This window comes from Cellvibrio chitinivorans, assembly GCF_035117775.1.
GTDB lineage: Bacteria > Pseudomonadota > Gammaproteobacteria > Pseudomonadales > Cellvibrionaceae > Cellvibrio > Cellvibrio chitinivorans.
Map to the genome: position 1 here is coordinate 1 of NZ_JAYKKN010000011.1, position 40,434 is coordinate 40,434.

At 43.8% G+C, this 40,434-nt stretch carries 31 protein-coding genes and 1 pseudogene; 22 read left to right on the plus strand and 10 right to left on the minus strand.

Annotated elements, in window-relative coordinates:
- Positions 1-234: 234 nt before the first annotated feature.
- The 19 genes from SPL68_RS17765 (at position 235) to SPL68_RS17855 (ending at position 28,508) form a co-directional block, all read left to right on the plus strand.
- Entirely contained in the window at positions 235-1,302 is a 1,068-nt protein-coding gene (locus SPL68_RS17765; protein WP_323816515.1) for a tyrosine-type recombinase/integrase, read from the plus strand.
- Between the two features lie 324 nt (positions 1,303-1,626).
- Entirely contained in the window at positions 1,627-2,187 is a 561-nt protein-coding gene (locus SPL68_RS17770; RefSeq protein WP_323816516.1) for a Pvc16 family protein, read from the plus strand.
- A gap of 267 nt (positions 2,188-2,454) precedes the next feature.
- Positions 2,455-3,012 carry a hypothetical protein gene (locus SPL68_RS17775; protein ID WP_323816517.1) on the plus strand — a complete coding sequence of 186 codons (558 nt, stop codon included), beginning with the start codon at positions 2,455-2,457 and terminating at the stop codon, positions 3,010-3,012.
- Between the two features lie 17 nt (positions 3,013-3,029).
- The gene (locus tag SPL68_RS17780; protein WP_323816518.1) at positions 3,030-4,676 is read left to right on the plus strand and encodes a phage tail sheath family protein; all 1,647 of its coding nucleotides are present in this window, start codon (positions 3,030-3,032) and stop codon (positions 4,674-4,676) included.
- Positions 4,677-4,806: 130 nt separating this feature from the next.
- Positions 4,807-5,265 (plus strand): phage tail protein, encoded by a 459-nt coding sequence (locus SPL68_RS17785; protein WP_323816519.1) that lies wholly within the window; start codon positions 4,807-4,809, stop codon positions 5,263-5,265.
- Between the two features lie 16 nt (positions 5,266-5,281).
- The gene (locus SPL68_RS17790; protein WP_323816520.1) at positions 5,282-5,764 is read left to right on the plus strand and encodes a phage tail protein; all 483 of its coding nucleotides are present in this window, start codon (positions 5,282-5,284) and stop codon (positions 5,762-5,764) included.
- A 41-nt stretch (positions 5,765-5,805) separates the two neighbouring features.
- Positions 5,806-5,973 (plus strand): DUF5908 family protein, encoded by a 168-nt coding sequence (locus SPL68_RS17795; RefSeq protein ID WP_323816521.1) that lies wholly within the window; start codon positions 5,806-5,808, stop codon positions 5,971-5,973.
- 3 nt (positions 5,974-5,976) lie between these two features.
- Entirely contained in the window at positions 5,977-6,654 is a 678-nt protein-coding gene (locus SPL68_RS17800) for a CIS tube protein (protein ID WP_323816522.1), read from the plus strand.
- A 2-nt stretch (positions 6,655-6,656) separates the two neighbouring features.
- Positions 6,657-8,447, plus strand: a complete 1,791-nt coding sequence (vgrG, locus tag SPL68_RS17805; protein ID WP_323816523.1) for a type VI secretion system tip protein VgrG — start codon at positions 6,657-6,659, stop codon at positions 8,445-8,447.
- A gap of 32 nt (positions 8,448-8,479) precedes the next feature.
- Positions 8,480-8,770: a PAAR domain-containing protein gene (locus SPL68_RS17810; RefSeq protein WP_323816524.1), complete on the plus strand. Its 291-nt coding sequence runs from the start codon at positions 8,480-8,482 to the stop codon at positions 8,768-8,770.
- Positions 8,771-8,811: 41 nt separating this feature from the next.
- Positions 8,812-9,219 (plus strand): GPW/gp25 family protein, encoded by a 408-nt coding sequence (locus SPL68_RS17815; protein WP_323816525.1) that lies wholly within the window; start codon positions 8,812-8,814, stop codon positions 9,217-9,219.
- Positions 9,220-9,264: 45 nt separating this feature from the next.
- The gene (locus SPL68_RS17820; RefSeq protein WP_323816526.1) at positions 9,265-13,089 is read left to right on the plus strand and encodes a baseplate J/gp47 family protein; all 3,825 of its coding nucleotides are present in this window, start codon (positions 9,265-9,267) and stop codon (positions 13,087-13,089) included.
- 11 nt (positions 13,090-13,100) lie between these two features.
- A complete protein-coding gene (locus SPL68_RS17825; protein ID WP_323816527.1) occupies positions 13,101-13,883 on the plus strand; it encodes a type 2 periplasmic-binding domain-containing protein in 783 nt (260 codons plus the stop codon).
- Between the two features lie 18 nt (positions 13,884-13,901).
- Entirely contained in the window at positions 13,902-14,264 is a 363-nt protein-coding gene (locus SPL68_RS17830) for a hypothetical protein (protein WP_323816528.1), read from the plus strand.
- Positions 14,264-16,798: a hypothetical protein gene (locus SPL68_RS17835; RefSeq protein WP_323816529.1), complete on the plus strand. Its 2,535-nt coding sequence runs from the start codon at positions 14,264-14,266 to the stop codon at positions 16,796-16,798. Before SPL68_RS17830 ends, SPL68_RS17835 begins: the two co-directional genes overlap by 1 nt.
- Positions 16,799-16,800: 2 nt before the next feature.
- Positions 16,801-22,380 (plus strand): contractile injection system tape measure protein, encoded by a 5,580-nt coding sequence (locus tag SPL68_RS17840; protein ID WP_323816530.1) that lies wholly within the window; start codon positions 16,801-16,803, stop codon positions 22,378-22,380.
- 24 nt (positions 22,381-22,404) lie between these two features.
- A complete protein-coding gene (locus SPL68_RS17845) occupies positions 22,405-23,760 on the plus strand; it encodes an ATP-binding protein (protein WP_323816531.1) in 1,356 nt (451 codons plus the stop codon).
- Positions 23,761-23,772: 12 nt separating this feature from the next.
- The gene (locus tag SPL68_RS17850; protein WP_323816532.1) at positions 23,773-26,781 is read left to right on the plus strand and encodes a hypothetical protein; all 3,009 of its coding nucleotides are present in this window, start codon (positions 23,773-23,775) and stop codon (positions 26,779-26,781) included.
- Between the two features lie 65 nt (positions 26,782-26,846).
- A complete protein-coding gene (locus SPL68_RS17855; protein ID WP_323816533.1) occupies positions 26,847-28,508 on the plus strand; it encodes an eCIS core domain-containing protein in 1,662 nt (553 codons plus the stop codon).
- 36 nt (positions 28,509-28,544) lie between these two features.
- On the opposite strand, the gene SPL68_RS17860 is transcribed toward SPL68_RS17855, so the two are convergent.
- The 5 genes and pseudogenes from SPL68_RS17860 to SPL68_RS17880 form a co-directional block, all read right to left on the minus strand.
- On the minus strand, positions 28,545-29,708 hold the full coding sequence (locus SPL68_RS17860; protein ID WP_323816534.1) for a ligand-gated ion channel: 1,164 nt from the start codon (positions 29,706-29,708) through the stop codon (positions 28,545-28,547).
- Positions 29,701-31,074: a pyridoxal-dependent decarboxylase gene (locus SPL68_RS17865; RefSeq protein ID WP_323816535.1), complete on the minus strand. Its 1,374-nt coding sequence runs from the start codon at positions 31,072-31,074 to the stop codon at positions 29,701-29,703. Before SPL68_RS17865 ends, SPL68_RS17860 begins: the two co-directional genes overlap by 8 nt.
- 443 nt (positions 31,075-31,517) lie before the next feature.
- A pseudogene (locus tag SPL68_RS17870) lies at positions 31,518-31,763 on the minus strand (transposase); the annotation flags it as partial.
- Positions 31,764-31,823: 60 nt separating this feature from the next.
- A complete protein-coding gene (locus tag SPL68_RS17875) occupies positions 31,824-32,255 on the minus strand; it encodes a hypothetical protein (protein WP_323816536.1) in 432 nt (143 codons plus the stop codon).
- Between the two features lie 153 nt (positions 32,256-32,408).
- Positions 32,409-33,092, minus strand: a complete 684-nt coding sequence (locus tag SPL68_RS17880; protein WP_323816537.1) for a YdcF family protein — start codon at positions 33,090-33,092, stop codon at positions 32,409-32,411.
- 778 nt (positions 33,093-33,870) lie between these two features.
- Here SPL68_RS17880 and SPL68_RS17885 point away from each other — a divergent pair.
- The 3 genes from SPL68_RS17885 (at position 33,871) to SPL68_RS17895 (ending at position 36,479) form a co-directional block, all read left to right on the plus strand.
- Positions 33,871-34,107 carry a hypothetical protein gene (locus tag SPL68_RS17885; protein WP_323816538.1) on the plus strand — a complete coding sequence of 79 codons (237 nt, stop codon included), beginning with the start codon at positions 33,871-33,873 and terminating at the stop codon, positions 34,105-34,107.
- Between the two features lie 335 nt (positions 34,108-34,442).
- Positions 34,443-35,060 carry a hypothetical protein gene (locus SPL68_RS17890; RefSeq protein WP_323816539.1) on the plus strand — a complete coding sequence of 206 codons (618 nt, stop codon included), beginning with the start codon at positions 34,443-34,445 and terminating at the stop codon, positions 35,058-35,060.
- Between the two features lie 423 nt (positions 35,061-35,483).
- Complete coding sequence (locus tag SPL68_RS17895; protein ID WP_323816540.1) at positions 35,484-36,479, plus strand: hypothetical protein; 996 nt, start codon at positions 35,484-35,486, stop codon at positions 36,477-36,479.
- A 318-nt stretch (positions 36,480-36,797) separates the two neighbouring features.
- On the opposite strand, the gene SPL68_RS17900 is transcribed toward SPL68_RS17895, so the two are convergent.
- The 5 genes from SPL68_RS17900 to SPL68_RS17920 all read right to left on the minus strand — a co-directional run bounded on the left by SPL68_RS17900 (position 36,798) and on the right by SPL68_RS17920 (position 40,403).
- The gene (locus tag SPL68_RS17900; protein WP_323816541.1) at positions 36,798-36,980 is read right to left on the minus strand and encodes a hypothetical protein; all 183 of its coding nucleotides are present in this window, start codon (positions 36,978-36,980) and stop codon (positions 36,798-36,800) included.
- A 360-nt stretch (positions 36,981-37,340) separates the two neighbouring features.
- The gene (locus tag SPL68_RS17905) at positions 37,341-38,099 is read right to left on the minus strand and encodes an SDR family NAD(P)-dependent oxidoreductase (RefSeq protein ID WP_323816542.1); all 759 of its coding nucleotides are present in this window, start codon (positions 38,097-38,099) and stop codon (positions 37,341-37,343) included.
- Between the two features lie 498 nt (positions 38,100-38,597).
- Positions 38,598-39,020: a nuclear transport factor 2 family protein gene (locus SPL68_RS17910; protein WP_323816543.1), complete on the minus strand. Its 423-nt coding sequence runs from the start codon at positions 39,018-39,020 to the stop codon at positions 38,598-38,600.
- A 27-nt stretch (positions 39,021-39,047) separates the two neighbouring features.
- Positions 39,048-39,602 carry a coiled-coil domain-containing protein gene (locus tag SPL68_RS17915; protein ID WP_323816544.1) on the minus strand — a complete coding sequence of 185 codons (555 nt, stop codon included), beginning with the start codon at positions 39,600-39,602 and terminating at the stop codon, positions 39,048-39,050.
- Between the two features lie 150 nt (positions 39,603-39,752).
- Entirely contained in the window at positions 39,753-40,403 is a 651-nt protein-coding gene (locus SPL68_RS17920) for a GNAT family N-acetyltransferase (protein WP_323816545.1), read from the minus strand.
- Between the last annotated feature and the right edge of the window lie 31 nt (positions 40,404-40,434).

Genomic DNA, 40,434 nt, shown 5'->3' on the forward strand with positions numbered 1-40,434 from the left:
GTTCAAACCCACCGAAAAAGGAGAAAAAGACGACAGCTTATCCACAACCCAAACCCGTAAAATAAACCATTAAGGGTGGGTCAAAATTCAACGCAAAAGGTGGGTCAGTTTTAAACGCAAATCAACAAACTGTCGACTCTGACCTTTCCCCAATCATTCAGTAAATATCCTCCAAATGGATCTAGATAATGAGCGCCAAAAGAATATCGTCCTGTATATTTTCTACTTATTAAAATGTATCTTTTAAAAAGTAGAAATGTTAAAATTGGAGGGCTGTTTGGGATTTATCAAGACTTTGATCAGGAATCTAACTCAAAAATGTCAGGCGACCATAAGCCAATGCTCTTCATTAAAAAAGAAGAAATCTTGTCAGATGAGCATTCTCTCGCGGCGACTGATTTGACGTCTCCGCGAAATATTACTAACCCTGCATTCGCTTATCTGCGTAGCTTAGGCTCTGTGAAAAGTCAGAAAACCATGTATTCGTTTTTGAATATCGTTGCTGGCCTTGTAGATGATTCCTGTAATGTCAGTAATTTCAATTGGGGCGCGTTACGTAGACATCACATTCATAGTGTGATTGGGTTGCTCCGTGAGTCCGGCCGGTCTCCTGCCACCATTAACACTTACCTCTCAGCACTTAAAGGTGTCGCTTTGGAAGCGTGGACTTTAGGGCAGCTGGATACCGACAGTTTTCAGCACATCAAGCTAATAAAAACCGTAAAAGGGTTTAGGCTGCCGAAAGGCCGCTCGCTCTCAAAAGCGGAGATAGATAGTCTCTTCTCCGTATGTGGTGAAGACCCCTTGGGGTATAGGGATGCTGCAATCATGGCGGTGTTGATTGGATGTGGTTTGCGCCGTGCAGAAATTGTTTCATTGGATTTGGAAAGCATCAATAAAATGGATCACTCTTTTAATGTTTCCGGGAAAGGAAATAAAGAGCGATTGGCTTTTATGCCATCAGGAACCTGGACGAGGTTGAACGAATATCTAACACGAATTCGTGGCAACTTACCTGGCCCCCTGTTCTACCGAATTCGTCGTTTTGGTTTGATAACCAATGAAAGGATGACCGATCAAGCGATTTATCACATCTTGGAAACACGTAGAGTCGAAGCTGGTGTAGACCCATTTTCTCCCCACGATTTGCGCCGTTCATTTGCGACCATGATGCTGGAAAATGGCGAGGACATTATCACCGTTAAAGATGCTATGGGACATGCTTCTGTATTAACGACTCAAAAATATGACCGCCGCTCTGATAATCGCTTGAGAAAAGCCGCGAGTGCTATTGATATTTAAGGTGATTATCTTGGTGTAGCGAAAAAAACCATTCCCTTTGCGGACATATCTGTGATGCGTCTATTCTGTCTAGATAGCCTAATTCAAGGCTTGTGAGGTATGAGGAATTGCGTCCATCACTGTTGCGCTAAAAAACCAAGATCAAAAATGCTCTTTTTATTGCTGTAATGCGCCGCCATAAAATTTGGCACCAAATTCAACAAATAATTTTTATAAAATGATTTGCATTTAAAAAAGAACAAGACGTAATTTTTTTTTGTGCTAACATTCTCAAAATCTCAAATAAAGAATATCTAACAGGGGTGTGGATTGATTCAAGCTGCAATGAATCATTTAGCAATGCAGCTAAATGCCTACCTCAAACGCACCAATAATCTCACTGAAGATATTGTTGTGGTTTCAAGCTTGGTAGAGAGCGACGGCAATACTGCACCTCATACCAACAATAAATTAATTTTACTGCTCACCAATATTGAAAAAGATACTGTGCCGCAATCTGGCAGCGCGCGTGCAACCGGATTTGATGGCCGCGCCTTGGTTGGTAGCCGCTCGATTTATTTAAATTTATATGTGATGTTGGCAGCGAACTTTAGCGGCAGCAACTACGCTGAAGCGCTTAAATTTATTTCCAAAGCCATCGCATTTTTTCAGATGCAGCCGGTATTTGATAAACATTCAACACCGGATCTGGACTCTCGCATCGATAAGCTCGTATTGGATATCGAGAACCTGAACATTCAGGATTTAAGTAACCTGTGGGGTTTGTTGGGCGGAAAATATCTTCCCTCCGTGTATTACCGTGTACGCATGGTAACCATCAATCCTGATAATGTCGTAGCACAATTGCCTCTGGTGAACAAACCACAAGGTGATATTCGCGGTTAATGCGAGTCAATATTCATGGCACATTTCAAACCGATATTTTCTTTGACGGTTGAACACCTTTTTTTTGACGATAACCGCTGCACCAATTTGATATTTATGCCAACGCCTGCTACCCGGTACGTATTGCAGCAATATCAATTGTTAGTGCGCACCGAAGATAATGGCATTGTCATTATTGCCGATCAGAATTCTCCGGTCGCATTTGATGAAGAAGCTGTGCTGCGGTTTGAAGTATTCACACAAGACCCCTATTTTGGTTTTTACACATTGGAAACCCAAAATAAAAATTTTCCCGTATATTTCAACAGCAAAAATATTACAGAAGATAACACGAGTCTTGAATTGCAAGATGAGCAAGCTGCAGAATTACAAGATGCTCATCCTGTGCGAAAAAAACCGGGCGATAAAACACCGTTATTTATTGTGGACATAGATTTAAGCGACACAGAATGTATAAATAGTTTGCAGTCGCTCGCCCCAATCGCACGCAAGATAAAATTTCATACGCGCGATATTTATTGGAAATATTATTTTTTTGGCGAACTTGCGCAATTGGACTTGGACATCCATGATTTAAATCCGCAGGCGCCTATAGCATTTGACTTGAGTGATGAATCTGTTGCTAAAAATGGCAAAGCGTTTGTTTCGCAACAACCAATTGCAATGAACAGCGTGCCAAAACAACGGTTTCAACTGAAAGATAAAAACAACTCAGGCAAGATCCTGATCAAGCGTTTACCTAACGCAGGAGTTAACTTGATCAGCAAGAGCAGGGACCTCAGGGGGCAGCAAATCCTTGTTGCAGAAATTTATGTAAATCAATAGCACTTAAAGGAACGAATATGGCTGGCGCGTATAAAACTCCCGGCGTCTATATAGTTGAAAAAGACGCCTTCCCCAACTCCGTTGTTGAAGTAGCTACCGCTGTTCCGGCGTTTGTCGGGTATACGGAATTTGCTGATAACAAAGGCAAAAGTCTGCTCAATAAACCCTGGCGCATTTCATCCATGGCTGAATTTATCAGCTATTTCGGAGGTCCGCCGCCAGCCAGTTTCACCATCGCGCGCAAAGGCAGCGAAGCCCCTACCCCCGCGGTCTATACCGTAGCGGCCGGCGCCTCAGATGATGAAATTAAAATCGCCAATGAAATCAATAATTCACGTGAGGCCGTTGCTGCAATTGCTGGCGCGGATAAAAATGAGGACCTGTTCAGCGGCGCCGATGAAGATTTTTCACTCGGCAAAAGCGATAAATTTTTCCTTTCCCTTGATGGCACCTACTTCCTGCTCTATCGCAGCATGATGCTGTTTTTTCAAAACGGTGGTGGTGCTTGTTATGTTGTGTCTGTAGGCAACTACTCTGATGGCATAAAAGACAGCGAATTATCTGTCGGTATTGAGTTACTGAAAAAAGAACAAGAGCCAACCATGCTGGTTATTCCAGATGCGGTCTCGCTCGATCAAGCTGATTGCTACAAATTGCAACAAACCATGGTGTCGCACTGCGGTTATGAAATGAAAAACCGGTTTGCGATTCTCGATGTGTTTGGCGGCTTTATGGATAATCGCGACAACGCGTGTATCGATACATTCCGCAATAAATTTGCAACCAACTTCCCAGCTTTTAGCGCAGCTTATTATCCCTGGTTGAATAGTTCTGTTGTGCCAGTGAGCGAATTGTCATTCCGCAACATTCACGAAGACAGCCTGGAAAATCTGGCGAATGTATTGATTCAAGAAGTCCGCGAGACAATTCCATCGCTGAAGAAGCAGGAAAGTATCGTTGCCGAGATCAAAAAACTGGCCGACACTCCCAGCAAAAGTGCAGCAGAAAATAATGAATTACACAAAACCCTCAGTGCGGTTTGCCCACTCTACAACAAGGTGTTGGCAGGTATTCAACACAAACTCAACCTGTTACCTCCAAGCGGAGCTATGGCCGGTATTTATACAATGGTGGATAACACACGCGGCGTATGGAAAGCACCAGCAAACGTTAGCTTGAGTGCAGTTTCATCGCCCACCGTGAATATCAATCACGAAGAGCAAGAAGACCTCAACGTAAATACGGCCGGTAAATCCATCAATGCGATTCGCACCTTTATTGGTGAGGGTACATTGGTATGGGGCGCGCGTACGCTTGATGGCAACAGTCTCGATTGGCGCTACGTTAACGTGCGTCGCACTATGATCATGCTGGAGGAGTCAATCAAACTTGCCAGCAAAGCCTATGTATTTGAACCCAACGTGGCCAATACCTGGGTGACGATTAAGAGTATGGTCGGCAATTTCCTCACGGGTGTATGGAAGCGCGGCGGACTCGCAGGTTCAAGCCCGGAAGATGCATTCAGTGTGCACGTTGGCCTGGGTGAAACCATGACCGCGGAAGATATTCTTGAAGGTATTTTGCGTGTGACGGTATTGGTTGCATTAAGCCGTCCGGCAGAATTTATCGAGATTACCTTCCAGCAACAGATGCAAAAATCATAATCATTTAGTGCATCAACGATAAGGTAATAGGAAATAGTTGACGCGAGGTTTTGTTATACACAGCTGTGTGTAATAGCAGCAAGGACTTCGCATATTTTTAATCCATAGATAAATTAAGGTAGAGATTACTATGGCAGAAGACGGCTCAGCACAATCAGCCAATATTTGGCCCCTTCCCAAGTTTCACTTTGAAGTGAAATGGGACTCCAATGTTATGTCCTTTCAGGAAGTGAGCGGACTGGACATTCAATCAGAAGAAATTAAATATCGCTCAGGAGACAGCAAGCAATTTTCCGTGATCAAAATGCCGGGCATGAAAAAATTCGGCAATGTGACCATGAAAAAAGGTGTGTTCAAGGGCGATAACAAATTCTGGGATTGGTTAAATCAAATCAAACTGAACACTATCAAACGTGTTCCCGTCACTATCAGCTTGCTTGACGAAAGTAGCGCCCCCACCATGGTATGGACTTTGACCAATGCATGGCCGACAAAAATTTCCTCCACCGATTTAAAAGCGGAAGGAAATGAAGTTGCCATCGAGAGCATTGAAATTGTTCACGAAGGTTTAACTATTGCAAATGGTTAATGGTGCGCACAGCTAAATGTCTGCAGCAACTCCCGTAAGTAGCACAGAAGGCGGTTTATACCCGCCTTCTGCGTTTTATTTCAAAGTAGTTTTTGGTGGCAACGCGGATGGCGTTGATTCGTCTTTTCAGGATGTCTCCGGTATTTCCAGCGAGATGTCAACCGAAGATGTTCCCGAAGGCGGTGAAAATCGGTTTGTTCACAAATTACCGACCGCAATAAAACAGAGCAATCTGGAATTAAAGCGTGGGATTGCACCGACCTCTTCACCTTTAGTGAGTTGGTGTCAGGAGGTAATGGAGGGGGATTTTATGAACAAGATAATGCCGAAATCCATCAATGTGTATTTGCTCAATGAAAATGCTGAACCTATTCGTGGCTGGTCATTTGCCAATGCGTTTCCAATCAGGTGGGAAGTGGAAGCATTTAATTCAACTAAAAATGAAGTGGCAATAGAAAAAATCGTCTTAAGTTACACCCACTCCAAGCGAATTCTATAACCGGAAACTTTTAATTTAACACTGATTGCGACAATTCCATCATGGTCATAGAAATCAAACAACTGCTGATTAAATCCAACGTGGTGGATGAAGAACATGATGAGCGCGCTGAACAGCGCAACCTACAGCAAGCCAATATCAAACACGAAGTATTGAGTGAATGCCGTCGCCTGATTGTGGAAATGCTCAACGATAGAGGTCAGCGATAGATCATGGCTGTGGCTAATGGTACAAAAGTGAAATTAAAAATTTCACCCTGCGATGTCAATGATGGCATAGCAACGGTCAATGGAGACACACCTTTTGAAGCCTTGATCAATCCAGCGGGTTATACGCATAGCTCATCGATTAGCTACGCTGAAAATCAGGCGCCTGGACCCGGCAGCGAAAAGAAATACAACAAATCAAATCCCGATAGAATTGAATTCAAAGAATTGGTTCTTGATGGCACAGGTGTGGTAGAGGGCACTAGCAGCAGCGTACGCGCGCAAGTTGCGCTGTTACGCAAAGTTGCCTATGACTATGATGGCTCGGAGCATGAACCACCGGTGGTGGAGGTATCTTGGGGGCCACTCTTGTTTAAAGCGCGCATGGAAGCGTTGAAAGTCAATTACACATTGTTCAAACCCAATGGCGAACCGCTGCGCGCCAAAATGGATTTGGTATTTACCGCGTACAAAAGCACTGAAGAAGTGTTTCGCGGTGCGAGCCTTGAGTCACCTGACCTAACTCATTTAGTTGAAGTCAAAGCGGGCGATACCTTGCCTATGCTCTGTTATCAAATTTATAAAGACAGCTCCTATTATCTGGCTGTTGCGCGTCTTAACCAGCTGCATAATTTTCGCCAGTTACAACCTGGCCAGCTGCTGCGTTTTCCTCCGCTGGTGTAGTCATGGCTGAATCTCCTTTAACAAATACCAGCGGCGTAGTCAGCTTCAATATTTTGGTGGATGGCACGGCGCTCTCCACCAGTATTGAAATTATTTCTATCGATATCAGTGCCTGGGTCAATCGCATCAACACCGCCACTCTGGTGTTGAATGATGGGGATATGCCCGAAGCAAAATTTCCCAATAGTGACAGCGCGACCTTTGTGCCGGGCGCAACAATCAAAATCCAGCTAGGTTACGACCAAACAGTTACCGATATTTTCACCGGCGTTATCATCAAACACTCAGTAAAAATTACTAGCCAAAATGATGCACGCCTAGTAGTGGAATGCAAAGATAAAGCGCTGGCCATGACTATCGGGCGCAAGAACGCCAATTACATTGATAAAAAAGACAGCGACATTATCACCAGTTTGATTGGCAATTCCTCCGGCCTCACTGCTGCAGTAACTGCCACAACTTTTCAACACAAAGAGCTGGTGCAATTTTACAGCAGCGATTGGGATTTTATGCTCGCGCGCGCAGAAGCCAACGGCATGCTGGTCACACTCGATGCTGGCACAGTTACTGTTGCGCCGCCGCAGGTGAGCGCTGCTGCTGTGCTCACAGTTACCTATGGCATTGATTTAATCGACTTCAATGCGGAGCTGGATGCGCGCAATCAATACGGCAATGTCACTAGCAATGGCTGGGATCTCGCCAGTCAGGCATTACTGCAACAAACCGCTACACCGGAAGCCCTGAATGAACAGGGCAATATCACCTCGGCAACACTCGCGAGTGTGTTGGCTGTGAACGATTTCCGTTTGCAAAGTACTGTTCCGCAAGACAGCAGTCTGCTTACCAGCTGGGCTAAGGCACAACAATTAAAATCCGGTCTGGCGCGCATTCGCGGGCACGTGAGTTTTCAAGGTAGTGCATTGGCAAAACCCGGAGTGATTATTGAGCTCGCCGGTGTGGGTGATCGCTTTAACGGCAGCGCATTTGTCAGCGGTGTGCACCATCGTGTGGTCGATGGCAATTGGATTACGCGCACTGAATTTGGCATGTCGCCCAATTGGTTTAGCGAAATCAATGAATTGGAAGCGCCGCTGGCCGCTGGCTTAAATGCCGGCGTTAACGGCTTACATGTGGGCACCGTATTGAAATTGGATAATGATCCGGAAGCCCAATACCGTATTCAGGTTTCCATTCCGGAAATGAGTGCAGCAACCGATGGTTTCTGGGCACGTCTTGCGAATTTTTATTCCTCTAATAGTTTTGGTGCGTTTTTTATTCCAGAAATTGGCGATGAAGTGGTGCTGGGTTTTTTTAACGGCGATCCATCACATCCGGTGATCCTCGGCAGTTTGTATTCCAGCGCAAAGAAACCTCCCTATACGCCGGAAGCGGCAAACAATACCAAAGCACTGGTGACACGCACCCAAATGAAAATGGAATTCAATGAGGAGAAAAAAATCATCACTATTATCACACCAGCCAACAATCAAATTGTGATTAGCGATGATGGCAAATCGATTTTATTGCAGGATCAAAACAGCAACAAAGTTACACTGGATTCAGCGGGCATCTCCCTCGACAGCCCCAAAGATATTACGCTCAAAGCCCAGGGGAAAATTGTACTCAATGCCACGGGCAATATTGAGGCAAGCTCGCAAATGGATATCAAGCAAACCGGTTTAAATATTACCGCAACTGCCAATGTGGGTTTTACCGCGAAAGGCAGTGCAACTGCAGAGGTATCAGCAGCAGGGCAAACCACCATCAAAGGTGCGCTGGTGATGATTAATTAAATTTAAAAATTATTTTTTAGCGGAAAAATATTATGCCACCTGCAGCGCGAATTACCGATATGCATGCCTGCCCTATGACCACCGGCCCCGTACCCCATGTGGGCGGGCCGATTAGTGGCCCCTGTGTACCAACGGTGTTGATTGGCAGTTTGCCTGCTGCGGTAGTGGGCGATATGTGCGTCTGCGTCGGCCCACCGGATTCTATTGTGAAAGGCTCTGCCACAGTCATGATCGGCGGAAAACCGGCGGCGCGCATGGGCGATAACACAGCGCATGGCGGCAATATTGTATTAGGTTTGCCCACCGTCATGATTGGTGGATGAATAAATTGGCAGGTAAAAACATTCGTAGGTAAATAAATACGATGAGCAGCAAATCATTTCTCGGTACAGGCTGGAGTTTTCCACCGGAGTTCACCAGCAAAGGCTTGATAACAGTGAGTGCGGAACAGGATATACATGAAAGCCTACTGATTTTGTTATCGACCACACCGGGTGAGCGAATCATGCAACCCATTTATGGCTGCGGATTAAAAGCCCATGTATTTGATTCGCTCAACGAAAGTAATTTTGCAGTGATGCGCGATACCGTAGAGAAAGCCATTTTATTTTTTGAGCCCCGGGTGGTTGTTGAGCGCATTGATGTAAGTGATGACGATTATCGCGAAGGCAAAATACAAATTCATGTTCACTACCGGGTGCGAGCGACCAACAATCGCTACAACCTGGTTTATCCATTTTATTTTAACGAAGGCAGCAATGTCTCAGCGTAATTTTCTATCTGCATGGTTGCTAATGTGCAAGGAGTGGATCTGCCAATGAGCGATACGCGTGCTGCACAAACAGGAGCATCGCTGCAACTGCATGTCCGCGATGGCATGAGTCGGCAGCGCCGCTATTTGCCTGCACTTGAGCAACACTATTTCAATGTGGATGAAATGTCATTTGAACAGCTGCTGACGCAGTTACAGGATTATGCGCGTCTGGTGAAATTACCGGGAGTGGAATTTTCATCGGAAGATATCGAACAGATTTTGTTTGCGCGCGATGAAATTGTGGTGATGGCCCAAATTATTGCGCTTGATGTCGATGAGCTGGAGCAACGATTCAAGGCGCGTTTGCAGCAGGAAATCGGTAGTGAAGAATGGGCCCTGAGTGAAGCGCAGAATCCTGCCTCGGTATTGGGTTTGGCGCTTATGCTCGACCGTTGGTTGAACCTGTTAAAGCATCCCCAGAGTAGTGCTGGGGAAAATCTCTATGGATTAATTGAAAGTGTTGTGCTCGGCTTGGCCAAGGAATTATATCGTGTGCATGGTGTAATGCCGGAGCGGGTAAAACAGTCGGATTATTTTTCAGCGCACTTCATGAGTTTGATTACTGCTGCCGGACAAGTGGATGTGGCTCGTGAAGATAGCAATACCAACCCACATATAGAACTCAATATTCGTTCGCTCTATGCCTCCTTGCTGAAAGCGGCTGATATGGTACAACTCAGTGCGCGTCAATTTTTGCCGGAATCCATGCGCAGTAAAAATCACGATCCGGCGCTGGCTTTACGTATTGCGTTTGTCACTCTTTATCAAAAATTACAACAGCGGTTAAATCGTTTTACTCTCGATTTTATCGATTTCTATTTCACACAAGTATTGCAAGCCAAACCGCGTCCGGTGAAACCCGACAGTGCTTATTTGGTTTTTCAGCCTGGTACCAAAGAGCGTGAGATACATCTACCAAAAGGTACAGAATTTTTTGCCGGTATTGATAGTGCTAGTCAGGATATTGTCTACGCATCAGATGAAGATGTGATTATTAATGATGCGCAGGTCGAGCAGTTGTACAGCTTATTTTTTCCGCGAGTTAATCTCGATCTGCGCCGCACGGGTAGTACTCGTGCGGCGCAGGAAAGAACCAGCGGCTCATCGGCACGCACCAGTGTTTCACTTGCCGATGGCAGCTGGTTGACGGCTATCAATGCGCAACCCAAAGCCGACAAAAAAACGCGCGATAAATTTATTGCCCAGCCGTTTTTTGGCGCAGCGCGCAATCTGACTAATAGCGACGGACGCGCGAGTGATGAAGCAATCAGCGCACGCATCGGATTTGCGGTTGCCAGCAATGTATTGCTCTTGCGGGAAGGCCAACGGCAAATCACTGTAGATCTTGTTTTTGAAAATATCCTGCGTCAGCCTTGGGGTAAGCTCAATAATATCCTGCGCTACCTACCCAATATCAAAGACAATATTGCTGATGACAAGGCTAAATTTTTTGCTTATTTCAGTAAGCTATTCCAACTCAGCCTGACCACCGCGGAAGGTTGGTTGGATATTGCGGAATACAAACCGGCTTATAACGCGACAGATGGCAGAATAAAACCCAATACGATGCGTTTGAGTTTTATGCTGCCAGAAAATAGTCCGTCGATTAGTAGCTACAACACCGAAGTACATGGTGATGCGTTAACCACAGCTCTGCCAGTATTGCGCTTTACCTTGAGAGAAAATTATCTACAGTACCCCTACGATATTCTTAAACAACTGGTGCTAAAAGAAGTATGCATACAGGTGGAGGTTACAGGCTGTCACGATTTATTACTTCACAACAATATCGGCCAGCTCTCGCCGCTTGCTCCCTTTGCGCCGTTTGGGCCAATGCCAGATGTGGGTTCTTATTTTATTGTTGGCCTCGACGAAACGCGCAGCAAACAACTTACGTCATTGACGGTAGATATTGATTGGAGCAGCTTGCCTGCAACTGCAGGTGGATTTAACACCTGGTATCGCGATTATCCAAATGCAAAACAAAACCATCAATTTGTGGCTGGTGTCAGTGTATTAGTCAATGGCCGCTGGCAGCCAGACACAAGTGATAGTAACAGTTATCAAACACTGTTTAATTTTCCGCTAAAAAATGGCACTGCCCATTTAGTTGCACAAAAAACCTTATCGGCCAATAGCGCAATTCCATTTTATAAAGCGCAAGATCCACATCAGGCAAAGCGCCCCTTCAACTATTCACCGCTGACCCGTTCCGGATTATTTAAATTTACTTTGCAGGGACCACTGGGTGCATTTGGCCATCGCGAATACCCCAATTTGCTCGCAGAAGTATTGACCCACAATACGCGCGTAAAAAACTCAACTTCTGCGCGACCTATTCCCAACCCACCTTACACACCGGAAATCAGCGCAATACGTGTAAATTATTCTGCTGTATCTACTCTGACGCTGGCAGATACCGGGCGCGAAACTGAGTCCAGTTACAAAGATCAATTTTTTCATTTGCATCCACTGGGATGGGAAGCCATATCGCCACTGCGTCATCCGCGCTTATATCTGCTCCCGCAATATCCAGACGATGGAACGTTATTTATCGGTATAGTGGCGAGCGATATTCAGCAGCTGAGTTTGTATTTTCATTTGCAAAATAATTCATTGCCGTTGAGCGAAGAACAACTCACACAAGCTCACACTGAAAGCCGGATGGCCGCGCTTACACCTGCAGCGCTAGTGAACTGGTCCTATTTAAGTAATAACCACTGGCTTCCACTGAACCCGCGTTACATATTGAGCGATTCAACCAATGGTTTTATGACCTCAGGCATTATCACTCTGACCATGCCGGAAAAAATAACCACCGCCAATAGCATTATGCCGGGTGGTTTATATTGGTTAAAAATCAGCGCTAATAAAGCGCTCAGTCATTTCAGTGATCTCTTTTCAGTTTATGCGCAGGCAGTAAAAGTCAGCTGGCGTTCGGGTATGCACCCACCAACGGAGCATCCGATGCAACTGCCTCCCGATACGATCAAGCGTCCACGTCAAACTATCGCGGGAATTACCAGCATCAGTCAGATCAGCAGTTCTTTTGGTGGAGTACCAGCCGAAAATATTGCGCATTTGCGCACACGCATTAGCGAGCGCCTACGCCATAAAAATCGTGCACTTACACCGCTCGATTATGAAATGTTGATTCTGGAAAAATTTCCGCAAATTTATAAAGTGAAATGTTTTGCCAATTTGCGTACCAATCCTCATGCCCCCATTTGTCCCGGACATCTATTGATTATTCCGATTCCATATCGCCACTTGAACGATGATCGCGGATTCAAACCCTATTTTGATGGGCATCTCATGTTGTCCATCAAAGAATTTATTGAGCCGCTAACACCTGAGCTGGTGCAGGTAGCGGTGGAGAATCCGGTATATGAAGAGGTGCAGGTACGCTGCGCTGTGCAATTTAAAAAAGGTTTGCATCCCGGCCGCCATCAAAACTTATTAAATCAGGCGCTGTGTAATTATTTGTCGCCTTGGTGTGAGCAAGGTAACAGTGTCCATTTCGGCTGGAGTGTGAGCGAACAGGAAGTGAAGTCGTTTATTCACAACCTTGAATACATTGAGCATGTAACTGATTTTTCACTGTTGCGCATTGCACCGGGCGACGAAGGTTTATTTATTCTCGATGATACAGGCAGTGTAGAGGGCGACGAAAAATATCGCCAAACCTTAAAACCTACCTATGCCTGGAGTACCGCAGTGCCATTACAACACCATTATCTCGATACTCTCGATCAGCCGCGCCAGATTCACGCCCAAATCACGGGTGTAGATGAGCTGGAAGTGGGTAGTACTTTTATCATTCTCTAATAGGTAGCAGGATGGAAAAACTCGATAGAAATGCCCTGAAGAACAAATTCAAAAAAGGGAAAATGCCTTCAGAGCAGGATTTTTCCAATTTGATTGATTCGATGGTGAATATCCTTGAAGAAGGTTTTGATAAAACCAGTCGTGATGGTTTAAAAATTTCCCAATTAATGGGCTCTGGCAGGCTATTCAGCTTTTATAAAAATATCGCGGTAGAAAGTCCGCAGTGGTTTCTCGAGTTAAGTGCAAGCGAAAACAAATTACATTTTGGTACACCGACTTGCCCGCGTGTACTGAGCCTTTATAGCCATACTGAAGACAGCCAGGGAAAGTTGCGCGTGGCAGTTGGCATTAATAAAGAAAATCCGCAGGCAACACTGGATGTTGACGGCACTATCGCCTCTACCGGGCGCATGGGAAAAAGTGGCGAGATGGCCGCACCTGCCGACGGCAACTGGCACGATATCACCAGCGCGTTAACTGGCTGTGAAGCGTTTGAAATTATGGCAGGTGTGGGCGGTCAGGATGCGGACGGCAAGTACGCACTGCTCCATGCTTTTGCACTCAATACGTTTAATGGCAAAAGTAGTATTAATGCACAGGACGCACATTTTGGTAATAAATGTAATCGTATCGAATTGCGCTGGCAGCCGGTACCAGAACAAGGTCAGTTTCATTTTAAGTTGCAAATGCGTGTGCAATGCAGTTACGGAAAAAACATCTGGATTAAATATCACCTCACACGCCTTTGGTTTGATCCGCTGATGATGGATAGCAATCAGCCCCCGGATAATTAATATTGAATGAGTAATAAGATGACTGGATCTGCCGCGCGCGAATTGCATTTTTACCTGACTCTAGATCAAAGCGCTTTGATATTGGAAGCGTTAGTTGAACAGCCCTTTAAGCGGGTGTTTGAAATCATCGGCCAATTAAATCATCAGGCGCAGCAATTTTATCAACCAGATGCAGACCGTTCGGCACCCGCTTTGTTTGTCATTAGTGCAGAAGACTTTAGTGAATGCCTAAAAGCCTTGGGTGAGCTTCCTTATAATCGGGTCTGCGATTTGATTCATTATCTACACCAACAATTGCAAACCCAACAAGCGCAATTTGCACAACAGAGTAATGGAACACATGCGGCTACAAGCAAAACTGCCATGCGGGAATCTGATTAATGAGTTCATCTGAACTAATTCCGCGCCTGCAGCAAGATGTTGATGGTCTCGACTTTGCCAACCTGCGCAAAGAGGGCATTGCTCGTGCGCAGGAACTCGCTGGCAACATTTGGACAGATTACAACCTGCACGACCCCGGTGTAACGATCCTAGAGCAATTGTGTTTTGGCTTAACTGAATTGGCTTATCAAGCTAATGTACCGGTTGCAGACTATCTTGCAAATGACCGCGGCCTGATCGATTTTAATCACTACGCGCTCTATAAACCGCAAGACATTCTTCCTACTCATCCGGTAACGGCAGAAGATTATTGCAAACGTTTACTAGATGAGGTCCCCGAGATTGATGCGGTAAGAGTTACCACTGCCGATGCACCCGGAAGTTATGGCGCATGTCTCTATCGGGTCGCGATAAAATTGCTGGAGCCATTAACAGGCCCTGCCTATAGCGATGAACAAAAGCAACTGATTGTGCAAAAAGTGCAGCGGGTGTTTATCAAAAATCGCAATATGGGGGAAGATCTTGATAGTGTTCATATTGAAAAAAGTGAAGCCTGCTTTTTGCGCGGAGTTATTGAAACCAATGGCAAGCGCAATCCGGCAGCTATTTATGCCGATGTATTTTTTCAAGTAGCACGCAAAATTTCATCCAATATCCAAATGGAACGCTATGAAACTCTGGCGCAAGAGCAAGTGGACTTGGTCGATATTTTCACTGGGCCACTTACCCGTCACGGCTATATTTATGACGATGCACTTAATACACCAGTATCAACCAAACCTTTGGAAGAGCTTAATGGTTTGGTAGCCCAAATTGAAGGGGTGAAAAAAGTGTACCGGCTGGAATTAGTCGATAACAACGGTAAAGCTCTGGACACCCAATCAATTGATCACAAATCCTTTTTCCTGAAATTTCCAGAAGATGTAGAGCGGCAGACGTGGCTTAAAATTGATTTTAATCCGGGCAAAACTACTGATCCGGCTGGCGTAATGAAAGCACGCGGTGAAACCATTGAGCGACTTATGGAAGAAGCGCGCCGTGCATTACAAAAACTAGAATTTGAATACCGCGCGTTTCGCACCAACAAAACTAATCCCACAAATTTCTATCCTCTGCCACAAGGACGACCGCATCACCACAGCGACTATTATTCGATTCAAAACCACTTTCCTAATGTGTACGGCATTAATGCAGATGGCGTGCCCAATAGTGAATCAGCTGAGCGAAAAATGCAGGCGCAGCAACTGAAATCCTATCTTTATCCGTTTGAACAGCTACTGGCCAACATGCTAGCGCACATCCAAAACCTGCAAGAGTTATTCAGTTTAAATGAACAGCCTAACCACAGTTATTTTGCCCAGTATCTTGATAATCACAATATTCCGAATTTTGTAGAACTCTATACCGATGCCACTATTGGATTAGCTGAAATACAAGCGGTACAGGCACAACATGATCGCGCTAGCGATCGCAAGAGCCGCGCATTAGATACATTACTTGCGATCTATGGTGAAGCATTTTCGCAGGAAGCCCTGTTGCACTTTAATTATTATCATCAAGAACAACCGGACTATTGGGCTATTGATAATAAAATTCGCTATCTATTACATCTGGTGGAAATCAGCGGCAACCGCGCGGGGACGTTTGATACCAGTGAGCCTCATTGGCAGTCAAGCAATCTCGGTAGCCTGCACAAAAAAATAAATATCCTGCTGGGTATACAGCAACTAGATAGTCTGAGCACGCTATCCAAGAGCTTTTCTGTCAACCATATAAATGTGGTAGAGGATAAAGTCATTGGCCAGCGAATGAATGCAGCGGAATTAAATCGCCATGATCAGCAGCCAGTACCAACTCTTAAAATCAAACAGCAACAAAAATTATTGCAATGGAACTACACATCCACTAAAGCCCTCACTTTAAGCATGGCAATGATTGCGGAAGGTACCAGTATCGATGCCTATCGCCTGCGCACTCAAGAAAAAAATGATCTGGTGGATGTGTATTTCTATTCACAAGCACAAGACCTTTGGACTTTACTGAAAAAATCCATGGAGCGGGAGCAGGCTATTGCCTATGTACATAAATTTAAAAAAATAATTACTGATGTTAATGCCGAATCAGAAGGGTTTTATTTACTTGAACATATTTTGCTTCGGAAACGCACTGAAACTAAAAGTGTTAATTCTGAAGATGAGAGATTTTCTGATGATTTCTATCATTGCCGCTTGAGTTTTATTTTCCCTAATTGGACTGCACGATTTTCTAATCCGGCGTTTCGCCATTTTGCTGAGAAAACCATCGCCAACCAATTGCCAGCACATTTATTCCCGCATATATATTGGTTGGATCTTGCCAATATGCAAGCATTTGAAGAAGTTTATAAACCTTGGCTAGAGAGCTTGTATGCATATGAGCAACAACGACTGGCTTCAGAAACCAATGCAATAAATACAAAAAAACTGGATCAGGCAGCACAGCAAGTTCGCATATGGCTTGAGCAAAATACGCCTTCGGCGGCTTACTGGATTTGAGTATGCAAACCGAGCATCGCATTGATGAGCTGATTGTCGATCTGTCGTTCAACACGACCAGACTCGCTCGTCATGAAACGGCGCGGCTCAGTGATTGGTTAAGTGAAGATCTGCTGCCAGCATTAGATCAATTATTTTCGCGTTATGCACCGGGCAAAAACATTTTACGGTTTGAAACTCTGGAATTTGACTTTGGCAATTTACCCAGCCGCAATTATCAACAGCTTATCCGTGAGCGATTGTTACAACAGTGCGCACAATTACTGCAGTCACAATTGCTAGCAGTGATGCCAACAAACCAAAACGTATCTGCTTATGAGGGTGATAGTCCCAATACGCACAGAGCATTGATACAGCTATTTATGTTCTTATCCAGTGGACATTTATCTGCTCATCAACAGAATGAGCGGAAAAATTCATCTACCAGTAATGAACTAACCACATTCAGTATTAACAGATCCACAAAACAACTCGCGTCACATGAGCAGTTGTTGGATGCAGTAATTGCAGAGCAAAACATTGCTGAATTGCTGCGTGAATTACCAGAGCGGGATGCACTGATTCAACGTTTACTGATGCAATTTTCCCAGCCGCAACGATTGGAGTTATTGCGCCAATTAGCACCACAGCACATTAATAATGCGATTGCTCTACTTGATCTTTTGCAATTTTTTGAAGCGCATAGTTGTTCAGCTGATTTATCAATATCTGATTTTTATAAAAACGATAATCGGGCTTATCAAAAGATAGAAAATATATCGCTCAATTCCAACACTCTGCAGCATAATCTGTGGCAAGTGCTATTCCAATTGAGCTTGGAATATCCACAGGCGACAGACGCATTTTGGCTAAATCATTTACTACGCAAGCTTGCTGAAACTTTGTCGTTAAGCGAGCAGCAATTACAGCAGGCTTTTATCGCCATTAAGCTACCAGCCAATTCTGCAGCGACATCATTGGTTCATCTGCAGAAGCAGATTGCGCAATTGTTAGGCGATAAAAAGGACTCAAGTGAGAGCCTAACAGTTGGACAGGGCATAATTAGTAGTACTAATTACCCCGCCGATTTTGTTGTGCAGCAAAATAGCGATGAGCAGAAAAACTCTGAACAGCTGCGTCAATTAATTGCAGCTGCATTTATTCGCACTGATGCAATGCAGCTACAACAACTCTGGGCTCAGTTAATTGTCACAGAACCACAACTATTATTAGCTGCTGTACGGCATTATTTGCCGCAGGCAGAAATTCGACAACAGTTAATGTTGCGTTTATCACTGGCATTACAGGCCGACATATTCGCGCTTTTATCACCATCACTAAAGGATATTTTTTATCGGTTACAGAATCAGGCAATTGCATTAGCTGAGTCGTTATATGGACCGAAATACCAACAATCTACATGGGATAACAGCAATGCAACGAATCTTTCCAGTGTTAGTAATAATGTTGAAATTCCCAGCAAGCATTCACCCGAACTATTGATTCGCCAGCTATGGGAAATTGCGATTGGAATGTTATTAAAAAACACATCCAAAAATGTTGCGATGCATTACCAGAATCATAGTGATGCATTTTTAATGGGATTAGCTGAAGGCTACGCAGAACTATTCAATCTTGATAAAAAACACTTACAGCAGACGTTCCATACGTTATTGCTAGATAGTAAAATTACAAATTCGTATTATCCGCAGCTATCTGACCGCAAGCCAAGTTCGGTTCAGCATATTGAAACTGATTTCACGCCCGCATCAGTAAATCAACATCAAGACTATTCGGCTGTACCAGCAACTAAGGGCAATACACTCGATATCGATATTAAGTCAAATGTCCAACATTTAATGGTGCAATATTCACCAACGCAGCGAGTAGAGTTGTTGCGCCAATTAGCGCCTCTGCACATTAATAGTGTGACCAATCTGCTTGATCTAATACAATTTCTTGAATTGTCTCATTTTGCAGATAGAGCACAAAAAATAGCCCCCCTCGAAACCAACAATCATATTTACCAACAGAGGAAGGACAAATCGCTGGACTCTAAATCCCTGCAAACGAGCTTATGGCAAACGCTATTACAGTTGGGATTGGAGTATCCACAAGAGACAGAATCATTTTGGCTCAGCCATATATTACGCAGGCTTGCTACAACATTGTCGTTAAAAAAACAGCAATTACAAGATGCGTTTATCGCCATTAAAATTCCTGCTCACTCTACGGCAACACATTTAATTAATCTGCAGAAAAAAATTAGGAAATTGTTAGCCGATAAAAATGATTCAATAGAGGGCCTACCTGTTGCGCAAGAGATTAGTAGTAGTAATAATTCACAAGACTTTATTACACAAAAAAATATCGACAATCAAAAAAATCCTGAAGAATTACGTCAATTAATCGCTACTGCATTTATTCGTACGGATACTGCGCAACTGCAACAACTATGGACGCAATTAATTATCACAGAACCTCATCTTTTATTAGCTGCTGTACTGCACTATTTACCTCAGGCGGAAATTCGCCAACAGTTAATGTTGCGTTTGCCACAGAAGTTACAGGCCGACATATTCACGCTTTTATCTCCATCACTAAAGGATATTTTTTATCGACTACAGAATCAGGCAACTGTATTAGCTAACCTGTTAAACGAATCGACAATTAATTTTTCCGCAGCGGATAACATCGGCGGGACTAATCTCGTCAACGCTAGCGGCAATACTGAAACTCCAAGTAAGCACTCACCCGAATTATTGATTCGCCAACTATGGGAAATTGCGATTGGGATGCTATTAACAAACGCATCCACAACTGTGGCAATGGATTATCAGAATAGTAGCAATACTTTTTTAATGGAGTTGGCTGAGCGATATGCAGAGCTGCAAAATCTTGACAAACAATATCTGCAGCAAGTGTTCCATACGTTATTGCTGGATCAGCAGGAAATTAACCATGCTCATAAACAGTTATCTGATCATCAGCGGACTTCAGCTCAGCAGCTTGAAGCGGATTTCACACCAGCAACGGAAAACAAACTGAAAAGAAATTCGTTTATTCCTGTTTCGCAGAGTGTACGCATAGCAGCAAGACTGGAAGCAAGCAACAATAATCAGTCAGAGAACAATTTATCCTGTATTAGTGATCACCAATTATTTGATTTGTGCCTGCGTTTAAAAAGTGGTGCACTAAGTTGGTCATCGCTAGCAAGTGACATTACATTATTGCAGCGTTTAATTAGCAGTTATGTTCGCCTCGGTCACAGTGCTACGGCAGAAAATTGCGCCGATTTTATTACTGCAATTAATACACACGCTGACTTAGCTTATTCCTCATCAGTTTTTTATTTGACTGTATTGCAAGCATTGATTGCAGACAAGGTGATTGACCTTGAAGCTATTGCATTGAGCATTTCCGAAGATGAATTGGACATTCAGCAACAGCAAGTGAATACTCAACACAATGCTAAACATATTCAAACTCTGCAGCAGAGTATCGCTCCTCAATTAATTTCTGCCCGACCGGTTACCGATTCTGCCGCTACCATTAGTCAAGCACAAAACCGAGATGAACTAATTTCCTCAAGGAGTGGATTTATATCTACTGCAACCACTGCACAATTGGATGAATTAGTTGTGCAGTTGCAACAGGGTCTACGTCAACCAGAAACAATAAATTTAACAGTTGAGCAATTGGTGCAGCTGATTGTTCTTCTCATCACCACTGAAACTTTTATCGCAAAAGATACCCAATCGGATTTTATTGCGGCAATTCACTTGCATGCCCAGAAAACAATTAACAAGAGCAATTACTACCGACAAGTACTAACGCAGCTGGTGCACAAAAAAGAATTGGATTTGGTGTTAATCTGTGCTCAAGTGAATCATCAGAGTGATCTCAATAATTCGACACCAGATCAACACACAGCTTATGCGCCCGAGAAAATTTCAACATTACCAATAGCTGCCAGTGATGTAAGTACTAGTGATATTGCGTTTGTTGTGCAAAATTTGATGACTGATGTGTACCCATTAACACGTCTACGCAGCTTGCAGTTTAACCATGTGCAATGGCAACAGTTATTACAGATATTAATGCAGCAAGCAAAATTTTCTGATGTAAATTCAAATGCAGAACTTACTTGCGCTATCGACACCTTCGCGCATCAGTCAATCAACCAATCGATTTTTTACCAGCGGCTAATAAATGCGCTATTGCAGCAACAGCCGCTTGACCTTGAGATGTTTGCTGCAGCCACTCCAAATGATGAAATTCATATTGCGGAGAATATGGCCTCAATTACTGAGCTTGCTATGAGTGAGGCTTCTATAAGTGAGATTCCCAATAGCGAACACTCACGCATCAGCCACATAGCTACTAAAACGTCTGCAACTGAATCACTGGTTAGCAACATTGTTAATTCAGATTCAAGAGAGCATTTTCATTCAGAACAAGCGATAGACTATTCACTGATAACCGGAAGCGATAATTCTGTGCATAGACCTGCATTATTATTAGCGCAGTTGTTCGCGGCGAATATGCCCTTACCCAAAGAACAATTATTAGCGCTACAACAACATATCAATATATTGCTCAATCACTCCAATCAAACACTAATCGCTGAATGGACGCAGTTACTAGCCACGCCAAACAATGCGCAATTACTGGTTCAATCAGTTCCTGCCCATTTATTACATCAAATCCTTATGCGTGTGCAGACCACGCGTTATACATGGTTGGACGGAGTAGTAAGAACAGTAATGGAAGCTTTGGCGCTACTGGTGACTGACATTAATAGTCAGCCGATAAAGCAGGTGAAATGGACATTTATCTTCAATTATTTATTTTCTACCGAAGCGAAAAGTAGTCCTGCCAAGACCAGTGCGCATGCTGCCGAACTAGCGCTTGAGCTATGTGAGCAATTGACGCCAGTTGCTGGCCTTGATGATGTACAACGACTGGTGAATTTAACCCAGCGCCGTATTGCGTTGCTAAAACCACCAGCACAACAAAAACCCACTATGCGCTTGCAGGATATTTCTTCCAAGCTTGCAACACATCGTGATGATACCACCCCTCAATGGGAAGCCGGTCTGCATATTAATAATGCCGGGCTGGTATTGGCTGCTGCATTTTTACCTAGATTATTTTCAATGCTAAATCTGCTAGAGAATGGAAAATTTATTCATCCGGGCGCAGCCGACCGCGCTGTACATTTGGTTCAGTTTATGGTGACTGGTGAAACCTCTACACCAGAGTACGAATTAATACTAAATAAAATTTTATGTGGAATCAGTACTAGCATCCCCATAAGTGCGGGCATCGAGATTAATGAACAGGAACAAACACTAATCGAGCAAATGCTCACAAGCATGATCCAGCACTGGAAAGTTTTGGGCTCAACTTCAATTTCCGGTTTACGCGAGACCTTCTTTCAACGGCAAGGCTGGTTAGTTCTAGAGGACGATTGCTGGCGGTTAAAAGTAAAAGAGCAAACCTTCGATATGTTGATTGATCACCTACCTTGGAGCATCAGCCTGACCAAACACGGATGGATGGATAAACCGCTGCGAGTTTCCTGGCGAAATGATTCCTGATTATTTGACTGAGATAGATGTTCAATGAAGATTAGCCAAGCAAATGCCACAACACTCGAACAGGAACTTGCCTGGTTTGATGCTGTATTAAATTTGCGTTTTACCCATTATTTCGGTGCACCTGAAACGCAACAAGTGACCGCAGATGTACGCAGCATAACACCACCGGATTTAACCAGTGATTCATCGCCCTATGCCCAAATTGTGCGTGAATATAGTATGGGTTTTGATGAGCGTTTGATATTTATTTTGTGCTTGATTCCTCATCTACGTCCGCAAGCGCTTGATATTTTTTTCACCCAGAGTCAGGTCACCGGCCGCACTTATACCGAGTTTGGCGGTTGGCGAGGCAAGGCGCACAGCGGATTTTTACCGACGGCTGAAACCGCGGTATTTATTTTGGCAGGGCAAGAATTGAATCGCCGTTTTGCGGCCTTGCAATTATTTGATGAGCAACATTATTTCCTCAAACAGCGCTTAATTAAATTGGAGCATCAAGCTAGCGGCGAGCCATTTTTGAATGCGACTATTTCCGTCACTGCAGAGTTTCTGCATCGCTGTACTCATGGTCAGGTACATAAACCGGATTACAGCATTGAATTTCCGGCCAAATTAATTACCAGCAAGCTCACATGGGATGATTTGGTACTGTCGCATGATGTGATGGAAGAAATTGATCATCTGCACACCTGGTTGCGACAGGGAAAAGAATTGGTTAATCGCTGGGGATTGGAAAAGTCCGTTAAAGCAGGTTATCGCAGTTTATTCTTTGGCCCACCGGGAACGGGTAAAACCCTGACCGCGACACTATTGGGCGCTAGTGTGGGCGTGGATGTATATCGTATCGATTTATCGATGGTGGTTTCCAAATATATCGGCGAAACCGAAAAAAATCTCGCAGGGGTATTTGATCAGGCTGAAAATAAAAACTGGATTCTGTTTTTCGATGAAGCGGATGCATTATTCGGCAAACGCACCCAAACTAGTAGCTCCAATGATCGCCATGCCAATCAGGAAATTTCCTATCTGCTACAGCGAGTAGAAGACTTTCCCGGCGTAGTGATTCTCGCCAGTAATATTAAAGCCAATATCGACGAAGCCTTCTCCCGTCGTTTTCAATCGATTATTTATTTCCCACTGCCAGATGAAACCGAGCGTTTGCGGCTGTGGAGAAATTTGTTGCCAGACCAATCACTGTTGGCCGGCGATGTCAATTTGCAATTGCTGGCGGAAAAGTACGAATTATCAGGCGGATCGCTAACTAACGTGGTGCGCTACGCGGCTATCCGCGCAACACGTATGCAGCGCAAAACGCTTGAACAGGCGGACTTACTGCAAGGTATTAATAAAGAACTTCTCAAGGAGGGGCGTACGCTCTAACTGATCATGACAATGGTTTCATCACTACAATCGGTTGTGCTTTTGCTTGGGCTGTTGTTGCCTTTGGGCGCGCTCGCACAAACTCCTCCTGACGGCGCAATGGCAAATAGAGATAAATGTCTCGGCTATGATCTGGAATATAAAAAATATCCCAAACCAGTCATCGCGCAAGTACAGGCCGACATGTACCAGCTATACCATTTGGATAGTGACTGGAAAAAAGATGCAGGCCGCAGCGGCAAGCCATTAAATGATGGGATATTGGGACCGATTACCTGGTCGTGGATGCAACGGTTTTGCAGCAATTTTGCATTGGATAGCAACACAGATGTCGCCGTAGCATTTCCTGCACGCGCAATGGCTATAGCGGAATTTTCAGAAAAATATCGCGCCGACGCCGATACGCTTATCAGCAAACCTTTTGCGCTTTGGGCTGCCACACATTTTACCGCTTGCGATTTGGATACTCATCAAACGCTGGCTCAAGGTGACGATCAACAATTACAAGCACTGGTACGCTGTTATTTGCAACCTCCCCCTAGTGTAGTAGCTGAACCAGAACCACCTATAGCCATCGAACCTTTTCAGCTCTATGTGCTGCGCGAAGATGACTTTGCAGCCATGAGCGGTGCTGTTGCAAAAATTACAGCTGCTGAAGCGGTAGTCGATGCGATCAAAGGAGAAGAGTTTCCCGATAAATTATCGGCAACAACAAAAGTATCTGCACTCCTTGCGGATTTACCGGAAGCAGAAAGTAAAAAAATTGCCGATAAAATTAACGCAGGTATTGTGCAATACAATAGGTATCTAATCAGCGATCAAGCATTAAATTCCCTCGCCCAACAGGGCATTAGCGATGCGTTGTTTAGCGAGTTGTCTGCGCTGCGCGATCATGCTTTCTCTGATCAAGCTGAGTTCACTAAAGTAATAGTTGCCGCGATCAAAAAATCCAATCCACCACAGACGACAACACTGGCTGCCAATGAACAACACGATAGTGCAGCAACAAGCTCGGCTGCCAGCAGTAAAGAAAATATTCCGGCAACTGCCACCAATAATACCGACAAGCTTGCATTACAGATTCAGATTGCCAGCCAAACAAGTTATTTTATGTTGAGTGAAGCTGCGGCAGAGGCTATGCATGTCAGCCAAAAACCACTTGCTGCAGTGATAATCAAACTGCTTGAAACACTCAAAGATATTGAATATCCCACGGCAGAACTATTACAACTGGCAATCAAAAATAAAATATTCAAAGCATCCGGCATTTGTAAGCTGGATAAATCCAACACGGTTGATACGCAATTAGGCAACCTTGATGCCGCAGAAAAAGCAGTGTTATTCAATCAGTTACAGGACTACTTTAAAGATCAAGCCCAAGGCCCGCTCAAGTATTGCAATGAAGATCATGTACAACATCTCGGCACTTATTTTAATCAGGAATTGCTTCCTATTCTGGAACAGTTCTACAGCGAACCCATGCCAGAGTACACAGGCAAACCCATTTTATGGGATGGGTCACATCAAGCCTGTGGGTGCGTACCCAAAGAAATACAAACAATGGCTTATGGAATTTTTCCTTATTGGAAAACAACGGATGATGCGCAGGTTTTTGATTTCAGCACATTTAATCGTGTTGCCTACTTTGGCTTGACTGTGAGTGATACCGGCAAGTTGAATCAAATCAATAATCGACCTGGTGTTACCAATTTATTAATCGACAATAGCGACAATGCCAAAGCATTTATACGTGAGGCTCGTCGTTATGGCAGCAAAGTGGATTGGATAATTGAAAAAGAGTTTTCACTCTCGCCCGAATTAAGTGAAGACGCCAACCTGAAAATATTTTTTGATAATTTGGAAGAACAGTTACTGACGTTTTTGTCTGTTTCGCTAACTGATGCTGAGTCGCGCTTGCGTCCTTGGTTGACATTAGGATTAGCCGGGCAACCGGTCAATGGTGATGGCGTCACCTTTTATTTTAAAAACTATCCTAAATCCCAAATTGCCAAAGACAGGTTCGATAACTTCTTTAAACAGCTTAAAACCGAGCTGACCCAGCGGGATAAAGATCGCAATCGCTTTCACTCGATAAAGCACAATACCTATCTCAATATTATGGTAAAGCAATCAGAATTTCTGCTGCCGGATTTTGTATTTGGTAGCAACCATATAGATTTGCTCACCGGCGTAAATCGCTACGCCAGCGACAATCTGTCTATTCCAGAAGTGCAAGAAAAAGTGGGCAGCTTGGCGGTTCTTATTCTGGAAGATCCTTATTACAGCGCGCTCGATGAAATCTATGCCGTTACCAACAGCATTAACCGCGATATTGTCGTACCACTCATGTTTACCGACTATGCAGCCATGAGTGCAAAAGCAACTGGCAGAGACGCGGACAAAATTGATGAGCGACAAAAGCGTTTGGAATATATCCACGAAAGTTTTGGCGGCGGTGGATTCTGGCCAATGCTTGAATATAACGACGCAGGTGCCGGCAAAGATTACACCGCAGTGAATAGCTATATAGGCACCCATTTTTCACCCGGCTATTCCGAGTCGCTGTGGAATGAAACTCTCTGCGGATATCGCTGGACTATAATTGCCATCATGAATATCTGGCTGCTGCTGGCGCTGGCGTATGTGTTGATCGTGTTTTATATCTATCCGCACCGCTGTAAAAAATTGCCGATTTATATTCGATGGCTGCCACATCCAATAACGGTGATCTGCATTTTGCTACCGCCAATTATTATTTGGGAATACTTAATTGCAGTTGATCCATTATTTAACATTATCAATTTATCCAGCCTGCTTGGGTTGATATTAATTGCACTTGCTGCCTGGGCTGGCCTTAATGCAATCAAGGCACTTAAAGAGCAGAAACCCAATCGCAATTTATTGCAATATCAAAAACAAGCTGCATTACCGCAGCGGCAACCATTTGGTGAAGTCGATGATGGAATTAACAGAGATGAAGCAACGGAAGATGATGTAAATTATACGGGCGATACAAAATAAAGTTGTAGATCACAGGTTTTAAACGTTACTCACTTTAACCAGATTTAAGGACTAACCGGAGCAAGATGATGGCCTACACCAGTAAACAAACCGCACGCGAAACCCAAGCGGCAGAAGAATCTGTCGCCAAACAAACCACACCTGCATTTAGCGACCAGCGCGCCTCAACTTCGGTGCAATTAAAACAGCAGCAGATGATGAATACCGCTCAAGGCGCACCACTACAGCGAGCGGAAGATGAAGAATTACTGCAAGGTAAGTTTGAAACTGCTCAATTAGCGGAGGAAGAGGAACTATTACAAGGAAAATTTGCAACAACACAATTAATGGAAGAAGAGGAACCACTGCAGGGAAAGTTTGAAACGGCGCAGCTTGCCGAAGAAGAGGAATTAATACAGGGAAAATTTTCTAACACCGCAACCGCGCAGCTTGAACAAAAGCCAAATAACACAGGTTTACCCAACCAACTCAAAGCGGGAATAGAATCACTTTCAGGAATGAGCATGGACAATGTAAAAGTCCATTACAACTCCGACAAACCCGCACAACTAAATGCTCATGCATATGCTCAAGGAACTGACATTCACGTCGCCCCCGGACAAGAACAACATCTACCACACGAAGCATGGCATGTTGTACAGCAAGCGCAAGGGCGTGTACAACCGACAACACAAATGAAAGGTACATCCGTTAACGATGATGTGGGCTTGGAAGCTGAAGCGGATGTGATGGGAGCCAAAGCACTAAGCTCTGTCAACGGTAGTTCACAAACGCAAAGCGTGAACTCGATCAATCAAAAGAACATTAATTCATCTTCGCAATACAATAGCTATGCACAAGTTGAATCAAAAGTGATCCAACAAGCAAAAGAGGAACATGGGGTCGGTGATCTGCATTATGGAATACATCAACCAAGAGTGGATGGATTGAATGCAATGAATGTGGAAGATCCTTTGGCGACTCCCACTCCGGCTCAAGACCCCTTGACCGTAGATGAATTAAATAGATTGTCGAATGTGACCAGTACTTTCACTCGAGGTAACAGCACTAACAATTTTATGGCTGGATATTTTGATGTAATTCAAATGTTAACCACACGCCCCAATCCTGTAGTCGCATCTCCAATTAAGTCGGAGCGCTGGCTTGATTTCCTCAAAGAAAATATTGATTACTTAAAAATAGATAAACAAATAGCTCAGATAGGATCGCTTAATTCTACAAATGCGCCACCAACGAAGGATAGGCTAAATAAAAATGGGGCAACGCCTGATGCCATCGCAGGTCAAACGATAAATGGTAAAAGACAGGCAATCCTGGCAGCTTTTGCAGCAAGGACTTCCATTCTTCCTGCGCATGCTGATTACGAGGGAATAATAGATTCATGGGTTTGGGATGTTTTCTTTAGAAGGACCTCCAAGCTAGGGATTAAATTTACAGTTGCGGAAGGCAAGGTAGTGCATTTCAATAACGACTCACCGGGCAACCCCACTAAAGGACGGCCGGATACTACAGTTAGTAATGCGGCGGAAACCCCCGTGCGAGGACGTCAACCCATAACTCATAGTGAGATGAGATATATTAATAGAACTGCACTAATAGATAGCAACAATGTGGATGTTTATCGTAATGCTGCAGATGTAAACGACCCAAGAACTGGAGATGAGGGGCAAATGCTTGACTACCAGATCGATAAGATCCTGGATGGCAATTACCCTAAGCCGCTGTAGCATAGTCGCTCAATTGGGATGATGTAATCAGTAATTTTACTTTTTCTGATTAAGCTCATCACCACAACTTTCCACATTCAATGTAGTTGGTCCGGTTGCAGTAGTTGGCAAATCCAAACTGGCGTGTTGCCAGTTTAGCCAGTTAGCGAAGCCAAAACCTAGAACGAAAAGTAATGCAATCCAGAAATTTTGTTTTGCGGTGAACTCGCGATCACAACGTAGCTCTACCAAATGAACTATTAGCTGTAAGAAGATTGAGATAAACGAAATAATAATAATTTTTCCGAGGAAAGTACCGTAGGGAAGTTTGGGGATTGAATCGGTGATGAAGAAGTTGAAAGCGTAGACGGTCAGCATTAGTGTGCTAATTAGTGATAATTGAGTGGCGCCATCTTTTACAAAAAAAATGCTCCAGGCACAAAGCATAATTACCGCGAGCGGCAAAAAAATCTGCAGTAAGAAGTATCCAGGGATTCGCTCAACCGTTAAGGTAAATGCAAATTGGGTAAATTTTTTCTCTGCGGTACTATCCGCTAAATACTGGTATTCCGCCTCACCTACCTGGCAGGCACGCTGGGTGGCATGCCACTCCAACATTGGCCATGCGCTGAGTTCCGCAGGATAAACTTGACTCTTCTCAGAGAAACGCACCTTGGATGCTGAGTAAGAGAATGGCTCGATCATTATCTGAAGCTGTTGCGTGTCAAATGGAAACTTGCGAAAGTTCATCGATGATTGAAGCGTTGCATTGAAACGCTCGTTGTAAAAAACACGGCCATCTTGATAAATAACCAGCCTTTTATTGGAAACATCTTTGATACCCAACACATTGATTATCTCCAATGATGGCATCCACACATGCTCATGCCAATCATCAACATGACCATCTTCCAAGGTTATTGAGTCTTTTCCTTCCGGCACTAAGAAGCCTGCGCGAGCATCCAACCAGCTTGCACCCAAATAAGCATCGACATTAAAACTTTCATCGACCGGGCGAATGTCGTAAATTTTATTGATGTTGAGCGACAGGCGCACATCTATTGGTAAATCTTTAAGCGGTTCCTGCACGGGAATAGCGATAGTTTCGTTATCGCTGATGATGACAGGATCGGGAGCAGTATTTAGTTGACGGGTAACATCCGCTGTTGCAGTTGTGGCAAACAGGCAAAAAAGTCCAACTAACAGGAATAGTTTATTCATAGTGATGTTCTTGTTTAAGCTGTTTAACAAAGCGGTCAATGATTGTTGTAGTGACTTGCTTAAGGATAATGATATGACTGAGAGTTCCATGCACTGTGTCTTCACTCGCCAGAGAAAATACATCGATAATATTTTTACTTGGCTGGGTAAAACAAATCATGGGAGCAAGATAGTTAGGTAAAAAAACCTGGAAGGGTTTTTCGTCGATCCATAAGCGCCCTTCCAATTTTTTTAATTCGGCATAGGCATAATTCACCATTGTCTGTAGCAGTTTAACTTCTTGCAAATGTTCAGCATGGGTTTTGGTGGCGAAATAGTGCCATGCGTGTACACAAGCAAGTCCACTGCGCGAGCCAGAGAAAGTGGAATCTGGTGAACCTATATATTTGGGGTGCACTGGTGGTTGCAGGCGAAATTGTCCGCGCGTGAGATAAACCCCAAATGGAAATGGTGCTCCCATCCATTTGTAAGGACTGGCGCAAATGGAGCTGACTTGTGGAATACGGAAGTCAAAGTGTGGGAAGTGTTCGCCCTGTTGTTCAAATGGCCAATCCCCTAGTTTTTGGCATTGCTCAACCCAAGGCAAAGTATTACCGCAGATGGCTGCATCAATATGAATCCAATAATTGCGGGCAGACTGATCGTTAAAAATCTGCGGCAAGCGCGCAACAATTTTTTCAACTGGATCAAATCCGCCTTTAAAGGTAGTTCCCATATTGAGTGAAAAAATGAGCGGATGTCCCTGCGCAAAAAATAATTCAGCCCAATGTACTAACTCATCAATATCAATCGCACCGCTGGCATCTGATCCGATAAAATCCGGTGCAGATTTTTCTCGCGCATCGCGATAGGAAAAGCTGGAGGGCAATGCGATACCTAAAATATGTGCGGCTTTGGCAGCAGAATAATGAGTCTCTCGGCTGGTCAATAACACTGGTGCCAGTGATTTTCGCGCAAGCAGATCGGATTGGGTTTCAGCAAACCAGAGCTTGCCTCCCGTCAGATAATCGCGCGCGTTCCACAGAGCAAATAAATTCCCTTCGGTTGAGCCCATAGTGGTGACATAACCCCAATACGAATTGGCACAGTTGGGTGTATCTGGGTTCGGTGCATTCCAATGGCGCGCATAAAAATCCAATACTGCTTGCTCTTGGGCTTTTGCATTAACGCGAAAGTTACCTTCGGTATAAGCGTCGCCCAAATTTAATAGATTCAGATTGAGCAGCGGGTAAAGCGCAGGATCAAATTGCACCTGCTGGCTTGTTTGATAACCGAGAAAATTTTCTGCGAGCCGTGTAGTTTTTTGAATAAACCCATCAAGCTGTTGTTGGTGAGTTTCAGGGGCGAGCGAGTGAGTATCGGGCATAGCCAATCCAGGGGAATTTGTTTTCAATTTTTATGCATCCCTGCTATTACCTCGTTTGAGCGCGGTATGCTAACAACAAAAAACTGGGTTGGCTATTTCAGCTTATTACATCTCATTAACGTTTTCGGTTGAGTCGTTTGTTGTGGTAACTATAGGTGATTTAACTGTTTTCACGGATTCTGTTTGACATTAATAAATTGATTAATGATGTGAGTATCGGCATTTGAAACTTCCATCTCCATTAAATGATCTTGCCAAGTCGAAACGATAGTTTCGTAAATGTCATTCACCATATTCTCTGCTTGGTAATCTTTTAATAAAACAAGGGCGTATAGGATAGAGCGTTTTCAATAGTGCTTTGAGAACCTTATTTGCCAATGCCAAGCGCTTGTTGTCCTTTAGTGCCGTTAATCGAAGGAAGCATGTCATAAGTCGGGAAGTCCATCCTTCAGGATTTTGTGATCCAGACTGAGCTCGGCATACATTTGCTTAAGGCGGCGATTTTCTTCTTCCAGGTCTTTCAAGCGCTTAACATCCGACGCTTCCATACCTCCGTATTTGCTTTTCCAGTTGTAGTAGGTTGCATCAGAAATGCCATTTTCCCGGCACACTTCTTTCACTAGCCTGCCGCTTTCTACCTCTTTGAGGATTTTTACAATTTGTGTTTCAGTAAAACGTGACTTTTTCATAGGGGGCTCTCCGTTTGTGACAGTGTATGCCGGAGAACTCTAATTATGAATGACACTAGTTTAGGGGATGGTTACAGTCGATTTGGAATACGTGAGCTGGTGCAAATAATCGTAATAGAATGCTCTCGCATAATTAAGTACGTAACGCGGCAGATCTGTTTCCACTTTGAAAAGTGGATGGTTATTATCGTAAAGTCTAAATTCTACGTCTTGCGGTTCAGAACATTCAATAACATCGAGTTTCCAATGCTTATCGGCTTGCCTATTAATCCAGGTATCAAAGTGGTTTACTGCATCATTCCTATTTGAAAATTCAGCTGCACTTTTCAATGAACATCTTCTTCCCTTTGCAGAAAGATACGTTTTTTCATCAAGATGAAAACTGCGATGAATTTCATCTTCCAGAGCATCGTAATACGCGATTGACGCCAAGAAATAAACTCTTCTACCTCGATAAGAGGCGAATCCGATTCGCTCAAGATCCCTCGCCATCTTTCAATATCCTCCGTTTTTAATTGTTGCCTGTTTTCGGCCAATTGAGGACTTACGATAGATATGTATGCAAGCTACTGGCTACTGATTGTGCACCGGAAATGGCCTTTGAAAAGATACATTCAGGGTCATCGTGATGGCGCCGACCGCTGGTCAGGCAGGGTCGTGGCCGGCTGCGGCGGGCAAAGCCGCGAGCGGATGGTGCTGGAGCATTTCCCGTTCGGCCGCATTCAGCAGTGCCTGGCAATCGGCCAGAGCCGGATATGGCGGAAATCCGGGCAGGTCGCACAGAAAACCGCGCTCCAGGTAGTGCGGAATCTTGATGAATTCATCGATCACCCGCCGGCGAAACTCGTCATGGGTGAACCAGTTGTCCGTAGAGACCCCGAAGTAATTTACGCCCCAGCAGGACAGGCGCAGCCCGGGCCAATGCTTTTCGAGCGTCATGGCGTAGCGCCGGGTCGAGCAAATCTTGCCGATCGCCAGGACACTGCCGATGGACGACGGGCTGACCGATTCGCGCAATTTCGCCAGCCCGAGGATGACGTTTTCTCCGGTATTGGTCGCGGCGTGCTCCAGGATCATGGCAGAGGCCGGCATACCGAGCTGGCGCAGCTGGGCGCCGATGACGTCGGCTTCGGTCTCGGCCTGACCCGCGGTGGCGCCACCGGAAATGAGCAGCTTGGCGAACATGCCCCGACGCCACAGACCGTAGGCTTCGTCACAAAACTCCTCCACCCCGTGGCGGGTGCCGAACAGGAAGCCGATATCACATGTGGCCAAAGGCACGTCTGGCATGACGTGCCGGCTAATCTGCTGCAACGACGATGGATTCATTGGCAAACTCCGAAAGTGCATGTTCCCGTATTGTTGCCGGTCATGCGGCGGCGACGACCTGGTTTCCTAATCGAAGCGCGCCGGTCACGCGGCAGACCTACTCCATGCTCATCTGGCGCAAGCGCACGCTGGTTTCCGGGTCTGTCGGCGCACGTGATTACAGTTGTTATGCCGCTCCTCGCCGCTGACCAGCCAAGCATAGGCGGGGCGTACCGGCGGCACTACCGCGGTGGCCATGTAGCGGATGATCAGGCCGCCCCTGGGCTCAGTACCACTGTTCTGCGCCGACGCGTGGAAAATCAGCGGGTGATGGATCGCAACATACAGAGCTTATTGAAAAAGTTTTTGGTTTAGTTGAAAGTTGGCCTAATAAATTCATCGAGTACTCGTTGAAAAATAACCCTGGGAAATCATATTGGGTGCGCTCTCGCGAAATGGCACTATACTGGTTAGTTCAGTATTAAAATGGTCATTGAGTTTTGAGAAATACTCACACCCTGTAGCAGAGATTGAATGCGCATTAAGGTGGCTGAAAAATAAAGAAGATAATATTACAGGGAAAAACATTGTTGTAGTCCTTGGCGTAAAATCGCCTCTCCGTCGCTTTCATCCGATTTCAAAGTCAGATCACCCTTCTAAAGTAATATTACAAAATTTTAGTTATTCGGAATATTGATAGTCGTTGCTTTATGCATGGAACAAATTTTGTTTCGCTCCGCACTATCATATATGTAACCATCTATATGTACACACAGCTCAAAAAAATGAGGTTACTTCTTTGATTCGTAAAAATAATATCTTCGATGTTATGCAGTTTAGAGATTGCTTAATTTCTGTCGGGGTTGTCGATATGGCCCCTCAAGTTTTGGAAAAGCTATGGAAAAGATACAGAGAGTATCTTTTTCTCAGAGATGCAATTGATATTTCTTTAAGTGAAAAGTTGTTTTTATCATGGAGAGGAAATGCTATGGATGAAAGCTTGGCGGCCAAGTCACTTGAAAGACTCTTGCGTTAAGGTCCGCCAACATTGATGGTTAAACGAATCATTTTCGTTGAAAATTAAGTCTATTTCCCATAGGCGATTCAATAAAAATTTTAACTTTAATTTTAAAGATGACTTCTTAGCCTAAAGGTTATCGTGGGTGAGTCAAAGATATTACGTATGAATATGCCCATATCATTTGAGATGTTAACACTCCGTCAATTCAAAATATTGCATGTTATTACATATACTTCTGCAAATGTCGCTTCATATAACAAAGACATGCGTTTACGAATGAGCACAGCAAGATGGCAAATAATTTGCAAAATAGTGAGTTCTGAAAGTGAACTTGACCGGAGGTCTACATCATGTATGTTTCAGCGACTCAGCACTCATCCTTGAAGTCTTTGCATGTTACGCAATCCAATGCTATTGCGAATCAGAGTTCTCTTAATATTGCGACTACAATCTCTGGAGACGATACGGTCACCTTATCAGCTGAAGGACAACGGTTAGCCGCTACGATGACTAAATCTGGCGTTGAGCAATATGCGTTACCATCCTGGTTTGGTGAATTTTCGCCAGCCTTTTCTAATTTAGGCTCAGGGGAACGAGTCGAAGAAGGCAGAAAATTTGTAGCAATGAGTGAAAAATTAGGGACTGATGGAGAGCTATCCCTCAAGGATCAAAATGCAATTCAGAGCTATTTAAATAACATATCTGTTACCGCAGAGCGCAAGCAGGTTGAAGCTCAATACTACAATAACAAGGCACTCTATGAGGAGTACAGCACCATACATGCCAATCATTTTAAAGACGCTTTAGCCGCGCAAGGTATTGACACACAAGACGATTGGAATGAAAAAGTCATAAATGCTCCTGGAAATAATCAAGAATTAAGGATGAATATCATGGAAAAAATGTTAAATGATCCTCGAGCGGTTGAGTTAATGAGCATATTAGGAATTAAGAAGCCAGTAGTATGATAGGAAAGCAATTGCCGCTTTATGGAATTTAACTTTCTATTGGCGGCAATTTTTTTCCCTTCTCAATTCAAGCACTATGATTTTTACAAATCTCTGTCAAGTAAAGTCAGACCAGCAAAAATTTAATTCCTCCGGTATCTGCTCCACTAGTCGCCTGACTAATAATCAAGGCTCCCTACCCTGACGGGCTCTTTTACAAATAAAGTAGCTTAGGCATGCCCACTAGAGCCTGGGAAGTCCAGCCCATTGGGCGCACTGGTGGTATTGAACGAAAAAAAACAGATAGAATAAATGTTTATAGATTGCTATCGCGCGTTTTATGTAGTCGTAATTATTGATAAATATAAATATGTATCTAAAGTTTTTAAATGCGTGGACGCTAACAATCAGTAGGTACTCAACGTATTTGAATTGAAATTTATTATGGACTCTATAAATCTCGATCATAAGCAATTTCTGGCGACAGCTTCTAAGTCAATGCATTCATCCGCCAATGAAGGATTATCAGATACAGCCGTCGAAAATGTGTTCACCCCAAACTCAAAATATCCTTCCGCGATAGTGACGCTCTCCCCCGAGTCAACGAAGCTCTCTTCCGAATATGAAGCTCAATCACGCTTTGATTCTCTTGAAGAACTAAGCGAGCACAAAACTCGTCTGTATTCTACTTGGGTGACTTATGAAGAACTTGATAGTGGCAAAAGGCGCCCATTCGCCTCACCGGAGGATCAGCGTCTGAGTACCCTCGCACTCAAGGAATTAATGGAAGAAAGTTTAAAACTACCGAGCCTGGATAAGAACGGCCATTTACAATCCAGCATGGAAGGAACCGAACAAGGTGACCGTATCGGCGTGGCTGTCGCCAACATAGTAATTGAATCTCAGTACAATTATAGAAAGACCGCAAAAAGCGTTGAGGCGTCTTTAGAGAAATTCAAACAACATTTGGAAGAAAAATTCAATATCGACCCTGACAGTTTTGAAGTGATGATGGTAGACGGCAAAATTAGTGCTGTTAGCAAGGGGAAAGACGGCGCAGATAATGCAACGCTGAAAAAAATTCAAAATCTGCTGGATAATCCTGAAAATATAAAGCCAGCAAAAGATTTGGTTCAAGATATCCAGGCTTTCAATGACGCCGCCTTCAAAATGATAGACAATCAACTAACGCAGTACATATATGGGGCACAACAAAATCGCTATCTACCCAAGAGTGTGTCTACCGATTGGCTCATGGAGGGAATGAATTATTCACAGGCTACCACCAGCGGGCAAATTGGCGACAAGTATTTATCGATAGTGGCTGATGCACGCGAAAAGTACCATGCGGCGCTGAAAGACGGCTCTCACCTCACAGAAGGAAAAACCAATCCAGGTATTTTGGAATTAAGAAAATTGCGCCAGGCAACGACGCCTTAATTGCCATGCCCAAGTAATTTTTCAATGCAAGGATGCAGATTGATTTGAATGAAATATTTATTACCTACCTACTCCGAATAATCTCACATTCTCTAAAGCCAGCGTTCGACAGAGGCTTTCTAAAGATAGAAATCGATGATTTTTTCAAAGCCAACTTAAAGTAATTTGAACTTAACGAAGGGCACTACATTTTTAGTGTCATTGCATTTCGTGCGTTTGTTAATTAGCTCTCTGAATACTCAATGGAAATAGACGCGAAAAAAAATATGAAATTCGAATCGGTTTTTTATCGATAGAAAATTTAAGAAAAGAAGATACTTAAGCAATTGAAGTGGTGAGAGGAGATAACCCTTTTAAATCTATCGGTGAAGTGGCAAAACATACATCATTAAGTGAATCCGGATTGGAATGTTTATCATCCGCTGATGCCTTCAACGAGATTGCGGGCAATCGTTTCAGGGCACGTTGGCAAGCTTCTGCCTTGATGCTGTTGATTTGCACTTAAAACTCCCCCACTTTTGCGTTGAATTTCGACCCACAGAAAATAACTTCAAAGCCACATGGGTGTTGAGCTATTCTGTTTTTGTTCTGGGTCAATTTTGGATACAAAGGTGGGGCAAGCTACGGTGCAAATCAACAAGGTTAGTTAGCTTTTCTAAATCATCATCACCTTGAAGTTCACGAATAACTAATTCCATGTGATTTCCTAACAGTTCATTAAATTGCGCCGACTGGTCAATTAAATTGGATAACTGCCAATAGCAGGCCTTCGGCACATCCTTAAGTGAAATTAAATGCTCTCAACCGTAGCAGACAAATTTAGCTTTAAGTGACTATACAAGGCTGCTTCAGTTGTCACATTCATGTGAGATTAAGTCCTCCATCAGAGAGAATCACTTCGCCAGTTAGATAGCAACTAGAAACAAGCATAGAGACAGTATGTGCGATTTCACTCGGCTTTGCCCCGCGCTTCATTGGGGATTTTGTCCTCCAAAGCTCATGTGCTTCGCTCCAACTTTGAGTCATAGGCGTATCCACAAGGCCAGGAGCAATCGCGTTGACTCGTATATCAGGAGCCAAGGTTAATGCCAAAAGCTGAGTCACATGATTAAGCGCTGCTTTGCTTGCAGCATAAGGTATTGATGCTCCTTTCGGCCGCACACCAGCATGTGAGCTGACATTCACAATACAGCTGGGGCACTCTTTTGTTGATGCATTTCGAAGTGCTTGTTCCGCCTCTGAGATTAAAACCCATGGGGCGATAACATTTACTTCATAGAGACTTCGCCAGATTTCAGGCGTTGCTTCTTTAAGTGAGCAATGAGGAATCATGGCATTTATTCCAGCGTTGTTAACCAGTACATCCAGTCGGTCATAGCGAGACAAAATGTCTGAAATCAAACCCTTTGTTTGAGCTTGATCGGATAGGTCTGCTTGGATGTATACAGAATTAGGAATTAATGCGGCTAACGTCTCGCCTTCAAGCACAGATGACTTTGAGTGAAGAACAACTGCAAACCCATCGCTTGCAAGCTGTTGCGCAATAGCTTTGCCAATTCCAGATGTCGAGCCTGTGACAAGCGCAACTCTACCTAGATTTTTTCCTTGATCGGACACCATTACTTTCCTTCGGGAGTTTTTGAGTTAGTGTTGTGGACTTCCCAGCACACGTAGTGTGCGAGCTTGACTCGACTTGTTATAGATTGTTGTTTAATTTTCTAGCCATAAAGCCATGAGAAAAACAAATTATGAATACGCATAGTGAGCAAACCATAAATGATTTCAAATACAAGACTAATGCATTTAGCCAACCATGAAACTCAATAAATAGTATTAATTTATTATTAGATACGGCCTTTCTAATTAATACATCATTTTCGTAAATGTCCATTGGTACTATCTGTACCACCAAGAAATAAGACCAAGGTAATAAGAGACCAAATAATACGCTTAATATGATTTTAGCTAGCACTTGCAGATTCCATTTCTATAACACCAAGCTAAGCAGCAGTTTTTAAGTTGTAGTTTTGTGAGTTATTTTTGCGCAGCAAAACTACAACTTACAAACTATCCAGCGCACACAGTGCGCGATACGTGAGCGATTTTTTATGAACGCTTTTAAAGGAATTTGATTTTCCGAATTAAGCCTTGTTCAATTGTATAAATAATTGTGTCTCGTTCAGTCACAACATGAGCACCATTTTGAAATGAGGTGTCAACTTGGTCAATGATTCGATTACCTTGAATTATTCTAGCCACAACCACTTCATTTGGACTGGATTTAAAGGTTTCTGAAAAAGCAGCTCGAAATGACTCCAGACCTTTCCGTTGAAGTTCACCTGAAGAGCTATACGCCTCTATTTCTGGGTGGAAAAACTTTAGCATTCCCTCAAGGTCATGTTTATTGTATGCGGCTAGGTGCCCGTCAACCACGGCAGCATCATCACTGCTTTGCGGAGAACTTGATGCGCACTTTTCTTGTTGCGATGCACACCCGAAAATTGCCAATGAAAGAATCGCAACCAACATTAAATTTTTCATTCTTACTCCCTTTTCAGAGCGCCGTGCTTATGGGCCGCAGTGAAGCGTAGCGGAATGGAGGTTACAGACTCTTGTGGTGGTTGACCTCCCACAATCAGAGACCTTCTCTTTATTAAGTTCACTATACCCACATGAGTATTTAACGAGAAAGCTCTTCTCTTCGTTACCCATAAAACCAACTGTTGCATCTACCAAGTACAAGGTGGGCTCCTCGCAAACTGGACAAAAATAAGTGACAGACATACCCGATAAATGCATATGAATATCTTGCAACCGGTGATAAACCTCTGTTGCTTGAGATAATTCAGCTTCTTTTTTTGAGATTAACTCTCTGTTGGTATCTTTATCTTCATTCAGGCGGCCAAGCTCCTCATTGAGGTGGGTTACTCTCTTAGACAGAGCTTCATTCAATGGATCAAAGCTTTCATTTTCAAGCCGATCTTTAAGAGTAGATATACGCTCTTTTAGAAGCTCAATTGTTGCATCCTTTTGGCTTATCAATACTCGATAGACGCCAAATAGCGCTAGTAAAAATACAACGACCGAAACTATCTGTGTATAAAATATTACCGTGTTATCCATATCGGCCTCTAGACCACTAACGCTAAGCTCAGCCGCAGTTTTTACGTTGATGCTTTGTGAATTACTTGTGCGCAGCAAATCCACAAAGCCGCGACTTACAAACTGTCCAGCACACCCAGTGTGCGGGTTGCAGCACTTTGTTAGGGATTTTTAAATTGCCATAGACATTACGACACTAGGGTAATTAGTAAAAGGTCGCCAGTCACATGTACCAACTAATTTGTATCCCCAAGACTCATACATTTTTATAAGAGCTTTTGCAGGTTCTGCGGTGTCTAATGCCAAAGTAGAAACTCCCATTTCTTTTAATAGTTTCAAACCTTGTGAATGGATGGCTTTGCCATAACCATTACCTTTAAATTTTGGAGATACACAAAATTGTGCCAAGGTCCAAACAGATGGTTCACGATATAGGCCAACTGGCGATTCAGGTTGAGGCCGGCGAAATAAACCTGTAGCAATATATTCACCGTTAAGCAATGCCACTAAGCAAATGCCCATAGCTATTCGCTTTTTTGTGTCTTCGACTGTTTGGTGAGTACCCCAATACTTTAACCCCGACGCTGCATGAGGTGCGTACGCGGAATGAATTAGGTTAGTTAGCTTTTCTAAATCATCATCAACTTGAAGTTCACGAATAACTAATTCCATGTGATTCCCTAACAGTTCATTAAATTGCGCCGACTGGTCAATTACATCGGATAACGGTAGAGTCGAAGACTGGCGCGCCGAGTTTAGGTAGTGGCTTCCTACTCCTGCTCTTTCGATTAATGCAGGTGACACTCCTTCTACCTTGCTCACGTTTCCAGCCCCCGCTCATCGAACCGGACGT

Coding starts and splice junctions, on each gene's coding strand:
- SPL68_RS17850 (WP_323816532.1), top strand. CDS start 23,773: ATGGTTTCATCACTACAATCGGTTGTGCTTTTGCTTGGGCTGTTGTTG.
- SPL68_RS17880 (WP_323816537.1), bottom strand. CDS start 33,092: ATGAATCCATCGTCGTTGCAGCAGATTAGCCGGCACGTCATGCCAGAC.
- SPL68_RS17830 (WP_323816528.1), top strand. CDS start 13,902: ATGACTGGATCTGCCGCGCGCGAATTGCATTTTTACCTGACTCTAGAT.
- SPL68_RS17890 (WP_323816539.1), top strand. CDS start 34,443: ATGTATGTTTCAGCGACTCAGCACTCATCCTTGAAGTCTTTGCATGTT.
- SPL68_RS17770 (WP_323816516.1), top strand. CDS start 1,627: ATGAATCATTTAGCAATGCAGCTAAATGCCTACCTCAAACGCACCAAT.
- SPL68_RS17915 (WP_323816544.1), bottom strand. CDS start 39,602: ATGGATAACACGGTAATATTTTATACACAGATAGTTTCGGTCGTTGTA.
- SPL68_RS17820 (WP_323816526.1), top strand. CDS start 9,265: ATGAGCGATACGCGTGCTGCACAAACAGGAGCATCGCTGCAACTGCAT.
- SPL68_RS17905 (WP_323816542.1), bottom strand. CDS start 38,099: ATGGTGTCCGATCAAGGAAAAAATCTAGGTAGAGTTGCGCTTGTCACA.
- SPL68_RS17875 (WP_323816536.1), bottom strand. CDS start 32,255: ATGGCGAGGGATCTTGAGCGAATCGGATTCGCCTCTTATCGAGGTAGA.
- SPL68_RS17855 (WP_323816533.1), top strand. CDS start 26,847: ATGATGGCCTACACCAGTAAACAAACCGCACGCGAAACCCAAGCGGCA.
- SPL68_RS17790 (WP_323816520.1), top strand. CDS start 5,282: ATGTCTGCAGCAACTCCCGTAAGTAGCACAGAAGGCGGTTTATACCCG.
- vgrG (WP_323816523.1), top strand. CDS start 6,657: ATGGCTGAATCTCCTTTAACAAATACCAGCGGCGTAGTCAGCTTCAAT.
- SPL68_RS17825 (WP_323816527.1), top strand. CDS start 13,101: ATGGAAAAACTCGATAGAAATGCCCTGAAGAACAAATTCAAAAAAGGG.
- SPL68_RS17865 (WP_323816535.1), bottom strand. CDS start 31,074: ATGCCCGATACTCACTCGCTCGCCCCTGAAACTCACCAACAACAGCTT.
- SPL68_RS17835 (WP_323816529.1), top strand. CDS start 14,264: ATGAGTTCATCTGAACTAATTCCGCGCCTGCAGCAAGATGTTGATGGT.
- SPL68_RS17800 (WP_323816522.1), top strand. CDS start 5,977: ATGGCTGTGGCTAATGGTACAAAAGTGAAATTAAAAATTTCACCCTGC.
- SPL68_RS17895 (WP_323816540.1), top strand. CDS start 35,484: ATGGACTCTATAAATCTCGATCATAAGCAATTTCTGGCGACAGCTTCT.
- SPL68_RS17815 (WP_323816525.1), top strand. CDS start 8,812: ATGAGCAGCAAATCATTTCTCGGTACAGGCTGGAGTTTTCCACCGGAG.
- SPL68_RS17795 (WP_323816521.1), top strand. CDS start 5,806: ATGGTCATAGAAATCAAACAACTGCTGATTAAATCCAACGTGGTGGAT.
- SPL68_RS17845 (WP_323816531.1), top strand. CDS start 22,405: ATGAAGATTAGCCAAGCAAATGCCACAACACTCGAACAGGAACTTGCC.
- SPL68_RS17765 (WP_323816515.1), top strand. CDS start 235: ATGTATCTTTTAAAAAGTAGAAATGTTAAAATTGGAGGGCTGTTTGGG.
- SPL68_RS17910 (WP_323816543.1), bottom strand. CDS start 39,020: ATGAAAAATTTAATGTTGGTTGCGATTCTTTCATTGGCAATTTTCGGG.
- SPL68_RS17860 (WP_323816534.1), bottom strand. CDS start 29,708: ATGAATAAACTATTCCTGTTAGTTGGACTTTTTTGCCTGTTTGCCACA.
- SPL68_RS17840 (WP_323816530.1), top strand. CDS start 16,801: ATGCAAACCGAGCATCGCATTGATGAGCTGATTGTCGATCTGTCGTTC.
- SPL68_RS17810 (WP_323816524.1), top strand. CDS start 8,480: ATGCCACCTGCAGCGCGAATTACCGATATGCATGCCTGCCCTATGACC.
- SPL68_RS17785 (WP_323816519.1), top strand. CDS start 4,807: ATGGCAGAAGACGGCTCAGCACAATCAGCCAATATTTGGCCCCTTCCC.
- SPL68_RS17780 (WP_323816518.1), top strand. CDS start 3,030: ATGGCTGGCGCGTATAAAACTCCCGGCGTCTATATAGTTGAAAAAGAC.